Raw genomic sequence first — 57,671 nt, 5'->3', positions numbered from 1 at the left:
ACCCGGCGAGGCGTCGCTCGGCATCGAAGCGCTCCGGCACGCCCATCCGTCGGAAGATCGCCAGGGCCCGCTCCCAGTACCTCCGGGCCTCCGCGGGGTCGACCCCGGCAGAGTGTTCGGCGAGACCGGCCAGGGCGCGGCCCTGCTCGTACGGGTGCGCGATCCTGGTCGCCAACCGCAACGCCTCCTCGTGCATCTCAGCCGCCTCGACGCCCCGTCCCTGCGCCAGCAGGGTTCGTCCCAGTTCGTTCAGCGCAGCCGCCTCGACGTGTCGCTCCCCTGAACCGATTGACAACTTCCGGGCTGTCTCGTGTTCCTGCTGGGCCTCCACCAGACGACCAAGACCGCGGTAGGCGATGCCGAGGTCGTTGCGCGCCTCGGCCTCGGCGTACCGGTGGCCGGTGCGCTCCCGCAGGGTCAGCGAGGCCAGCAGAATCCGGATCGCCTGCGGGAGGTCGCCCATCCGGACACGCACCGCGCCGATGTGGCTGAGCGCGTTGAGGGTGTGAAACTCGTCGGAATTCGTCCGGGCCCACCACAGGTGCAGGCGATGTATCCGCAACGCCTCCTCGTAACGCCCGAGGACCGTGAGCGCCAAGCTGAGATTCGGCAGCAGGATGGAACCGCCGGCATTTCGGTACGACTTGTGATCACGCAGACACTCCAAGCCGAGCTTCACCGACTCGGACAGGTGACCGCTCCACCCGCGTGCGACACCGACGCGACGATCGAGCGGCGCAGGTCCTGGAGGTTGTTCCCGGGACCCACCCCCAGCTCCGTGACGAGCCTCGTTCGGATCTCGTCGTACGTGGCCAACGCCTCCGCGTTGTCGCCCCGCTCGAACAGAGCCCGCATGAGGAGCAGGTAGGCCGACTCACGGAGAGGGTGGCGAGCCACCACGTCACGCAGCAGCGGAATCGCCAGGTCGCCTCGGGCCGAGCGCAGCTGGACGTCGGCGAGAAGCTCCACGGTCAGTAGCCGCTCCTCTTCCGCAGCGACGGTTCGGGAGGTGAGGAAGGGGCCGAGCGGGATGCCTGCGAGCATTGGACCCCGCCACCGAGCCACGGCGCGCTCAAGCAGTTGCCGCGCGTCGTCCAGGTCGCCAGCCGACACGGCTTCCCGGCCCGCGTTGCGTTCCACCTCGAAGCGAAAGACGTCGACCCGGTCCGGGTCCACAACAAGTCGATAGCCGTTGCGTTGGCGCTCGATGACACCGCGTCCGGCCGGGGAAGCCTCGAAAGTCCGGCGCAGATTGGCCGCATAGGTCCGCACATTAGCTATGGCCGATCGCGGTGGGCGATCGGCCCATAACTCATCGACGAGATCGTCCACTGTCACGAGTCGCCCGGGCTGAACGGTGAGCATTGCGAAGATTGCCTGCTGCTTGGGTGTACCAAGGCGCAGCGTGCGGGTAGACAGTTGCACCGAAAGGCCGCCCAGAACCCGAATCTCCACCCGCACCCGCCAGCCCTGCCAGGTATTCAGCCGACCACGCAACGCAGTCTACGACCCCGAGGGGTGGCGCACCGCTTACGGGGCGATACGAAGCACCCTAGGCGTCCCGAGGAGCGATGCAAGGAGCTGCTCGAATGCCAATCCGGGACGGCATCATGTGAGCGGCAAGTTGCGTCGCTGCCTGCCGAAACGCGATTATCCATCCGCCGTCGCCAACGACCCGGGCAGGCTGACACCATTACCTGCCCCAGCCAGGCAGCCTCGGACGCGCCAACTCTGCCCATGCCGCCCTTACGCCTGACCAAACTCCGGATGAGGCAACTGTTGAAGAGCCTCCAGACTCAAGGAATAGAGCGACCACAACCTCGCCAGATACCGTCCGCAGTTGCAAGGTGCCAGTTGAATCCAACGTCGGCGCGCTCAACCGCACTCCGTTCAGTAACGATGGACAGAACGTGATAAAGGGGCTGCAACTTGGCTAATCCTGCGCATACCGACATTTATTTGTTCTAGCCTGCCCTTCCTTCTCTTAAGCTGCCTTTCAGAGGAAGACCTCCCCATCGCGGACAGGTACTCCAATGGACAGCGGTAGAAGGGGGCAGCGCGATGCGTGGCACCGACTGGAACTGACAAGCTCGACACAGGACTTCTGAGGACCCGAGCAGTAGGCTGCGGGAACGCGCAGGCACCATTCGGGAGCGGCATGACCCTTCCTCAGCGACGAGAGACTGAGACCGATCGGCGGCTGTTGCTGCTCGTCGGTCTCGTCGTCGCTGTTGCCGCGGTCATCGTCGCCGCCTCGCTTCCGGCCGCATTGGGTTCGGCGAAGCCGACGACGGTGAACGACGCTGCGGTTCTCGTCATGCTCACGCTCATGATCGCTCTGGGCACGCTGGTCAAGGCCCGCGTACGGATCCGGTCGACGACCCAGTCGATCAGTTGGAACGAAACAGCGATCATCGTTGGTGCAGCCATCGCTCCGACCTCCGTCGTCGTGCTCTGCACCGCTGTCGGGATCGCCATCGCCTCGCTCCGCCTGACACCGATGAAGCTCGCCTTCGGCGTCGGGAAGAACGTCATCGTGGCCTGGGGCGCCGGCACCACGCTCGCGATGACGAGCTGGACCTGGCCAGCAACCGGGGCAGCCCCCCTGACGCTGCTGGGGCCGTTGGCCCTCGCCTACCTGGTCGCCGCGTTACTGGACGATTTGCTCGCCATTCCAGTCATCGCGCTCGCCTCCGAGACCCGGATCGCGAAGCACTTCCGCAGCAATCTCGACCTCCGTCTCGCCGGCTTCGCCGTGCGGTTCGTGGTCACAGCCTGCACGCTACTGATCATCCGGCTCGATCCCCGACTGTTGCTCGCGATTCCACCCCTGGTCCTGAGCCTGCACCTGGCCTACGCCGCACGCATTCGGGGCCGCACCGAACAGCAGGCGTGGCAGCGGCTCGCCCGCACCACCGACGCGCTCAACGTGGTCGACCTGGACACCGTCCTCACCACCGCCGTCACCCAGGCCGCCGAGTTGTTCTCCGCCGACGAGGTCGAGATCGAGCTGCGCGACGGCGGTCGCACCGTACGCGGCGGCACCGGCGGCATCACCTTCGACGGCCCGACCGGCACCCCCACCACCGTCGACGGCACGATCGTCCCCACCCCGCTGGAGGGACACGACCGGACCGTCGACATCGGCGTCCTCCGACTGCGCTTCCACGGCCCGGTGCAACTCTCCGAGCGGGAGCAGTACACCCTGCGCACCTTCGCCTCCGCGCTCTGCACGGCAGTGCGCAACGCCCAGGCGTACGCCGAACTCGCCCGGGTGGCCGACGAACACGCGTACGCGGCGGCACACGATGCGTTGACCGACCTGGCCAACCGTCGGCAACTCCTCGACGAGGGCACCGAGCACCTGAGCGCCCGGCACGCCGACGGGGTGACCGCGCTGGTGCTGATCGACCTCAACCACTTCAAGGAGGTCAACGACACACTCGGGCACGCCGCAGGCGACCAGGTGCTGGTGCAGGTGGCCGGCCGGTTGCGGGGCGCAGCCCAGCCGAGTGACCTGGTGGCCCGCCTCGGCGGCGACGAGTTCGCCGTACTCCTGCGAGGGCTTCCGGCCCCGGCGGTGGCCGCGCACCGGGCCGAGACGTTGCTCGCCGCCCTGCATGAGCCCTTCGAGCTGGACGGCATGCGGATCAGCGTGGAGGCCAGCGGCGGGATCTCCGTCGCCCCGTCCAGCGGTGGCATGGCAGAGCTGCTGCGCCGCGCCGACGTGGCCATGTACCAGGCCAAACGGGCCGGGCAGAGGACCGCCACGTACGCCGCCACGCGGGACACCGCCGACCTGGGCCGCCTCACCCTCGGTGGCGACCTGCCACGTGCGGTCGCCGACCACGAGTTCGTCGTCAACTTCCAACCGATCGTCGACCTGGGCACCGGCGAGGTGACCAGCGCCGAGGCGCTGGCCCGCTGGCACCACCCCACCCACGGCATGATCGACCCGCTGCGCTTCCTGGAGGCCGTAGAGCGTTCCGGCCTGCTGCCGGCCTTCGCCGAGGCGATCCTGGACCAGGCGCTGATCGCCGCGGCCAGTTGGCGGGACGCCGGCTTCGACGTACCGGTAGCGGTGAACGTGTCGCCGCGCAGCCTCCTCGACGCGCGGTTCCCGGGCTCGGTGCTGGCCCGCCTGCGCGCCCACGACCTACCGCCGGACCGGCTGGTGCTGGAGTTGACCGAGACACTGACGCTCAGCCAACTCGACGTGGTCGACCGGGTACTCGGCCGGCTACGCGACGAGGGTGTCCGGCTGGCGTTGGACGACTTCGGCACTGGTTACTCGTCCCTCTCCCTGCTCTCCCGAATCCCGGTGCACGAGCTGAAGATCGACCGGAGTTTCGTGACGACGATGGACAGCTCGGCGGAGGCCGCCGCCGTCATCCGCTCCACCCTCGACTTGGGCCGCAGCCTCGACCTGGACGTGGTGGCCGAGGGGGTGGAGAGCGAGCCGCAGCGGCGGGCCCTGTGGGAGTTGGGTTGCGTCGCCGGCCAGGGGCACCTCTTCGCCCGGCCGATGCCGGCCGGCACTCTGCTCGCGGCGATGCAGCGGGGCTCGGGCGGCCGGCCCGGCACCCTGGCCGCACCCCTGCACGACGCCGGCGCGGTGATCAGGTTGAGCCAGAACCGTCGCCAGACCGGCCGTTCCCGCACCGACCGCCTCCCGCACCTGCCCGCCTGACCAGGCCTCGGCCCGGTGCCGAAGCGGACCGGTCTGCCAGACTTGCGCCGTGATCGCCGACGACCCGACCACCCGCCGCCGCCGTCGCTGGCACTGGCGGACGCTCGACACCGCCGCCGGCGGCCTCGCCCTCGACCTCGGGCTCTACGCCGCGTCGACCGTCTTCGCCGCGATCACCGCGGTCACGTCGACCCTGCTGCCGCACCGGGCCTGGGGGACCGTCGCCGCAGCCGGATACCTGGTCGCGACACTCGTGGTGACCGCCCAACTGCTGCTGCGCCGACGCACCCCGACCTCACCGCTGGTCGGGCTGCCAGCCCGCTGGGCGGTCACCGGTCTCGCATGGGCGGGCACCGCACTGCTGCCTCTGCTCTGGCAGAGCATCGAGCGGGCCGGCGGGCGCACCGACCGGGCCCAGGAGGAGGTGCTGGTCGTGGAACACGCCGGCGCGCGCCTCCTGGAACACGGCACCCCGTACCTGGGACCGGACGCGATCGCCGCCCTGCCACCCGGCGAGCAACTCATGGGCTACACCCCTTACCAGCCCGGCATGGCGATGTTCGGCCTACCCCGAGCACTCGTCGACACCTGGTGGACCGACTCCCGAGTCTGGTTCGCGGTGGGCACCGCACTGGCGCTCGCCCTGGCCGTGAGCGCCCTGCGCAGAACACCTGCCGACACGGACGAGGCCGGCACCGCTCACCGCCGGAACGCCGCGCTGCTGCGCGGCGTGCAGGCCGCCACCGTACTGCCGATCTGCGCCCTCACCCTCGCCACCGGCGGCGACGACCTACCCGTACTCGCGCTCTGCCTGCTGGCCCTCGCGCTCGCCGCCGCCGACCGACCCGGCCGGGCCGGCCTCGCGGTCGGGCTCGCCGGCGCGCTGAAGCTGTTCGCCTGGCCGGTCGCCCTGGTCCTGATCGTGTGGGGTCTGACCCGACGCGCCGGCGCGCGGGTCGCCGCCGGCGCGATCGGCCTGCCGGTCGCCGCCCTCCTGCCCGCGATGCTCGTCGACCGCGACGCGCTGACCGAGAACGTGCTGCGCTTCCCCCTCGGCCACGGCCTGGTCACCAGTCCCGCACAGTCCCCGTTTCCCGGCTACCTGATCGCCACCGGGCTGCCCGCCGGCCGGCTGATCGCCGCCGCGCTGCTGGTCGCGGCGGGCATCGCCATCGCCGTCCGACTCGCCCGCCGCCCGCCCCGCACCGCCGTCGCCACCGCCGTCATCTGCGGGTACGGGCTACTCGCCGCCATCGCCCTGATGCCCTCGACCCGCTTCGGCTACCTGCTGTACCCGCTCGCCCTGCTCACCTGGGCACCTGCCCTGCACCGCCCCACCGACACGCCGCCGACCGCAGTTCCCGGCCATCTGTCCGGTCGGGCCACTTCCGCGTAACTGCCCGGCGCGGGACCGCGTCAGGGCGTAGACCTGAAGGCATGACGACCTACCGCGACCGGGCCGACGCCGGCCGGGTGCTCTCCGACCGGCTCACCGCACTCGTCGGCGAACCCGACGTCGTCGTCCTCGGCCTCGTCCGTGGGGGCGTACCCGTCGCCCGGGTCGTCGCCGAACGCCTCGGCGCGCCGCTGGACGTGCTGGTCGTCCGTAAGCTCGGGATGCCGTGGGCCCGGGAGGTCGCCTTCGGTGCGCTCGGGCCGGGCGGCGTCCAGGTGCTCAACGACGCGGTGGCCAGCCGACTCAGCAGCGACGACATCGCCGAGGTCAGCCAACGGGAGCAGGCCGAGCTGGAACGCCGGGAACGGCTGTACCGGGGCGGTCGCGCACCACTGAACCTCACCGGGCGGACGGCGGTGATCGTCGACGACGGTCTCGCCACCGGCGCGACCGCCCGCGCCGCCGTGGAGGTCGCACGCCAACTCGGAGCGAACCGGGTCGTGGTAGCGGTCCCGGTCGGCGCGCAGGAGGCCTACGAACTCCTCGCCGCCGAGGCGGACCAGGTCATCTGCACGCAACGTCCACCGGACTTCGGCGCGGTGAGCGTCTACTACGACGACTTCCACGAAGTTTCCGATGAAGAAGTCACCGAGGCGCTCACAGCAACTGCATAGGTACACCAGGTACCGTCGTGCGATGAGTAGTCTCACCTGTCCCAAGTGTCGCGGAGAAATGCGCCAGTACGAGCGCAGCGGAGTCGTCATCGACCAGTGCGGGGAGTGCCGAGGCATCTTCCTGGACCGCGGTGAGCTGGAGAAGCTCTTCGAGGCGGAGGCCAACTGGAGCCGCCAGCAGGGCGGCGGCGCGCCGTCGCAGCCCGCCCAGCAGCCGGCCGGTTACCCGCCGCCTCCGCCGCCCCCGGCGCCCCACCAGCCCGGCTACGGTGCCGTTCCGCCGCCGCCGCCCGCACACGGCTACCCGCCGGCGCCGGCTTACGGCCACCAGCAGCAGCACCACGGCTACCACGGCCACTACCGGCAGAAGAAGCGCAAGGGCTTCCTCGACGAGATGTTCGGCTGAGCCCAGGCCGACCTCGCGCCCGGGTCGATCAACGCGTCGACCCGGGCACAACGCCCACACCGCCGGTGGTTGGTGGGCGGAACTCGCCGTGCCAGGCTGGTTCGCATGACCGCGATCCGACCCGACGAGGCGTTGGCCCAGGCGTACGCCGGGATCAGCGCAGTGGTCGACGCCCTGGATGACACCGGCCTGCAACGAACCACCCGCTGTCACGGCTGGCTCGTCGCGGACCTGCTCCTCCACGTGCTCGGCGACGCCCAGCGCGCGCTTGTCGCACTGGCCAGCCCTGCGGACGGCCCCGCCGACGTCGACGACGTCAGCTACTGGCGTGACTTCCCCGGTGGTGGCGACGAGGCCACCCGGCACGCCTGGTGGGTCCGCCGCTCGGCCGCCGCGTTCGACCGCCCGACCGGGATCGTCCGGCTCTGGCGCGAGACCGCCCCCGCGGCGGTCCGCGCCGCCGCGTCAGCCAACCCGCAGGGGTACGTGACCACGCAGGGACACGTGCTGCGCGTACCGGATTTCCTCGCCACCCTGACGACCGAGGCTGTCGTTCATCACCTGGACCTGATCGTGGACCTGCCCGACGCGCCGCCCCCGGGTCCACTGGCGACACGTGTCGCGGTGGCCACCATGGACGGCCTGCTCAGCGACGACACGGTCCGCCCCGTCGCCTGGAGCGACCACGATTTCCTCCTGAAGGCGACCGGGCGCGTGCCGCTCACCGACCGGGACCGACTGGAGTTGGGCGAGTCGGCGGGCTGGTTTCCACTGCTCGGCTGAGCTAGCCGATGGCCATGTCCACGAAGCGCGACAGGTGCAGCTGGGCGGCTACGGTCACGGTGTCGGTAGGGCCATTTCGATGCTTGGCAACAATAAAATCCGCCTCGCCCGCGCGCGGGGACTCCTTGTCGTAGTAGTCGTCGCGGTGCAGAAGGATGACGACGTCGGCATCCTGCTCAATTGAGTTGTGGGTGGCGATGCCGTTCGCGATGAAGTTGTGCTTCCCGAGCACGGTCGCGTCGAACACCTCCTGCTCACCGATCGACTCAATAGAGACGATCGAGTCCCAGAAGATGTCATTCGTGGCGTGCAGGTCCAGGTCGGCCGCATCAAGGACGCCGGCGATCGCCGCCAGTCGGGAGCGGCTGGGGGCATGCTTCCAGAGGGTGCTGCCGCAGAACTGGGTGCCGATCGCCTTAGCGAACTCACGGTGAGTCATGCCTTGCTCGACCAGAATCTCCTTGACTCGGGTCCAGACCTCTCGTGGCACGGTGTCGACGTTGGTGTTGCTCTCCGTCGTTTCCAACGCGGCAAGCAGAGCGGCGCAGCCGTCCGACCGCTGCCCGTACACGCCGATCTCGCGCAGGAACCTCAGCTGGTCGTCCCGACCGGAGATGTCGAGCGTGTACTGAGGACGGTGCCCCGAGACCGGCACCACCTTCAGTCGGGCCGTGATGCCGTACCTCAGAAGAAGTCGAGAGATGTCTTCGAGCATTCGCCGGCTCGTGGACGAGAAGTAGACGCGCCCACCGCGCCCTGAGCTGTTGACGGTCACCGAACCATCGGTGGCCCACAGGTGCCGCAGGAAGGAAGTGATCTGCTCCTTGGGCAGGCTGAAGACGGCCGAAGGGAGAAACTTCTCGTGCGATCTCAAACCGAAGAGGCCTAGGTCGTCCAGCCAAGCGGCGATCGGGTTACGCCGACCGCGAGCCAGGCGATAGGGCGCTGGCAGCCGCAGGGTCGTCACCCTCGCAGCCGCGTAATCGTCACGGACGGCGGAGATCCCGAAATGCTTCGCCGCGTCGGACACGGCCTGCAGGTTCAGCTCGTCACAGCTCGCGTATCGAATGGGTTGACGTCGCACGAAGGATCCGTCGCCCAACAGGTGCGCCAACATCACCACCTCCGCGTCGACCCACGGGCGGGTCATCATCGGCGGCGGTAGGTGGCGTGGCGTGGCGATGCGATCTCCCGGCGACAGCTCACCGAGTGGCACCCACCCCGTGAAAGCCAGGAAGGGGTGATTCGCTGTGGCATCGATCTGCTTGCCCGATGCCAGGGTCAGCCGGAACACCTCGCGGCTGCCGCTCGGGAAAACATGGGTCATCGTGCGGGGCGTGTACCGAAGGCTCTCGTCCAACGCCCAGACCGGGATGTCTTTGGCGTTATTCGACAACAACTCACCGAGCGTGATCTCAGTGTTGTCATCTGCTCGAACCACTCGGGTCTCCGCCGTGAGGCAGCCAGACTCACGCAGGTCGGACAGCTGGGGCCGTTTGTCGGTGCGCTGCTCGGGGCCACGGTTCAGCTGACTCACCGCGATGACCGGGCACTCGACCTCCTTGGCCAGCAGCTTGAGGCCACGGGAGAGGTCCGCGACCTCCTGCTGACGACTCTCGGTGCGCTTCGGTGAAGTCATCAGCTGGAGATAGTCGACCACGATCATCTTGAGGTCGTGCCGCTGCTTGAGCCGCCGAGCCTTGGCCCGGATCTCCATCAGGTTCATGCTCGGCGTGTCGTCGACGAAGAGGGGTGCCTCGCTGATCTCGCCCATGCAGCGGGCCAGCTTCGTCCAGTCGTCGTCGGAGAGCTGCCCGCTACGCAGCACGTGCAGTGGCACCCGCGCCTCGGCCGAGAGAAGTCGCATGACGATCTCGACCTTACTCATTTCGAGCGAGAAGATGGCCGCCGCCTGGTTCGCCCGAATTGCAGCGTTTCGAGCGAAATCCATGCTTGCTGTTGATTTGCCCAACCCAGGCCTACCGGCGACGATCACCAACTGACCGGCGTGCAGGCCGTTGAGCAGCCGGTCCAGGTCGCTGAAGCCGGTCGGCACGCCGGTCATCACACCGCCCTGCGCACCCACCGCCTCGATCTCGTCCAGCGTCGGCTGCAACATGTCAGCCAGGATCGCGAAGTCCTCACTGACCCGGCGTTCGGTGACGTCGTAGACGGCCTGCTGGGCAAGGTCCACGATGTCGTCCACGTCGCGGCTACCGCCACTCGCGGTGCCGTAGCCCAGCTGCACGATCTTGGTGCCGGCCTCGACCAGCCGGCGCAGCACCGCCCGTTCGCTGACGATCCGCGCGTAGTAGGCCGCGTTCGCTGCGGTGGGCACGCTGGCGATGAGGGTGTGCAGGTACGGTGCGCCGCCGATACGGGCCAGGTCACCGGAGTCGGTCAGGGCGGCGGCCACGGTGATCGGGTCGGCCGGCTCACCCCTGCCGTAGATGTCCAGGATGGTGTCGAAGATGGTGGCGTGCACCGGCCGGTAGAAGTCGTTGGTCTTGAGGATCTCGACGACGTCGGCGATGGCGTCCTTGGAGAGCAGCATGCCGCCGAGGACGCACTGCTCGGCTGCCACGTCCTGCGGTGGGGTCTTGTCGAACTGGCCGTCCCGCTGCGCCGGTGGTTGGCCTCCGCCGGAGCGTGAATCTGCCCGCATGTCGTCAGTGACCGACACGGGTCCCCCCTCCACTGCGCCGAACCCGATCCCAGCTCTACCGCTGGGGTACGACGCTTCCGTCCGACCAGGCCGGCCGATCGGGGGCCATCAGGCCGGCGGTCGAGGGCCAACCATACGGACCCCGAGGTCAGAGACTCAACAACACCGGTGGACGAGCCTCGGGACAACCTGTGGATGCCGGTGGACAGCATGTGCGTGGAGTGTGCACAGCCTGTGGATAACTGTTGGGGAATTCTTCCTCACAACTGCCTGACCTGCGAAAACATGCTCCCCAGCCTGTGGAGGAAGATATTTCGGTCGGCTCTGTGACACGATCGTCCCGTACTATCTCCAGCGAACGGCTACACCTGGACAGCGGATTCCGCTTTGGGTTCAGAAGGGTCACACTCCGGCCGTGAGTTACCGGGACTGGGGACGCGGGGATGGCAGCCCGCGCGAGCGCCCGCCGACCGCCTCGTGGAGTGATCGCGCGGCGTCCCTTCCGGTTGAGCCGTACGACGAGGAGGGGCGCTACCGCACCTCCAGCCGACGGCGTGCGTTGGACCGCGGCCAGGACGAGCCCGTCGACGCCTACCTGCCTCGATGGGCCCTGGAGTCGGGTGTCCGGCACGCCGACGGCGGTGGACGCCACGCGGCCCCGGACGAGGACGAGCGCGAGATACCCACGTCCGGTGCTGGGCGGCGGTCGGCCGAGTCAGCGAGCGGCCGGCGGCGGGGCGGCGAGACAGGATGGCGCGAGCAGGCGGCGATCGGCGCCGCGCCCGACTCGGACCACACTCGGGAGTGGACCCTCGACCGTCCGCAGGAGCAGGGGTACGCGGGCCGTCGTCGCGCCGACAGCGGGGAGGACGAGCCGGTCTCCGGCACGGTCCAGGAACGCCGTCCTCGTCGTGCGTCCACAGGCCGTCCGCAGGTGGTCTGGTCGGGTGGCGATCTGGAGTCCACCCCGAGCGAGCCCGCGCCCGAGCCGGAGGTGCGGCGTCCCACCCGGCGCAGCCGTCGTGCGGCCGAGGAGTCCTGGTCGCGTCCGCCGGCTGACCCGTGGGTGCGGGGCTCCGACCGGGTGGTTGAGCCAGAGCCGTCGTATCCGCCCGCTGTGGATCCGTGGGACGCCTCGGGCGTGCACGCGTGGCCGTCGGCGGCTGGCACGGACCTGAGTGAGCAGTGGTCGGCGGTGGAGAGCGTCGGTGGTTGGGAGCGGTCCGACCGCACCGGCCAGTGGGAGCGGTCCGCCATCGAGGACGACCAGTGGGACCGTACGCTGGCACCGCGTTCTGACCGACCGGTACCTGCGGAGGGTTGGCCGGCACGGGACGAGGGGTTCTGGCCCGGCACCCGGCTGGCCGATGACGACCCCCGGTGGATGGATCCGACGACGTCGGCGCCCAGGTCACCGGTGGTGGGCTACACCGCTCCGCGCCCACGCAGCGCGCCCGTGCCGACCGGTGGAGCGTCACGCCGTCGGGCGGACCGGCCTGCGGTCGGGGCAGCGTCGGTGCGGCGGCGGGTCGAATCGGCGGCCACCGGTGCGTTCTCTCGGCGTCTTGAGGACGATCTACTCGACCCGGATCCGGGCGGCTCGGTCCGGCCGTTGCTGTACACGGCCGCCTGCTATCTGGTGCCCGCGATGCTGATCTTCGTCTGGCTGTTGACGTTGGACGGCCAGGCACCGGCCGGTTGTGTGACCGACATCAGTGGAGGTGGCTGTGACTCGGCCCGGTCACGCGCGTTGGAGTCGCTCCTCGCCGGCTCGCCACGTTTCGGTCTCGCGTTGGTGAGCAGTCTGGTCGTGGCGGCTCTACTGCGTCGGGTGGGCACGACGTGGCGCTCGGCGACCATCGCCGTCGCCGCCGCGGTGGTGGGCGGCGGCCTGTCCACGGTGCTGATCAGCGCGGTGACCGGCCAGCCGATCGGGTGACCGCCCTGCGGCTCGGGGCTGCCCGGCTCGGATGTGCCCATTTGCCAGGCCCTGACGGGGTCGACTGACGACGTACGCACGAGGGCCCGCACCGATTTGCTCGGTGCGGGCCCTCGTGGTGGTGTTGCGGACGTCAGCCCTGAACGACGTTCAGGTTGAACGACGCGGTCACCTCGGGGTGCAGCTTGATCTTCACCGGGTAGGTGCCGGTCGACTTGATGTGACCGGGCACCTCCAGCCGACGCCGGTCGAGGACCGGGCCGCTGGCCGTCTTGACGGCGTCGACGATCTCGGCCGGGGTGACCGAGCCGAAGAGCCGTCCGCCGTCGCCGGCGCGGACCTTCAGGTTGACCTTGAGACCCTCGAGCTGAGCCTTGACCTCGTTGGCGTGGTCGAGGTCGCGGATCTCGCGAGCCCCACGGGCCCGCTTGATAACCGTGACCTGCTTTTCCGCGCCCTTGGTCCAGGCGATCGCGAAGCCCTGCGGCAGCAGGTAGTTACGGCCGTAGCCGTTCTTGACCTCGACGATGTCGCCTGGGGCACCGAGGCCGGACACTTCCTGAGTCAGGATGATCTTCATATCGGTGCCTCCTCTCAGCGGGTGGTGGCCGTGTACGGCAGGAGCGCCATCTCACGGGCGTTCTTGACCGCACGGGCGATCTGCCGCTGCTGCTGCGAGGTCACGCCGGTCACCCGACGAGCGCGGATCTTGCCGCGATCGGAGATGAACTTGCGCAGCAGCGCGGTGTCCTTGTAATCGATGTAGGCGATCCCGTCCTTGTCGAGCGGGTTCACCTTCTTCTTCGGCTTGCGCAGTGCCGCAGCCTTGGCCGTTGCACGTGCTCCTGGTTTGCGATCGCGAGCGCTAGGCGCCATTAGAACGGTGGCTCCTCGTCAAAATTGGCGCCCGAACCGGCACGCGCGGGAGAGGGAGCGGCCGAAGCCCAAGGGTCGTCGAAGTTGCCTCCGCCGCCACCCTGGTTGCCACCACCACCGCCGCCACCGAAGCCGCCGCCGCCACCGCCGGAGCGGGACATCTTCTGCACCTTTGCCGTGGCGTAGCGCAGCGACGGGCCGATCTCGTCGACCTCGAGCTCGATGACGGTGCGCTTCTCACCCTCGCGGGTCTCGTACGACCGCTGACGCAGCCGACCCGACACGATCACCCGGGCGCCGCGCTGCAGCGACTCGGCGACGTGCTCGGCGGCCTGACGCCAGACGGTGCAAGCGAGGAACAGCGGCTCGCCGTCCTTCCATTCGTTCGACGCCTTGTCCATGAAACGGGGCGTCGAAGCGACTCGGAACTTGGCGACCGCAGCCCCGGAGGGGGTGAACCGCAACTCGGGGTCATCGGTCAGATTGCCGATGACCGTGATGGTGGTGTCTCCTGCCATGACCATCTCCTCGCGCACTCAGCGTCTCGTCGTACAGGCTGCCAGAGCCCTCTGACAGAGTCGCGGAGGCTGATCCGGACGAACCGGGGGTTGAAGGCTTAGCGCATTTCCGGTCGGAGGACCTTGGTGCGCAGCACGGACTCGTTGAGTCGCAGCTGACGGTCCAGCTCGGCCACCGCAGCAGGCGTGGCCTGCAAGTCGACGACGGCGTAGATGCCCTCTGCCTTTTTGTTGATCTCGTACGCGAGGCGCCGGCGGCCCCACACGTCGGTCTTCTCAACCGAGCCACCCGCGGTCCGAATCACGTTCAGGTACGTGTCGAGCGACGGGGCGACGGTGCGTTCCTCGAGGCTGGGGTCGAGGATCACCATGATCTCGTAATGACGCAAGACGTGCTCACCTCCTGTGGGCTAAGCGGCCACGGTCCTTCCGTGGCAGGAGGTCTTGTGTCGCTGCCCGCACGCGCCGAGGGAACCCGGCCGGACGCGGACAACCTGACCAGGATACCCGGTCTCAACGATCATGCCCGGGGTGGTAGGTCAGCACGCGGACATGCCGACGGGGGCCCACCGTCCGACCGTCTGTCGGCCGATGATGGACCCCCGTCTACGAGGCCGCGAGGCGTCTGGTCCGCATTCCTTGGGTGGGACCTGGGGAGGAACGACCACACCGATGAGGTTGGACCGAAGACGCCCCGCGGAGCTTTATCGTGTTGTTACCTGACGATACAACAGCACTCGTACCTTGTCGGGGGGAAAAGCACAAATTGCCGAGATTTCCATCGGTGGCTGTCTGAGATGCGGGGGTCTCCTCCGCCGCGCCGGGCCGCACGGCGGAGGTGACCTCGCTGTCGGCCGTCGACCCTCCGGTGGCCTGCCACGGCGCATTCACGCCGCCGGAGGCACCGGGCACTGGTCGCCGGTTCACACGCATCAACGATCGTCGGTCCGGCCGGTGACGCGACCACCCCACGACACCGCCCGGCCGCCACCCGCCGGTCGGGCTCGCGACGTAGGCTCGCTCGCATGCGTATCGGAGCCCACGTCGATTCGACCGACCCGCTGGCGGAGGCGGCCGCCCGGTCCGCCGACACCGTGCAGTTCTTCCTCGCCGATCCACAGGGATGGAAGGCGCCCAAGCCCCGGGAAGACGCCGAGCGGCTACGCACGGCCGAGGTCGACCTGTACGTGCACGCGCCGTACGTCATCAACGTCGCCACCCTCAACAACCGCATCCGGATCCCCAGCCGAAAGCTGCTGCTCGGGCACGCCAACGCGGCCACCTCGATCGGGGCCAAGGGCCTGATCGTCCACGGGGGGCACGTCAACGCCGGGGACGACCTGGCCGTCGGCTTCGACAACTGGCGCAAGACATTCGCGTACGCAGCCGACTCCGGTGGCTTCGGCGTACCGGTCCTGATCGAGAACACCGCCGGCGGGGACAACGCGTGCGCCCGGCGACTGGACGCGCTCGCCCGGCTCTGGGACGCCGTGGGCGACTACGAGGTCGGCTTCTGCCTGGACACCTGCCACGCGTACGCGGGTGGCGAGGAGCTGCTCGGCCTCGTCGACCGCGTCAAGGCGATCACCGGGCGGATCGACCTGGTGCACGCCAACAACTCCAAGGGCGGGTTCAACTCCGGCCAGGACCGGCACGACAACCTGGGCGGCGGCACGATCGACCCGGAGCTGGTCGTCGCGGTGATCCGGGCGGCCGGAGCTCCGGTGGTCGTCGAGACACCGGGCGGTGTGGACGGCCAGGCGGCCGACATCGACTTCCTCCGTCAGCAGCTCGGGACGGCGAGCCCGGCAGCATGACCACCGGACAGCCCGGGACCGGGAAGGCCCGGCCCACCCCCGCCGGCTCGGACGCCGAGAGCCGACCTGCTGCCGCATCCGGGTCGGGTGCCCCAGCCCAGCCAGCTCGCTCCTCCGACACCCGCTTCGGCGAGAGCCCCGCGGAGACCGAGAGCACGGCGGCCGCCCCGGCCGTGAACGGCACCGCGGCCGTGAACGGCACCGCGGCCAATGACAGCACCGCGGCTGTGAACAGCACCGCCGCCAAGGACAGTGTCCCCGCCAAGGACGGCAAGGACAGCAAGAGCGGCACCGCGGCCAAGGACAGCAAGGACAACTCCCCAGCCACGGGCAGCGAGGACAGCAACGGCGGCAAGGGGAGCGAGGACGGCAAGGACGGCACCCCGGCCAAGGACGGCAAGGGGAGCGAGGACGCCGAGTCCAGCGCTCCGCCCAAAGACGGCAAGGACAGCCCTACGCAAGGCGCTGCGGCCGAAGCCAAGCCGCCGCCGACGAGGTGGTGGCGTTGGGCGGGTAAGGGCAAGAGAGCGGGCAAGGCCGACGGTGACACGAAGACCGACGGTGCGGCCACGCCGGTCGTTGCGGACCGTTGGGAGGCGTTCGCCTCCGCGCCGGAGCCGCGGCCCTCCGTCTTCACCCGGGCGGGCCGAGCCGTCGGCCGCTTCCTGATCCACGAGTGGACCCTGGCCACCCTCTGCTCGGTGGCGCTGGCCGTGCTGATGACCTGGCCGACCCTGCGCTATCCCCGCTACACGCTTCCCCAGGACTACTGGGACCCGAGCCTGCAGGCGTGGCAGATGGCCTGGTCCGGGCACATCCTGCTGGCCGACCCGGCGCGTCTGTGGCAGTCCAACACGTTCTTCCCCGAGCTGTGGAGCTTCGCGTTCTCCGACACCCTGCTCGGGTACGCCCCGGCCGGGATGCTCGGCAGCGGCCCCGAGGACGCGTTGCTGCGCTACAACATCATGTTCGTGCTGGCGCACGCGCTCGCCACGCTCGGGGCGTACGCGCTGGCCCGCCAGCTCGGGGCCGGCCGGATCGGTGCCGCCGTCGCCGGCGTCAGCTACACGTACGCGCCGTGGCTGCTGGCTCAGGCGGGGCACCTGCACGTGATCTCCAACGGCGGGATTCCGCTGGCGCTGGCAATGTTGGCGCGCGGGCACGGCTGGTCACTGCGGCACGGCTATCGGCCCGAGCGCCGGCACGACGGGTGGGTCTACGCCGGTTGGCTGGTGGCGGCCTGGCAGCTCAGCCTCGGCTTCGGCATCGGGCTGCCGTTCGCGTACTTCCTGGCCGGCGCTGTGCTGGTCGCTGTCGTCCTCTTCTACACGCGGCGGCTGCGCACCCGGCAGCCCGTGCCGTTCGGTCGCCGGTTGTTCGTCGCCGACGTGCTCGGCGGGTTGTTCTTCGCGGGTGTGGGTGCGCTGATGGCGTACCCGTTCTTCCAGGTGACCAAGCTGCATCCGTACGCCGAGCGGACCATCGCCGACATCAGCATCTTCTCGCCTCCGGCGTCGGGTTTCGTGACGGCGCCCTCCGAGTCGCGGATCTGGGGTGGTCTGCACGAGGGCGCTCGCGCCGCGCTGCCGTGGCACCCGGAGATGACCCTGCTGCCGGGCTTCGTGCTCTACGCGCTCGCCCTGGGCGGATTGTTCTTCTCGGCCTGGCGGCTGCGGCACCGACTGCTGTTGCTCGCCGGGGTGCTGGTGACCATGGCCTTCGCGATGGGCACCCGCTTCTTCGACGGCACCGTCACCTACGTGCCGCTCTTCGAGCACGTGCCGGGCTGGAGCGCGTTGCGTACCCCTGGTCGGTTGATGTTGTGGACCACGTTGTTGCTCGGCCTGCTCGCTGCCGGCGCGGTCACCGCGCTCACCGACCGGGTCCGCGAGTTGACCGCGCAGCGGATCCCGTCGTGGCCGGGGCCGTGGCTGCGGATGGCCACCCTGCTGCCGTTGCTGCTGGTGACCGTCGAGGGTCTGAACACCACGCCGCATCCGGTGGTGCCGACCCAGCCGGCCGCGATGCGGTCGGCGCAGGGGCCGCTGCTGGTGCTGCCCAGCAACCAGAGTCTGGACCAGCACGTGATGCTCTGGTCGACGAGTGGTTTCCCCGACGTGGTCAACGGCGGTAGCGGCTTCACGCCGCGTCAGCTCGACGACGTCCGTCGGGCGAGTCAGTCGTTCCCCGACCGGACCAGCGTCGAGTATCTGCGCTTGTACGGCGTCCGCACTGTGGTGCTGCTGCGCGGGCAGGTGCCGGGCACACCGTGGGAGCTCACCATCGATGCTCCGGTGGAATCGCTCGGCATCACTCGGGAGGAGGTCGGCGACGCGGTCGTGTATCGGCTCTGAACGTGGTTGGCCGGGTGGTTTTTCGGGGAGCCCACCCGGCTCCGGGCGGTCAGGCTTGATCCCTGCGCCGGGCGGGCTTCCCCGAAAACCTGACGTGGTCCGGGCCGCGTTCGACGTTGCGGGTCAGGTGCTGACCGGTTCCGGAGAGGGTTCGCTTTTCGTAGGTAGGCGCCAGCGGTCCAGCCAGGGGGCGTCCGGTGCGCCGTCGAGCACGCCGCCGTCGGGGTCGTCCGGGTAGTTCGCCCGCACCACGTCCCGCTCGGGGTGCAGGATCTCCTTGACGACCAGCACGCAGAGCACCACCACGGTGGCCAGCCGGAGCGTCGAGGCCAGCACGAACACCCCCTCCGGGAAGACCGGGCGACTGGTCGCTGCCCCGAGCAGTTCCCCGTAGAAGGCGACGAAGTAGCAGACCTCGGCGATCTGCCAGGCCAGGAAGGCCCCCCACTTCGGACGGGCGAGCACCACCAGCGGCAGCAGCCACAGCACGAACTGCTGGGACCAGACCTTGCTGAAGATGAGGAACGCCGCGACCACCAGGAACGCGAGCTGCGCCAGCCGCGGTCGGCGCGGCGCGCGCAGCGCCAGCACGGCGACACCGAGGCAGGCCAGCCCGAACAGCGCGTACGAGACGGTGTTGAGCGTGGGGATGTTGGCGTTCAGCCACTCGAACGGGCCGAGCTGAGCCGGGTCGTTGCCGACCTTGCCGTCCAGGTACCGCCCGATGTACCAGAGCGTTCCCCAGTCGATGGGCCGGGTGGTGTTCAACTCGAAGAAACGGTCCCAGTTCTCCGGGTACGCGCGGGCGGCCGGCAGGTTCACCAGCACCACGGCGGCGATCGCCGTACCTGTGGCGACGAGCGCGGCGCGGATCCGGTCGGCGCGCAGCGCCAGAACGAGGATCGGCCCGAGGAGGAACAGCGGCCACAGTTTCGCCGCGCCGGCGAGCCCGAGCAGCACCCCTGCCACCGCTGGCCGTTTCCGGGCCCAGGCCAGCAGGCCGAAGGCGGCCAGCCCGATGGCGAGCAGGTCCCAGTTGACGGTGGCGGTGAGCACCAGTGCCGGGGCGAGCGCGAACAACGCGGCGTCCCAGGGTCGTCGGCGACGAAGGGCCAGGATCACCGCCACTGTGGCCACCGCGAGTGCGCCCAACACCAGAGCGTTGAGGTTGTAGAACCACTGGCCCTGGTTGATGCTCGGGTCGCCGTCACCGACGGCGTGCACGGGCAGGCCCAGCGCCCCCATGAAGTAGCCGGTCAGCACCGGGTACTCGACCGGGTGGTCGCGGTAGGGAACCTTGCCCTCGTTGAGCCCTTCGGCGTAGTAGAGGGCCAGGACGTCGGTGTAGCAGAAGCGCGTGTACTGGACGTTGTTCTGCCACGCGCCGTCCTGACAGGGCGACTTCTGCACCCAGTGCAGCGCGAGCGTGAGGCATGTCAGCGCCAGCACGATCCGGACGGCGGTCCAGAAACGACGTTCCTGGCCGGCCGGTCGGTCCAGCGCTGTCGCGTGGTCGCCCAACGGCCCGCCGATCGCGCTGGACAAGCCGCGGACGAATCCGTCGGAGCGCGACGGGTGGTCGGTGGTACCGGCGTCGTCGATGCCGGGCGTCGACTGGGTGCTCATGAAGAGGCATCCTGCCGTACAACGGGGGTGCCCGTCCCGTCCCAACGCGGAGATCCCGGGTACGAAAACACCGCCGCCGGCCGGGACTTGTCGTCCGGCCGGCGGCGGTGTGCAGAGGGTACGGGTCAGTCCCGGTTCGGTGGTAGGCCGGGCAGCACTCCACCGCCGCCGCCACCGCCCCCGGGTCCACCAGGATTACCACCTGGGTTACCGCCGGGGTTGCCTCCCGGATTGCCGCCGGGGTTGCCTCCCGGGGTACCGCCGCGCGGGCAGAACGGATCGGTGAGCGGGTCACACGGCGGCCCGCCCGGGACCGTCGGCGGCGGTGGCGGTGGCGCCTCCTTGCCGTTGCCCTTGGTGACGTCACCCTCGCCGGTGACGCTGGGCAGGGGGATCTCCTCCTGGCCCCTCAGGGCGGTGTTCATGAATTTTTCCCAGATCGGGCCGGGAAGCGTCGAACCACCGATGTCCTTGCCGTTGGCGAGCCGGATCTCCGGCTTCTTCGGGTCCCGACTGCCCACCCACACCGCAGTGGCGTTCTGCGGGGTGTAGCCGACCGTCCAGGCGTGCGAGTTGTCGTCCTTGTCGTACTCCCAGGTGCCGGTCTTGGCGGCGGACTGGCGACCGCTCTCCAGCGAGAGGTTGTTCGACCCGGCCCCGGGGATCTGCTTCAGGACGCCGGTGACCTCGTCGGTGATCTTCTTGGGGATCCGCTGCTCAGGCTTGATGCGCTCGCTGCCGACCACCTTCCACTTACCGGAGTCCTTCTCCTGCTGCTCGACCTTCAGCACGAAGTGGGCCTTGATGTACTTGCCGTCGTTGGCAAACGTGGCCATCGCGTTGGCGTGGTCGAACACGGTGATCGGGTACTTGCCGAAGGCGGTGTAGTTGTCGAACGGGGTGGGGCCCTTTTTCGACAGGTCGAAGGCCTGCGGCGGGTCGACGCCCCACATGGTGGTGACGCCGGCCTTGCGGGCCATGTCGACCACCTTGCCGGCGCCGATCGTGTCGGCGACCCAGTAGAACGGCACGTTGTACGACTGGACCGTCGACTCTTCGAGGGTGCACCACTTGCCGCACTTGAGGTTGGTGCGGCCGGCGTTACCGATCGCGACCGAGGAGCCCTCCGGCTTGTACGGCGTGGGATCCCAGTGCGACTTGACCGAGATGCCGGCCTCGATGGCCGCTGCCAGGGTGTACACCTTCATCGACGAGCCCGGCTGGTGTCCGCCGGTCAGGTCACCGTTCTTGTCGATGTTCTTGCCGGCGTAGTCGAAGTCGGCACCGCTGTCACCGCCGTAGTAGGCGAGCACCCGACCCTTCTTCGGGTCGATCGACACCATTGCCGCCATCAGGTTCTTCGGCTGGTCGTTGAGCTCGGAGCCCTTCTTCGACTGCATCGCGGTGTTCTCCGCGGCGGTCTGCAGCTTCGGGTCGATGGTGGTGGTGATCCGGTAGCCGCCGTCGCGCAGCGCGTCCACGCAGCTCGTCTTGCCCTCCGCGCCGGAGTCGGAGCAGAGGCCCATCGCGTCCATCTCCTGGCGGACGTAGTTGATGACGTTGCCTCGCGGGCTGTCGACACCGAACCCGTTGCCGCCCTTCTTCGGCGGCAGCACCTTGGGGTACTCGGTGGGCGACGCGGGCCGGTCGGGGGCGTCCACCCAGCGTTCCTTCTTCATGCCGCCGATCACGTAGTCCCACCGCGCCTTGGCGTCGGTCGGGTTGACCGCCGGGTCGAAGCCTCGGTGCGTGTCGCTCGCCACCGGCTGCTTGATGACCGCCGCGAGCACCGCGCCCTCGCCCACGCTGAGGTCCTTTGCGGACTTGCCGAAGTAGGTCTGCGCCGCGGCCTCGATGCCGTAGGCACCGCGACCGAAGTAGATCACGTTGAGGTAGTGCTGCATGATCTCGGGCTTGCTGTACGCGTCGTTCAGCTTGGAGGCGAGGATGGCCTCCTTCACCTTCCGGCCGTACGTGTCGTCCTGGAGGTTCTCGAACGCGTTACGGGCGTACTGCTGGGTGATCGTCGAGGCACCCTGCTTGTCGCCGCCGGAGATGTTGTTCCATCCCGCCCGGACGATGCCCTTGTAGTCGACGCCCGAGTGCCGGTAGAAGTTGCGGTCCTCGGCTGCCGCCACCGCGTCCTGCACGTGCTGCGGGATCTGGTTGATGGTGACGAAGGTGCGGTTCTCGCTGCCCAGCTTGGCCAACGCGGTCTTGCCGTCCTTGGCGTAGACGGTGGTGGACAGCGGCAACGGCAACTCGTCGGGCATGACCACGTTGGTCGAGTAGTAGGTGAAGCCGACCACGCCGACGCCGGCGAGCATGATGAAGGCCGCGAACGCGGCGATCAGCAGGTTCATCCGCTTGCGCTTCTTCGACCGTCCCGCGCTCGAATCACCGGCGCCACGGCCACCTCGACCCGGACCGGTGGGGCCACCAGGGCCGCCGGGCCCACCGGAGACCGGTGAGACGCTCGCCCGCGCGACTGCGGCACGGCCACCCACCGACGCGGAGCCGACACTGGCCCGACCCGCCGAGGCGGTGCCGACCGAGGCCGCGCCGACGGCGGCGGCGCCGACAGCGGCCCGACCTGCCGGGGCGCCGGGCGCCGGGGACACGGGCACCGAGGCCCGGCCCGCGCCGGCGCGTCCGGGGGCCGGTGCCGGCGACACCGGCACCGAGGCCCGCCCGGAGCGGCCCGGGGTCGCCGAGCCCACCGAGGCGGATCCGGCGGCCGCGGCACCGCGCGGCGGCACCGAGGCCGATCCACCGACAGTGGCCCGTCCACCGGTGGCCCGCGGTGTCACCGAGGCACGGCCCGGAGTCGCCGCGCCGCCCTCCGAGGCCGACCAGCCACCCGCGCGGGAGTCACCGCCGGATCGGCCGTACGCGTTGGCCGCGCCGGGTCCGGGGTCACCGTCCGGGCCCGGGTACTGGGCCCGCCCGCGCGCAGAACTGGGATCGCCGTACGAGTTCATTCCTCACACCCTGCCGGTCGCGGTGGGGCGCGACTGCGCCGCCACCGGGTTGCCGTGAGTTGCTTCACCCGGGACGACGGCACGGGGGTGCCGTCTCGCCGAGGTACTTGCAGTATCAATCGGGCCAATCGGACTAACGAGCGGTCGACCGTCCCGGGTTTCGTCTACGGCCCCGGGGCCGGTCCAACCTGCTGCGTTCACCGTTGCGCCTCTCGCCTCCGCCGACCTGCGCCTTCGACCGCCACATCCTGCTCGCCGGCGCCGTCGTTGTCGCCGGCCAGACCGTCCCGGCCGAGCAGGTACTGCTCGACGAGATGGTTCCAGTCACAACCGAGGCACACCTCCACCACGAAGACCTGGAACTCACGCAGCGTCATCGCCAGCACGGGCAACTCGGTGAGTGTCCGGGCCTGCCCGGCGGACTGCTTGAGTTCGTCGCCGTAAATGTAGTGGACGAGAGTCAGATTCTCGCTGCGGCAGATCGGGCAGCGCCGGTCAGTCGGCTCACCGTGGAAGCGGGCGGCGTTCTTCAGGTACGGCGATGCGTCGCAGACGTCGTACGTGCCGACCCGGCCGGCCAGGAGCTCACGCAGCACTGCTCGCTTCTGGAGCGAGTAGTCGACGACCTGGCGCTGCGTACGCATGCGGAGAAGGGTACGCGGTCCGGCCCGAGCAGGCGACCATGCTCACAATCCGTGACGAAGACACCTCGGAGAGGGGGTTTGCCCTGGCCGGTGCGACCCGCTAACGTGCGATGTATCGGTCCGATACATCGCGGCGGTTACCACTTCACGCCGGAGGGTAAAGAGAGGGTGGCCAGTGCTTGAGTTCGCCATCCTCGGCCTCCTGCAGGAGTCTCCGATGCACGGCTACGAGCTGCGCAAGGAGTTGACCGCCAAACTCGGCGCGATCCGGGCGGCGATCAGCTACGGCTCGCTCTACCCGACACTGCGCAGGTTGCAGGCGGCGGGATGGATCACCGAAGCTGCCGAGACGCCCGCCACCGCCGAGGAGGTTCCCGCGCTGACCAGCCGACGAGGTCGGGTGGTCTACAAAATCACCGCGGAGGGCAAGGAACGCTTCGCCCAGCTGATCGCACAGGCCGGGCCCGAGACGTACGACGACACGGGCTTCGGGGTGCACTTCGCGTTCTTCGCCCGGACCGACCAGGCGACCCGCCTTCGCATTCTGGAGGGTCGCCGCCGCAAGATCGAGGAGCGTCGCGAAGGGCTTCGCGACGTGCTGGGCCGGGCGGCCGAGCGCCTCGACGCTTACACCTTGGAACTGCAGCGCCACGGTCTTGATGCCTGTGAGCGCGAGGTCCGCTGGCTGGAGGAGCTCATCGCCAACGAGCGCTCCGGCCGAGCCCCGACGGTCCCGAACATCGGGACAGCCGGCGGCCGACGAGAAGACAACAGCCCGCCTCCGCCTGGAGAGACCAGGAATGAGCGGCCGTGACAGAAAAGAAGGAGGCAGACGCTATGGGCTCCGTCCGCGTCGCCATCGTCGGTGTGGGTAACTGCGCCTCGTCCCTGGTTCAGGGCGTCGAGTACTACCGGAACGCCAACCCGAACGACCGCGTCCCGGGTCTCATGCACGTCGCCTTCGGCGACTACCACGTCAACTCCGTGGAGTTCGTCGCGGCGTTCGACGTGGACGCCAAGAAGGTGGGCATGGACCTCGCGGAGGCGATCGTCGCCAGCGAGAACAACACCATCAAGCTCTGTGACGTGCCGCCGACCGGCGTCAGCGTGCAGCGCGGCCCGACCTTCGACGGTCTGGGCCAGTACTACCGCGAGATCGTCGAGGAGTCCGACGCCACCCCCGTCGACGTGGCGCAGGCGCTGCGCGACGCGCAGGTCGACGTCGTCGTCTGCTACCTCCCGGTCGGCTCCGAGCAGGCCGCCAAGTTCTACGCCCAGGCCGCGATCGACGCCGGTTGCGCGTTCGTCAACGCCCTGCCGGTCTTCATCGCCTCCGACCCCGAGTGGGCCAAGAAGTTCGAGGACGCGGGCCTGCCGATCGTCGGTGACGACATCAAGAGCCAGGTCGGCGCGACCATCGTGCACCGCGCTCTCGCGAAGCTCTTCGAGGACCGGGGCGTCGAGCTGCTGCGCACGTACCAGCTCAACTTCGGCGGCAACATGGACTTCATGAACATGCTGGAGCGCAAGCGGCTGGTCTCGAAGAAGATCTCGAAGACCCAGTCGGTCACCTCGCAGATCCCGCACGAGATGAGCAAGAGCGACGTGCACATCGGCCCGTCGGACCACGTGCCGTGGCTGGACGACCGCAAGTGGGCGTACATCCGCCTGGAGGGTCGCTCGTTCGGTGACACCCCGCTGAACGCCGAGCTCAAGCTCGAGGTGTGGGACTCCCCGAACTCGGCCGGGGTCATCATCGACGCGGTCCGCGCCGCCAAGATCGCCCTGGACCGGAAGATCGGCGGCCCGATCCTGTCGGCCTCGTCGTACTTCATGAAGTCCCCGCCGGTGCAGTACGCCGACCACGACGCCCACCAGGCTGTCGAGGAGTTCATCGCCGGTGAGGTCGCGCGCTGACCTGCTGAACACCAACAGCATCGGCGAGGGCCGGGTCCGAACGGACCCGGCCCTCGCCGCGTTCACAAACCTCGCCGTTGGTACGGCGACCGCCTTACTTCCAGCTCGGCGTGCCCGCCTGGGCCTTCGCGGCACGCTTCGCCCTGCGCTCCTCGGCCGACTCGGCGCCTCGCGCCGTCGCGCTCGCGGCGAAGGGCAGAATGTCCGGGTTGACCGCACCGACGCCGACCACGAACGCCACCACGTCGATGATGATGTGGGTGGTCCGCGCGGCGTAGATGGAGATGACGTCGGTCGCCTCGTCGTTGAGGTAGCCGACACCCGACATGAACGAGTTAGCCACCACCTGGTTGGTCAGGTAGTTGATGTTCGAGAAGTTCGCCGGACGCGGGGTGTCGTACGGGAAGATCTGCACGAAGCCCGAGGCGACCGCCGTGGTTACGGTGAGGTTGCCGAAGAGGGCGTCCCCGAAGTAGACGAAGTCGCTCAGGTTGACGTGGATCGTCTGACCGTCCCGCAGGCGACCCGAGCTGTCCAGGGTCGTCGACGACTTGTTCAGGATCCGGGCGCGCGAAGCGGCCGACCGAGTGTCGATGACCCGCTGCGGCGAGACCGGCACGATCTGGTTCGAGTTGCCGGTGGTGTGCACGTACTCCAGGTACTTGCCGCCGCCGTACTCCGCGACCACCTGAATGTTGCTCTGGGTGTCCATGCCGATCGAGCCGCCGGGCGAGTCGCTGTGCAGCAGATCGCCGCTCGGCGTCAGCTGCAGCGCCGGGCGGGCCAGCACCAGGCCGTTCGAGGTGGTGGTGCTCGTGTTCGCCAGCCGCAACGTGGGGCCGGTCCCGGTGCTGGTCAGCTCCGTGGTGGTGGCACCGGCGGCGTTACTGGCACCCTGAACTACCGGGTCACCCGGGGCGGCCTGAGCGGGCGCAGCAACGGCGGCACCGACCACGGTCGTGCCGGCGACACCTGCCGCGACGGTGCCGGCGCGGCGCAGCAGCCGACGGCGGTTCACAGTCTTGTCCTGGTTCTCGGTCAAAGTTCCCCCGCAGAGTCGGTGAAATGACGCCCGATCATGGCGGATGGGGCAAGGTGTCCACATCGACCGATCGGCTGATGAATATGGATCGGCCCGTCGGGACAGGTCATGACCACGCCTGCTGCAGGGCCACCCGGGCTTCCAACTCCAGCAGGTACACCTTGCGCGGCAGACCGCCCCCGAAGCCGACGAGCCGCCCACCGGCACCGACCCTGCGGTGACAGGGCACGTGATCCTCGCCACCGCCTACGGGAACACGGGCGGCAGCGAGCCTCCTGATAATCCAGTCATGGCCTCCCGGACCGGCACCTCAGCGACGATCGCGCACCCCGGCCGGCCTCCTCGGCCCCGCATCGTCGCGCTGGCCTGCCTGTTGTTGGCACTGGCCGCCGTCGCGCAACTCGCCGCGCTGCCACTCATCTATTGGCACCAGAACTTCTTCCACGAGGCTGCCAGGTCCTTCGAGCCGGCGAGCGGGGTCGCTTTCGCCGGCTTGGGCAGCACCGCAGACCTGGCGGCCGACCTGTTGACCGCACTGCTGTCACTCGCACTCCTCGCCCTGGCCGCCGCCAACGTGGTGGGGGTGAACGGCGCGCGGATCGCCTCCTGGGCCACGGCGCCCTTTCTCGCCTGCTGCGCCACCGTCGGTGTGGTCCGGTCTCCCCGGCCGCTCTACTCCGTTTACTCCACCGAGGACATCGACCGGATCACCGTGCTGGCGCGGGACGCCATGCCGGGCTGGCTGGAGCCCCTGCTGCTCACTCTGGGTGTGGGCGCGCCGGTGGCCATCGTCGTCGCACTGGTCCTGCTGGCCCTGCCTCCGGCCAACGGCTTCTTCCGGCGGCGGCCCCCGGCCGACCCGCCGTGGCTGGCCCACTCGAGTGGTGACGTGCCGAGGAACTCAGTGCCAGGCGCGTAGCAGGGCCACCCCGGCCTCCAACTCCAGCAGCTTGACCTTGCGGGGCAGACCCCCACCGAAGCCGACAAGCTTGCCGCCCACGCCGACGATCCGGTGACACGGCACGATCACCGGCACCGGGTTTCGGTTGCAGGCCACGCCCACCGCCCGGGCCGCCCCGGGATCGCCGACGAGGCGCGCCACCTCGCCGTAGGTGAGCGTCTCCCCGTACGGAATCCGCGTCATCTCCTGCCACACGGCCCGCTCGAAGTCGGAGCCGCGCGGCATCGAGACCGGGATGGTGAACGCGGTCAACGCACCGGCGAAGTACGCCCGCAGTTCGGTCACCGCCCGCTGGGACAGCGGGTCGCCGGGCACGTCGACCGCCGCGTCGACCCGGCCGAAGGCGGTGCCGCAGACGTTCGTGCCGTCCGTGGCGACGGAGAACTCACCGATCGGTGAGTCGAGCACGGTCCAGCGCATCAACCCATTCTCCCCGATGCCGCCGCCGACGCGGCTGCCAGCGTCGGGCCGAGCGCCACTCGGCCGTTCGGCGTTGCGTGGCGTCGATACCGTCAAGGTCGTGGCAACGGGGACGCTCATCTTTCTGATCATCGGTGGGGCAGGCATCGCGGTGCTCGCGCTCGCCCTGCTCGGCACCGAGCTGCTCCATTTCGGGCACGCCGACGTGGACGGCCCGATCTCGGTCGAGACGGTCGCCGGCTTCGCCGGAGCATTCGGGTTCGGCGCGGCCATCGTCAACGAACTGCTCGGTGCGCGTACACCGGGAATGGTCGTCGGCGCGGTGGTCGGCGGCGTCCTCGCGGCCGTGCCCACCGGCTGGTTGGCTTCCCGGCTGAGCCGGGCGGCGCGCAACATGCGCACGGACCCCACCCCCACCCGTGACGACCTGGTAGGGGCGCTCGGCCTGGTCGTCACCCCGGTGCCGGTCGACGGGTACGGCGAGGTCCGAATCCGGCTCGCCGGCCAACCGGTCAAGCTCAGTGCCCGTGCGGACCAGCCGATACCGATCGGCGCCCAGGTGTTCGTCGTTCAGGCGCTGAGCGAGACAAGCGTGCAGGTCGAGACCTACTGATTTCCCCCTCGTAGACGGGACTCCTTATATGGCCCTGTTAATCGCCATCGGTGGCGCGGTCCTCCTCGTGCTCATCCTGGTGCTCTTCGTGCTCTCTCGAATCAAGGTGGCCGGGCCGAACGAGGCGTTCATCGTCACCGGTCGCAAGGGCCGCACCACGCAGACCGCCGACGGCGGACGGTCGACAGACACCTCCGGGCAGAAGGTCGTGCTGGGCGCGTCGGTGTTCGTGCTGCCGGTGGTGCAGAAGCTCCAGTCGCTCGACCTGTCCAGCCGACGGATCGACGTCGGCATCCGGGGCGCGGTGAGCAAGCAGGGCATCCGCGCCGACCTGCACGGCGTGGCGATCGTCAAGGTTGGCGGGACCGAGGACGCCATCCGGGCCGCCGCGCAGCGGTTCCTGCACCAACAGGACGAGATCGACAACTTCACCCGCGAGGTGCTCGCCGGCGCACTGCGCTCGATCGTCGGTCGGCTCACCGTCGAGGAGGTCATCCGGGACCGGGCGGCGTTCGCCAGCGCCGTGGCCGAGGAGGCCGAGCACTCGATGACCAACCAGGGCCTGGTGCTGGACACCTTCCAACTCCAGGACATCCTCGCCGAGGGCTCCTACCTGCAGGACCTGGGTCGGCCGGAGGCCGCCCGGGTGCTCAAGGACGCGGCGATCGCCGAGGCGCGGGCCCGACAGCAGGCCGAGCAGGAGCGCCTGCTCGCCGAGGAGGCCATCGCCGAGGCGAACCGGAACCTGGCCCTCAAGCAGGCCGGCATCCAGGCCGAGATCGACGCGGCGAAGGCGAAGTCCGCCGCCGCAGGCCCGCTCGCGCAGGCGGAACGGGACCAGGCGATCCTCTCCGAGCAGCAGAAGGTCGCCGAGCGCAACGCCGAACTCAAGCAGCGCCAACTGGACACCGAGGTACGCAAGCCGGCCGACGCGGCCCGGTACAAGGTGGAGCAGGAGGCGGAGGCGTCGCGTAACGCGGCGGTGCTGCACGCGGACGCGCAGCGGCAGTCGGTCATCGCCGCCGCGCAGGCCTCCGCCGAACAGGCACGGCTCACCGGTGAGGGTGAGCGGGCCCGACGTGCCGCGCTCGCCGAGGCGAACGCGATCGAGGGCGCCAAGGAGGGTGAGGCCGAGCAGCGTCGGCGTTCCGCCATCGCCGAGGCGGTCGAGCGGGAGGGTCAGGCAGAGGCGGCGGCCATCCTGGCCAAGGGTGAGGCCGAGGCGGACGCGATGGCGCGCAAGGCCGAGGCGTTCGCCGCGTACGGGGAGGCGGCGGTTCTGGACCTGCTGGTCAAGGTGCTGCCGCAGGTGGTGGAGGCGGCCAGCGCCCCGATCGGGGCGATCGACAAGATGACTGTCATCTCCACCGACGGTGCGTCGTCGCTGACGAAGTCGGTGGCCGGCAACGTGGCCCAGGGGCTCCAGCTCGGCAGTGACCTGACCGGGATCGACCTGGCCGGCCTGCTGGCCCGGCTCGGCTCGGCGTCGACGCCGGCCGGCAACGGCGCCTCGACCGGCAAGGGCGCGGCCGTGGACGGTACGGCAGTCGAGACGCGCTGACGCTGTACGCCGATGGGCGCCGCTCCCGGTTCGGGCGCGGCGCCCGTCTGATCGACTCGGGTTCCTAGAAACCCGGGGAGTCCTGGCGACCGGGACACCCCGGTTTCGGTGAAACCGAGTCGATCAAGGCCAGACGGCGGGCCTGCTGGAGCTAGTCGACCAGGCCCTCGGCGCGGGCCCAACGCAGCAACTCCACCTCGGCGGCGTCGCGGTCCAGCGGGCCGTGTTCGAGGCGCAGTTCCTTGAGGTGCTTCCAGGCCCTACCCACCACCGGCCCCGGCGGCACGCCGAGCAGCTCCATGATCGCGTTGCCGTCCAGGTCGGGGCGGACGCGGGCCAGATCCTCCTCGGCCGCGATCCGGGCGATCCGGTCCTCCAGCGCGTCGTAGTCCGCAGCGAGCTGCGCGGCCTTGCGCCGGTTACGGGTCGTGCAGTCCGAGCGGGTCAGCTTGTGCAGGCGGGGCAGCAGGTCACCGGCGTCGGCCACGTAGCGGCGCACCGCCGAGTCGGTCCACTCACCCCGCCCGTACCCGTAGAAGCGCAGGTGCAGCGCTACCAGCGCGGTCACCTTCGCGGTGATCTCCTTCGGGTACCGCATGGCCTTCATCCGGGCCTTGGTCAACCGCGCGCCGACCACCTCGTGGTGGTGGAAGCTGACCCGACCGTCGGACCCGACAGCCTTGGTCGCCGGCTTGCCCACGTCGTGCAGAAGGGCGGCCATCCGCAGGACGAAGTCGCACCCCTCGTCCTCGTAAGAGACGGCGTTCGAGACGACCGTCAGGGTGTGCTCGTAGACGTCCTTGTGCTGCGCGTGCTCGTCGATCTCCAGCTTCAACCCGGTCAGCTCCGGGAGGAACCGCTCGGCCAGCCCGGTGTCGACGAGCAGCCGCAGACCGGTGATCGGGTCGGCGCCGCAGAGCAGCTTGGTGAACTCGTCGCGGATCCGCTCGGCGGTGATCCGGTCCAGGTCGGCAGCCATCTCGGTCATCGCCCGGTGCACGTCCGGGTGCACGGCGAAGCGCAGTTGGGCGGCGAACCGGGCGGCCCGCAGCATCCGCAACGGGTCGTCGCCGAACGACTCGCCGGGGGTGCTCGGGGTACGGATCACCTTGGCCGAAAGATCGTCCAGGCCGCCGTGCGGATCGGTGAACCGGTGTTCCGGCAGGCTGACGGCCATCGCGTTGATGGTGAAGTCGCGCCGCTTCAGGTCCTCGTCGAGGCTGGTGCCGTAGACCACCACCGGGTTGCGGCTGACCTGGTCGTACGACTCCGCGCGGAAGGTGGTGATCTCCAGCCGGAGACCGTCGCGCTGCGCGCCGATGGTGCCGAACTCCCGACCGGTCTCCCAGATCGACTCGGCCCAGCCCTTGAGGATCCGCAGCGTCTCATCCGGGTGCGCGTCGGTGCAGAAGTCAAGGTCGTCGCCGAGTCGGCCGAGCAGCGCGTCGCGTACCGAACCACCCACCAGGTGCAACTCGTGACCGGCGCGGACGAAGCGGCGGCCCAACTCGTCGGCGACCGGGGAAACCCGGAGCAGTTCGGCGACGGCGTTGCGCTGCGCGGCGGTGAGTTCGCGGCGGTCGGCGGCGTGTGGAGCGGAGGCTTCGGACATGGGATCGCCAGCTTATCGGGCCGGGGTGTGATCCGATCCGCCGGGCGCGGGTAACGGGTGGGGGTTGACTATGGTCTGTGGCGTGCGGGTCGTTGTCCGACCCGACGTACCCCTGGGAGGCTGGAGATGAGCGGCGGGCTCTACCGCAGCGCCAACGCCGCGCAGGATGGCGGGCCCGGAGCCGGCGTACGTCCGGGAGACGGCGCCACGTTCATCTCGGCCGAGCCGCTGAACCAGCCGGCCCTGGAGTCGACCGCACCACCGCAGGAGCAGGTCGCGGAGGCCAGCGCGGCCACGAACAGCGCGGTGATGGCGGTCGGCAGCCTGGTCAGCCGGGGTACGGGCTTCCTGCGCAACCTCGTCATCGGTGCGGCCCTCGGCGGCGCGCTCGTCGGCGACGCGTACACCACCGCGCAGATCCTGCCCGGGATGGTCTACGAGTTCCTGCTCGGCGGCGTCCTCACCAGCGTGCTGATCCCGGTGCTGGTGCGTCGACGCAAGGCCGACGTCGACGGCGGCCAGGCGTACGCCCAGCGTCTGCTCACCCTCGCGGTGCTGGCGCTCGGCGCGGCGGCCATCCTGGCGGTGGCTCTGGCCTGGCCGCTGACCTGGCTGTACGGCAGCAGCGAGTCGACCGAGGCGTATTCCAAGCTGGTCCGGCACCTGTCGTACCTGATGTTGCCGATGATCTTCTTCTCCGGGCTCTCCGCGTTGATCAGCGCGGTGCTCAACACCCGGGGTCACTTCGCCGCCCCGATGTGGGCGCCGATCCTCAACAACCTGGTGGTCATCGGCACCGCGGGCCTCTACATCGCCATCTTCGGCGCGAAGATCGTCCAGCCGGAGGACATGACGGCCGGCCGGATCATCCTGATCGGTGGCGGCACCCTGGTCGGTGTCGCGGTGCAGGCGACCGGCCTGCTTCCGGCGCTGCGCAAGGTCGGCTTCCGCTGGAAGCTGCGCTTCGACTTCCGCGCCCTCGGGCTGCGTGAGCTGGGCCGGCTCGGCGCGTGGATGATCTGCTACGTCGCGGTGAGCCAGGTCGGCCTGATCGTGCTGTTCAACCTGCTCAACCGGGCGGGCAAGGAGAACGCAGCCGGTCCACTGATCTACAACAACGTCTTCCTCCTGCTGATGACGGCGCACGGCATCATCGCCGTTTCGATCATCACGGCGTTGATGCCGCGGATGAGCTCCGCCGCCGCCGACGGCCGGTACGCCGACCTCGCCGCCGACCTCTCCCGTGGCACCCGCACGGTCACGGCGGTGCTCGCTCCGATCGCGGTCTGCTACGCCGTCCTCGCCACGCCTATCGCGTTCACGCTGTTCCGGGTCGGCGCCTTCACCGAGGACAACGCCACCGCCACCTCCGTCGTGCTGCTCGCCGCCGCGCTGGCGCTGGTCCCGTTCGCGGTGAGCCAGCTCTTCACCTTCGCCTTCTACGCGCTGCCGGACACCCGCACCCCCGCGCTGATCAACATTCCGGTGGTGGCCCTGCGGGTCGGCGTGCAGATCGTGCTCTTCGCGGCCTTCTCGGCGAGCTTCGCCGGCGCCGGAATGATGATCGGTAACGCGGTGTCCTACCTGGCGGCTGCCATCGGATCGGCCTGGCTGCTCCGCCCCCGCGTCGGGCGCATCGGCCTCGGCGAGATCATGCGGACCGGCGGTCGTGTCCTGGTCGCGGCGCTCGGCGCCGCGTTGGTCGGCCTGATCGTCGTGAAGCTGCTCCCCGGCGACGCTACGCCGAGCCGCCTCCAGGCGATCGTCCAGCTCGTGATCGGCGGCGCGGTGATCGCGGGGACCTACCTGGGTCTGGCGATGGTGCTGCGGATCAGTGAGATCACCGAGGTGGTCGGCATGGTCCGACGTCGCCTCGGTCGCTGATCGTCAACAACAGATCACAACAAGTTGGCACAGATACAGATCGTCACTGCGGATCACCAGGCTGGGGATGCACCTGTGGATAACTCCGCGTTTCGCCGGTCAACCACCGCATCAGGCTGTGGATAACCAACCGTATGGCTGAGCGTGGCAGGCCGATCGGCGGGAACAGCTCAGTTGTTGGGAGCATCGCACCAGGCCAGCCCCGGCGTCGGTCACTTGCGGTGAAGCCGTAGATTAGCTAGTACATGTGCCAGCAACGTGGCTGACAACGGTCGTAACCGGACGACTTCTCCGACTGCCGGGAACCCGCCAGGTACGGCGGGAAGATGACATGTCGGGGAGACGGGCAACCCGGGTAAGGTCGCTCTCGACGGGTACGGCAGGGGCCGACGCTGCGCGTCGAAACCGGTCGGCCGGTTCCTTCAACGGCAGAGCGGGAAGCCACATGCCCAGCAGTGCGGGTCCATCGATCGACACGATCACCGAGGGAGGACGGGTGACCCAGGTCGGCGAGGGTCAGGAGGCGGACGAAAGCGCTCCTCCGGTCATGACCTTCGGTGCTCCCACGGCCGGTGAAGTCCTCGCCGAGCGGTACGAACTGGTCGAGCACATCAACAACGACAGCGCGGGTCGGCTGGTCTGGCGCGGGGTCGACGTCATCCTTCGCCGTCCCGTCGCGGTAGTGCTGCGCTACCCGGGCGGCGACTCCGCCACCGAGATGCTTCAGGCCGCCGTCGCGGCCAGCCGGGTCATCCACCCGAACCTGGTCGGCGTCTACGACGCGATCGACGAGGCCGATCGGGCGTACGTGGTCCGCGAGTGGGTGGATGGGCAGTCCCTGCGGGACCTGACCGCCGACGGCCCACTGGACCCGGCCCGCGCCACCGCGATCGGCAACGCCGTCGCGAGTGCGCTCGCCGCGGTACACGCCACCGGCATGGTGCACGGCAACGTCCACCCCGGCACCGTCATGATCAGTGACGAGGGCCGCGTCGTCCTGGCGGACGCCCGCACCGACGGCGCCGACAGCCAGGAGAACGACATCCGGGCGGTCGGCGGCGTCCTCTACTTCGCCCTGACCGGCTACTGGCCGCACACGGAGGCACCGCTGCGGGGCGCCACCGCCGGCCACGGCCGTGCCGCCATCCCCGACGCCGTTCGGGACGCTGCGGGCGTCCTCGCCGCACCCCGCCAGGTCCGGGCCGGTGTGCCGGCGTACCTGGACGACCTGACCATGGATCTGCTCGACGCCCAGATCGCTCCGCCGTCCTCCGACGTGCTCGCCGCCGAGCTGGCCCGTCTGGACGTGCCGGCCGAGGAGGAGCACTACCTCGACAACAGCGGGCCGTTGCGGTTCGCCGCCGAGACCGGTGAGGAGCCATCGCCTCTGGCTGCGGCCGGGGGGCGCAAGGTCGCCCTGGGCATCGCCAGTCTGCTGGTGGTCGCCCTGGTCGGCCTCCTGATCGGGATCAGCACCCTGGGCGACGACGGCGACAAGGGCTCTCAGGCCGACCAGCCTCCCGCTCCCACGTCCAGCGCACCGGCCGGCGATGCCACCCCGGCCGCCAACGAGGTGCGCAAGCTGGCGGTGAAGAACGTCCGGATCATCGACCCGGACAGCAAGAACCGCAGCGAGGTCGGCGGGGCCGAGAAGGTCATCGACGGTGACGAGGACAAGGGCTGGGAGACCGAGACGTACCGGGACCGCCCCAACTTCGGCAACCTCAAAAAGGGCATGGGGGTCTGGCTCGACCTCGGCGAGCCGCACAGCGTCAAGTCGGTGCAGGCCGTGCTCTCGGCCCCTGGCGCGTCCGCCCGGCTCATCTCCGGCACGACCAACCCGCCGTCGAACTCGAATGGCGACAAGCAGTTGGTCGCCAACTACACGGACTTCATCGGGCAGCCCTTCGAGGACCACGACGGCGCCACCATGGCGTTCAACGGGTTCGACGCCGACAAGAAATATCAGTACCTGCTGTTCTGGATCACCGAACTGCCCCCTTCCGAGGGTGGCTTCAAGCTGGGCGTGCAGGAGATCACGGTCCAGGGGTCGTGAGCCTGACGGCTTCCTCCTGGCACTGCTTCGACCGGACGTGGTGATGGACGGGCACGCCGCAGCTACCGATCTGGAGCTGCTGCGTGCCCATGTCGATGGCGACCCGCACGCTTTCGCTGAATTGTTCCGGCGGCACCGCGACCGGCTCTGGGCCGTCGCCCTGCGTACCCTCGGGGACCGCGAGGAGGCAGCCGACGCTCTCCAGGACGCGCTGCTGTCCGCGCACCGGGCGGCGGCCCGGTTCCGCGGCGACTCCGCCGTCACGACCTGGCTGCACCGCATCGTGGTGAACGCCTGCCTGGACCGGATCCGTCGCCGGCAGGCGCACCCGACAGTGCCGCTGCCGGACGGCAACCGCGCCGAGGACGGCTCGGGCGTCGGCGGACCCGAGCCGGCCGCCCCGGCACCGGACCACGACACCGCGCTGGTGGTCCGCGAGGCGCTCGCCGCCCTGCCCCTCGAACAACGCGCCGCACTGGTGCTGGTGGACGTCCAGGGCTACCCGGTCGCCGAGGTCGCCCGCATCCTCGGCGTCGCCGAGGGCACCGTGAAGAGCCGGTGTGCCCGGGGCCGGGCCCGTCTGGCGGTACTGCTCGGCCATCTCCGCCCGGCCGTGGCCGCCGCGCCCTCGCCCCGACCGGATCCAACGGGCCTGAGCGGTGACGTGCCAGCCGTCACTCCGGGGAACCCTGGCCCTGCAGAGGGCGTCGGATCGAGGTCGAGCCGGTACCGGCGGGACGCCAACCAGGAGGACACGTGACGACCGAGGGGTTCCGGGAGGTCGACAACGACCTCCTCGCTGACTACCTCGGCGGGGCGTTGGACGGCACCCCGCAGCAGGAGGAAGTCGCCCGGCTGGTGTCCACGGACCCGGCGTGGGTCGAGGCGTACGCACAGCTGGCGCCCGCGTTGACGGAGGTTCGCGCGAGCCTGGCCCGCTGGGCCGAGCCGTCACCGGAGATGCCGCAGGCGATCGTCGACCGCATCTCAGCCGCTCTGGTGGCCGCGGAGCCGACGTCGGGCGACCTCATGCCCGAGCACCGCGGCGACACCGCCACGCCACCTGTCGTACCGGCCCAGGGCCGGGCCGGGCGCCGGCCCGCCACACCCACGACGTCGGGGCATCGGGCACCCGCCGGGCCAGGTCGGCGGTGGCGTGAGTGGGTCCGCCGCAGCCGACCGGTGGCCGCCGTCACGGTCGCCGTGGTCGCGGTCGCGCTCGGCCTCACCCAGGTGTCCCGGAGCGGCTCGCGCGACACCAGTGGCACCAGCGCCCTCGACCGGCCGGCCAGCGCGCCCGAGGGCGTCGCGGGGGCCGACCCGGCCCGCACCACCGGGCCGCCACTACGCAGCGGTACGGACTACTCCCCGCAGATCCTCGGCAACGAGCAGGGCACCATGCAGAGCGCGCCGAGCCCCAGCCGGGCGACCGGCAACACGCCCGGCACCCAGCCGGAGGTGGACGCCGGTGGAAGTCGGCGTCCCGTGAGTGAAGGGCTGGACCAACTGGCCCGGCTTACCGGCGAGGCCGCGCTGAAGACCTGCCTGACCACGGTGACGACGGAGCACGGGAACGGCCCGCTGGTGGTCGACGTGCTGGACTACGCCCGGTTCCAGGGCGAGCCGGCACTGGTCATCCGTTTCACCGACGCGACCGGGGCCCGATGGGCCTGGGTGAGTGGCCCGGAGTGCGGGGTGCCAGGGTCCGGCTCGGACAGCCGGTATTCGTCGCGGGTAGGGTGAATCCACGGTCGATGGCGCGATGACCGCCCACGTGACCTGACCCACCGGATGCCCGGCTCGGGAATCCCCGGTTCGTACGATGACGTTCTGGAAGTCAGCTGTCGGCCCCACCCAGGCGTCGGCAACTCGGATCGGCATCGGTGCTCACGCCGACGCCGAACACACACAACTCGGGAGACGGCAGTGGACGAGGTCCGCAACCTGATCATCATCGGCTCCGGGCCGGCTGGCTATACGGCGGCGGTCTACGCCTCGCGCGCCAACCTGAAGCCGCTGATCATTGAGGGCGTGCAGTCCGGTGGTGCGCTGATGACCACGACCGAGGTGGAAAACTTCCCCGGCTTCGCCGACGGCATCCTCGGCCCCGAGCTGATGGACAACATGCGCAAGCAGGCCGAGCGGTTCGGTGCCGAGTTCCTCACCGACGACGTGACCCGGGTCGAGCTGGTGGACACCGGCGACGTCGGCTCCGGCGCGGTGAGCACCGTCTGGGTCGGCGAGACCGCCTACCGGGCCAAGTCCATCATCCTCTCCACCGGTTCGGCCTGGCGGCCGCTGGGCGTGCCCGGTGAGCAGGAATACCTGGGTCACGGTGTCTCCGCGTGCGCCACCTGTGACGGCTTCTTCTTCCGTAACCAGCACATCGTGGTCGTCGGCGGCGGTGATTCGGCGATGGAGGAGGCCACCTTCCTCACCCGCTTCGCCGAGTCGGTCACCATCATCCACCGCCGCGACTCGTTCCGGGCCAGCAAGATCATGGCCGATCGGGCGCTGAGCAACGAGAAGATCAAGGTCGAGTGGAACAGCACCGTCGAGGAGATCCTCGGCGACGACGGCAAGGTCACCGGCGTACGGGTCCGCAACGTGCACACCGGCGAGACCAAGGTGATGGACGTGACCGGCGTCTTCGTGGCCATCGGTCACGACCCGCGCAGTGAGCTGTTCCGCGACCAGGTCGAGCTGGACGACGAGGGCTACGTCAAGGTCCACGCCCCCAGCACCCGCACCAACGTGCCCGGCGTCTTCGCCGCCGGCGACGTGGTCGACCACACCTACCGTCAGGCGATCACCGCGGCCGGCACCGGCTGTGCCGCCGCGCTCGACGCCGAACGGTTCATCGCGACGCTCGGCTGAAACAAGGAACACATCCCGGAGGAGGGGCATAGTGGGAAATACCAAGGCGGTCACGGACAAGAGTTTCGTCGCCGACGTGCTGCAGGCCGACAAGCCGGTTCTGGTGGACTTCTGGGCCGAGTGGTGCGGCCCCTGCCGCAAGGTGTCGCCGCTGCTCGAGGAGATCGCGGGCGAGATGGGTGACCAGGTCACCATCGTCAAGCTCAACATCGACGAGAACCCGGAGACCGCACGGGCCTACCGCGTGATGTCGGTTCCGACGCTCACCGTCTTCAAGAACGGTCAGCCGGTGCAGTCGATCGCCGGCGCCAAGCCGAAGGGCGAGCTGGTCCGGCTCATCCAGTCGGCTCTCTGACCAGCAGGACACCGACCGAACCCCGTACCCGCTCGCCGGGTGCGGGGTTCGTCGTCTCCCGGCTGTTTTTCCTGGCCCGCCACCTCGCCGCCCCGGAGCGCATAGCCTCAAGCCGAGGCCGCCCGGCCAGCCAGCGTCGTGCAGAGGGGGTCGTGCGTGCGTCCGATCCGACCCGGTGACCGAGGACCCGCGGTCACGGAGATCCGTACCATCCTTCTCAGCCTCGAACTCCTCCCCGCCGCCGGGACGCACGCCGACGAGTTCGACCTCGACACCGAGCGGGCGGTCCGCGCGTTCCAGCAGTCCCGCGGGCTCAGCGTGGATGGCCGGGTCGGTGCGGAGACCTGGCGTGCCCTGGACGCCGCCCGCTGGCGGCTCGGCGCCCGCACCCTCTACCACGCCGTCCCCGAGCCGCTCACCGGCGAGGACGTCCGGTCGCTCCAGGAACGGCTGCTGGAGATGGGGTACGACGTGGGCCGGGCCGACTCGATCTACGGCATCCGGACGGCCCGCGCGGTAGCGCAGTTCCAGCGCGAGGTCGGGCTCACCCCCGACGGCTCCTGCGGCCCACACACCATGAACGCGCTGCGCCGGATCGGCCGCAAGGTCGTCGGTGGCCGCCCGCAATGGCTCCGCGAGTCCGATGCCATCCGGCAGTCCGGGCCGGCGCTGGTCGGCAAGACGGTGGTCATCGACCCCGGGCACGGGGGCACCGACCCCGGGATGGTGGTACCCGACGGGTCGCTGCGCTGGACGGAGGCGGACCTGGTGCACGACCTGGCCAGCCGCCTGGAGGGGCGACTTGCCGCGTCCGGGGTACGGGTGCAGCTCACCAGAGGACCGTCGCCCGACAGGTGCCTGCCGGACACGGACCGCGCTCTGCTGGCCAACTCGCTCGGTGCCGACGTGTTCATCTCGCTGCACCTGGACGGCCACGCCAACCCGGACGCGGAAGGTGTCGCGACCTACCACTACGGCACCGACAACGGGGTGACCTCGGCGACCGGTGAACGCCTCGCCGGGCTCGTGCAGCGGGAGATCGTCGCGCGTACCGGACTGCGGGACTGCCGTACCCATGCCAAGACCTGGGAACTGCTGCGACTGACCCGGATGCCCGCCGTGCGGGTCGAGGTCGGGTACCTCACCTCACCCACGGACCGCGCCCACCTGGTCGACCCCCGGTTCCGGGACCGTGTGGTGGAGGCGATCGTCGCCGCGGTGCAGCGGATGTACTACCCGATCGAACGGGACGTCCCGACCGGTTCGCTGGACGTCAGCGAACTGCGGGCCGTCGTGGCCGCCGGCACGGTTATCGACTGATCGCTGCGGGACCGACGCCCGCCGGCGGGTCGACCGTCAGCCGTTGGTGGAACGGGTCGCCGGGGCGGGGCGAACCGGTCGGAGCAGAGTTTCCGGGCTCATCGACCCGAGCAGCTTCTCCAGCGCGTACTCGACGTCCGACTTCCAGCTCAGCGCGGTGCGCAACTCGAGACGCAACCGGGGGAACCGCGGATGCGGACGTACTGTCTTGAACCCCACCGAGAGGAAGAAGTCGACAGGTGCCACGCAGCCACCCGACGGATCGTCGGCGTCACCGAACTTCGCGTCACCGAACGCCTCAATGGCCTTGATCCCCCGCTTGGTGAGATCCCGGGCGACGCCCTGCACCAGCATCCGGCCCAGGCCGCCACCGGCGAACGCGGCGACCACGTTGGCGGTCATCAGCAGTGCCGCGTCGGCCGAGACCGGTGAGGTCGGAAACGCCATCGAACGGGGCACGTAGGCGGGCGGAGCGTACATGACGAAGCCCGCCGGCATGCCGTCGACGTACGCGAGCTTGCCGCAGGAACCCCACTCCAACAGCGTCTGGGAGACCCACGCCTCCTTCTCCAGGCCCGGATCACCGGCAGCGCAGGCCCGGTCAGCGGAGACCGGATCGAGCTCCCAGTAGACGCACTGCCGGCACGGGCTGGGAAGGTCCTCAAGCGTGTCGAGGGTCAGGCTGACCAGACGTCGCGACATATGGCGCATCCCCACAATAGGCTCGGTGGTGAGACCGGCATGGAACGACAGCGCCGCCTTCCTGCCCCCCGACGAGCGATCGTACGCCGCCGATCGGCGATGCGGGAGGGGACGCGCAGATGCCCACCGCACCGGGGGACGCGAGCGGACGGTCCGCCATGTGGTCGATCCGTCTCGGCACCCAGGCAGCGGGGCTCTGGCGGACTAGGATCGACAATCGGCGCCCCGCCGCCATGGTCACCGGCGTGTGGGGTACCCGGGGCGGGAGCCACCCGAGCAGCGATCGAGGTGAGGTCATGACCGGCACGACACTCGACGACTACACCGACCGGTACGCCCGGCGGGTACGCGGGATGACCGCCTCGGAGATCCGAGCACTGTTCGCGGTAGCAAGCCGCCCGGAGGTCGTCTCGCTCGCCGGTGGCGCTCCGTACATCGCCGCGCTGCCGCTGGACGCGGTCGGTGAGATGCTCGGCCGGCTCGGCTCCGAACACGGTGTGAGCACCCTCCAGTACGGCATCGGTCAGGGCACCCTCGAGCTGCGCGAGCGGATCTGCGAGGTCATGTCGCTCTCCGGGATCGACGCGGCGTGCGGTGCCTCCCCGGAGGACGTCGTGGTCACCGTGGGCGGGCAGCAGGCCCTGGACCTGGTCGCCCGGCTCTTCCTCGACCCGGGTGACGTGGTGCTCGCCGAAGGGCCGACGTACGTCGGTGCGCTCGGAGTGTTCCAGGCCGCCCAGGCGCAGGTCGTGCACGTACCGATGGACGAGGACGGGCTCGTCCCCGAGGCGCTGGAGGCGGCCATCGCCGACCTCGCGCGTGCCGGCCGCCGGGTGAAGTTCCTCTACACGATCCCCACCTACCAGAACCCGGCCGGCGTGACGCTCAGCGAGGAGCGCCGGGAACGGGTGCTCGACATCTGCGAGCGCGCCGGCCTGCTCGTCGTCGAGGACGACCCGTACGGTCAGCTGGGTTTCGAGGGCGAGGCCCCGGCACCGTTGCGGGCTCGCCGCCGGGACGGCGTGTTCTACCTCAGCACCTTCTCCAAGACCTTCGCCCCCGGGCTGCGGGTCGGTTGGATCCTCGCGCCGCACGCGGTCCGCGACAAGCTGGTCATCGCCAGCGAGGCGCAGATCCTCTGCCCGAGCGGTTACGCCCAGGCAGCCGTGGCCACCTACCTCGGCACGATGCCGTGGCGGCAACAACTCAAGGTCTACCGCGAGGTCTACCGGGAACGCCGGGACGCCCTGCTCGACGCGATGACCGACCTGATGCCCGAGGGCACCAGCTGGACCACCCCGGCCGGTGGTCTCTTCGTGTGGGCCACCCTGCCCGACGGGCTCGACTCCAAGGCCATGATGCCGCGGGCGATCGCCGCCCGGGTCGCCTACGTGCCCGGCACCGGTTTCTACGCCGACGGCACCGGCACCGGCGCGATGCGCCTCAACTTCAGCTTCCCGCCGCCGGAGCGGATCCGCGAGGGCGTCCGCCGGCTGGCCGGTGTCATGGAGCAGGAGATCGCGATGCGACGGGTCTTCGGCCCCGTGGGTGGCACCGCCGGCCGACGCGGCCGGGCCGGCTCCGACGTGCCAGGGCCCGACTTGGCATGATGCCGGCATGGGTACGACCGCCATTGAGCGCCTCCTCGTGACCGATTCCGCAGCTTCGCCCGACCTACGCGTGGTGGTGCTCGCGGGTGGGCTCTCCTATGAGCGGGACGTGTCACTACGCTCCGGCCGCCGGGTGCTCGACGCGCTACGTGCCGTCGGGGTGGAAGCCGAGATGCGGGACGCCGACGTGGCGCTGCTACCAGCGCTCGCCGCAGACCCGCCGGACGCCGTGGTGATCGCACTGCACGGTGCCACCGGCGAGGACGGCTCACTGCGGGGAGTCCTGGACCTCTGCGACATCCCGTACGTCGGCTGTGACGCCCGAGCATCCCGGCTCGCCTGGGACAAGCCCTCCGCCAAGGCGGTGCTCCGCGAAGCCGGCATCCCCACCCCGGACTGGGTGGCGCTCCCACACGATCGCTTCTCCGAGCTCGGGGCGGTCGCCGTACTGGACCGGATCGTCGACCGGCTGGGCCTCCCTCTCATGGTGAAGCCGGCGCAGGGTGGGTCCGGGCTCGGAGGCGCGGTGGTCAGGGACGCCGCAGCGCTGCCCGCCGCGATGGTCGGCTGCTTCGCGTACGACTCCACAGCACTGGTGGAGCGGTACGTTGCCGGCATGGACGTCGCGGTCTCCGTGGTCGACCTCGGTGACGGTCCGCAGGCGTTGCCGCCGGTGGAGATCGTGCCGCGCAACGGTGTCTACGACTACGCGGCCCGCTACACGGCCGGCCGCACCACCTGGCACGCTCCAGCACGGCTGGACCCGGAGGTGGCCGCCAGGGTCTCCGACGTGGCTCTCGCCGCACACACCGCACTCGGCCTGCGGGACCTCTCCCGCGTCGACGTGATCGTGGACGCGTCCGGCCAGCCACACGTGCTGGAGGTCAACGTCTCGCCGGGCATGACCGAGACCTCACTGCTGCCGCTCGCCGTGCAGGCGGCAGGGCTGGACTTCGGGCGCCTCCTCGGCACGCTGGTGGGTCGCGCAGCGGCACGCCTCGCCGCGTCCTGATCTGCCCAGCAACGTCCTACGTCCTGATCTCCTCGGCGGAGCGCCGTGTCCTGATCTGCTTGGGACGCGCCGCGTCCACAACGCGTGTGCCGACCTGATGGTCGGCACACGCGGATGCCGTTGCCGGCCCTGTGGGCAGTCGCGCACCACGGGGCGTGGATCGTCGAGGCGTCGCGGTGCGAGACGTCGAATGCCGCCGCATCGACCGCCGGCCCCGCGGCGTCCTTGATGCTGCTGTGTTCGATGTCCGGGGTGGCCGTTGGGCGGGGACTCGTCCTCTGCGTGAGAGGGATGGCCTCGTTACTGGCGGCCGTTTGTGGCGTCGTCGGTGGCGTCGTCATCCGGGTCGTTGAGGACAGACCGTGCGTTGACGGGTGCCGTCACCGTGCCGGCGATCCCGGGCGTCGGCGTGTCGGAGGCCTGGTTGCTCGACGTTGCGGTGCCAAACGTCGGCGCGCCGGCCGGCGTTCCGCCTGGCGCCTCGTCGACTGATGCCGGCTCATCGGATCCACTCGTCGGATCGCTGAGAGGTGCGGCGGAGCCGGCTTCGGCGTCCCCGTCGAGCGCTACCGCGTCAGGTGCGGATGCGGTATCGCCCTGGGCCGCATCGACGTCGACGGCGGCATCCGGTGCTGGCTCGGGAATCTCCTCTGCTGCCTCGATGACAGAGACAGCGGCTGCCTCGGCGGCGGCGGCATCCGCCGCGGCCGACTGAGCCAGAAGGCTGGACGGCGCCTGCCACTGGATGCGGGGTGGCTCGGCGAGCGGGCGGCCACCGAACTCGGCGAGCCAGGCGGCGACGAGCGCCAGGTTCTCCCGCCACTGGGCCTCGGAGATCGGCGGCAGGATCGAGTCCCAGAGGGACAGGAAGGTGCCCCGCAGTTGAAGGCGGCCGTAGGGCCGGGCGAGGAACCACATGTGCAGGTGGGCCGAGCCGTCACCCCACCGGTTGACGTGCACCCGGGCCACGCCGTCGAGGGACCGGATGGCCCGCTCCAGACGTACGGTCATCACGCCCAGCTCGGCAGCCAACAGGTTCGGCAGGTCACCGAGGTCGAGGTGCGTCCGCGATTCGAGGATGAGCACCATGGGCAGCCCGGTCGGCCGGTCCATGGCGCGTACCCGCCACCGCTCCCCGACCCAGATGTAGGCGTCGTCGGGCGCGTTACAGGCGGTGCATTCCCGGAGACCCTCGCCCTTCCGGGGCGGTTCGACCGGGACCGGATCATCGAGTTGCTTCACGTGAAGGTCACCCTCGAAGGGGAACGACGGCCACTGGGTGAAGTCCGGCACTGAGGGAGGGGTGTCGTGCACGACGCTGACCCTAACCGAGTCTGGCACCGGTGTCCCTATCTGAACGATCGATCTCGACAGAGCAAATCGGCACCCGTTGCCGACCCGGCACGTCGGGTCACGGGCCTCTGGTCGACCGGTATCCACAGCCTGCCGAGATCCTGAACACGGGCCGTCATCCACAGGCATGCACCCGCTCCCACGCGCTGTTTCACGTGAAACAGAGGGTGCCTGTGGAAAACCGGTGTGGATAACTTTTCCGCCTGTCGGTCGTTGTCCGCAGACCGCCGAAGAGGGCTGCTGCGACTGTTCGCCGACACCCCCTTTTTGGTGCTGTGCTGCGCGTCTCTCGTTCTCGCGGCGATCCCTGGACGCGTACGGCCACCCTTGAATCGATCATCAGCCGAACGTCCGCCTCAGGTCCGTGGAGGTCTCGCGGGCGCAGTCCGGGGGCACGTTATCCACAGGGTTGGGATAGCTGTGCGCACGCCCGACTCGCCGACGCGCTCAGTGCCGGCGGCCACAGGTCTATATACCGTCGCGCGGGGACGGCTCGTGCACGGCAGCACGCGTCCCATCGGCGTTCCGGCCAGGCCCCCCTTCGGTGGCCCGGATCGTCAATTCAACCGTGATCGAGCGCGCAAAGTCTCAGACGACCGATATGGCACGCGGCCGGATCGCTCAGCGGGGCTGAGAGGCGCACCGAACAGCTCGGTCGACCGCAACCACCCCCACGGCCCTCCGGGACCGCAGCGGGCCGCTCAGCGGTGCGCAGGACGCCCCAAGAGCATCCGCTGGGATCGCCCCGCCTGGCAGCCCTCGCCGGTCGCCGTTTCACGTGAAACAGCGCATCCGACGAACCTGGCCGCGTCGAGGCTCGGACTGCTCACGATCGACTCGTCCGTCGAGCGCCCCCATCAGTGCGGAGCAAGCACACAGCCGGCGAACCAGCGAGCCACAACGACCGCCCAGCGCTCTCCGCAGGAACAGTGAAGGCCTAACCTCGCTCGACTGCTGGCTGCTGCTCCTGCCGGCAACTGATGACCTGCCGGGCGAACGCGAACGCGCCTCGTCGGGGACCCGGACGAGACCGAGCAGGCGGGCACCGTCCGCCAGCCGCCTAGTCGCCAGCCGGGATCCACTCGCCGTTTCACGTGAAACGGCGAGTGGATACAGAACGGCCGCGCACCCCGGTGGGTAGCGCGGCCGTCAGCGAGAGGAGAGGTCAGCCCTCACCCTCCTCCTGTTGCACTCCGATGATCCCGACGATCCGCTCCAGGTCGTCCACCGTCGCGAACTCAATCGTGATCTTGCCCTTGCTCCGACCGATGTCCACCTTCACCCGGGTGTCGAAGCGGTCGGAGAGCCGGTCGGCGAGATCGTTCAAGGCTGGCGCGTGTGCCTTCGGGCGGCGCTTCGCGGCTTGGCTCTTGGCAGACCCGTCGTTGAGCGTCAGCGCCACGATTTCCTCGGTCGCCCGGACCGACAGGCCCTCGGCCACGATGCGCAACGCCAACTGTTCCTGCGCCTCTGCCTCGTCCAGGCTCAGCAGTGCACGGGCATGCCCAGCCGACAGAATCCCCGCTGCCACCCGGCGCTGCACCTGAGCCGGCAGGTTCAGCAGCCGGATCGTGTTCGAGATCTGTGGGCGACTCCGGCCGATCCGGCGGGCCAGCTCCTCGTGGGTGGCCCCGAATTCCTCCAGCAGTTGCTGGTAGGCAGCGGCCTCTTCGAGAGGGTTGAGGTTGGCCCGGTGGATGTTCTCGAGCAGCGCGTCGCGGAGCATGGCGTCGTCACGGGTGTCCCGGACGATCGCCGGGATGTTCTCCCGCCCCACCGCCTGGGCGGCACGCCAACGCCGCTCACCCATGACGAGTTCGTACTTCTCGTCGTCGAGCTGGCGGACGACGATGGGCTGGAGGAAGCCGACCTCCTGGATCGACGTCTTGAGTTCTTCCAGTGCCTCCTCGTCGAAGACCTGACGGGGCTGCTTCGGGTTGGGCAGGATCGCGTCGACCGGGATCTCGGCGAAGCGTGCTCCCGGTACCGGGCTGAGAGTGGGCTCCGGTTCGTGGATCGGCACCCCGACGGACACCGCAGGAGCGGCGGCTGTGGCGGCTGCCCCCTCCTGCTCGTTGTCCGGTTCAGCAGCCGTCGCGGTGCCGGCGGCATCCGGCGCCGGTCCGGTCGGGATCAGCGCCCCAAGGCCCCTACCCAGACCGCCCCGAGGACGGTTCTTCATGCCACGCCTCCCAACGACTCATCCGCACTACGCATTCCGGCCCACCGGCTCCTTGACGCCTCGCTCGGCGATCTCCTGGGCGGCCTCGAAGTAGCTCGTTGCTCCCCGCGAACCGGGATCGTAGGTCATCACCGACTGGCCGTAGCTCGGTGCCTCGGAGACCCGGACGTTGCGGGGGATGACCGCCTGGAGGACCTTGTCACCAAAGTGGTTCCGGACATCCTGCTCGACGGCGTCGGCCAGCCTCGTACGGCGGTCGTACATGGTCAGCAGGATCGTGGAGACGTCGAGCTTCGGATTGAGGTGCTGGCGTACCAGGTTGATGTTGTTGATCAGCTGGTTGAGTCCTTCCAGTGCGTAGTACTCGCACTGGATCGGAATCAGCACCTCCTGCGCGGCCACCAGGGCGTTGACCGTGAGCAGGCCGAGCGAGGGTGGGCAGTCGATGAAGACGTAGTCGAACTGGCCGGGGTAGGCGGCGATGGCGCGGTCCAGCCGCGACTCACGCGCCACCACCGAGACCAGCTCGATCTCCGCACCGGCCAGGTCGATGGTCGCGGGTACGCACCAGAGGTTGGGGATTCCCTCGACCGCCTGCGCCACCTCCACCAGCGGGACGCTGTTGATCAGGCAGTCGTAGACGTCCGGGATGCCGGTGTGGTGCGGGACGTTGAGCCCGGTCGAGGCGTTGCCCTGCGGATCAAGGTCGACCACGAGCACCCGGTTGCCGTGCAGGGCGAGCGCCACCGCAAGGTTGACGGTGGTGGTGGTCTTACCCACGCCGCCCTTCTGGTTGGCGACGCACATGACCCGGGTCCGGTCCGGTCGAGGCATGGTCACCTCGCCACTGGGATTCAGGATCTGCACGGCGCGCATCGCCTCCATAGCCAACGGTGGGTCATCCTCTTCGCGCGTCGACGTTTCACGTGAAACGTACGTGGGGTCAGCGGCCACGGCGGCCAACGACTCGGTCGAAGCGACCGGCGCTTCGGTGACCATCGACGCCGTGTCCGGAACAGCCGCCGCGGTGGGCTGGTGCGGAACCGCCGACTCGAACCGAACCGCCGCGGCGGTGTTGCGACGCCCCGAGCTCGACCGCACCTCGGCGGCGTTGACCGGTCGGCTCAGCCCCTCCGAGGTCCGACGAACGCTCGCAGGCTCCGGGGACGAGCTCTCCGGCCCCGGGCGGTGGTCACGTGAAGCCGGCGGATCGCCTTCTCCTGACCCGGTCGCGCTGGGAGACCAGCTCGGGTAGTCGGTTTCACGTGAAACGGGATCGTTGGTCGCCCCAGTCACGTGTGGATCGTCGTACCTGCCGTCGTCATGCACCTGTCATCCCTGCCCGCTTCGGATGGTCGGTCCGCGCCCCGGTCAACTTGGCCACACCACGCTCGCAACCCGGAGCGTGTGACCCTCGGGAGCGGTCGGAAACCCACGACGTCCACCGACCGCTCCACACTATCGACGCGCGGTCAGCCTACGGCGGACGGGCGCGGCCGGTCCACGTCGGGTTCTCATCTCCTCGTCCATCCGTACCGGTACAACGAGGCAACCCACCGGCCGGAAGCCCGATGGCGCAAAGTGTCAGCGTCGGCGGGAGCGACTGCCCCGGTCGCGTTTGCTCGCCACTGGACGCGGGCCGACCATCCGCTCGCGCACGATCTCCACGACGGTGGTGGGTGGATCGATCACGTCGACGCCACACAGGTGCACGGTCGGCTCACTACCACCCAGCCGCGTCACCACCTCGGCGTGCTGCTCGATCTCCGCAACGGCGGACGACCCTTTCAGTGCCAGCAGACGGCCGCCCCGCACAGCGAGGGGAAGACTCCACGCCGCCAGCCGATCGAGTGGGGCCACGGCGCGGGCGGTCACCACGTCCCCGCTGATCGGATTCCGGCCGCTCGACCCGGTGGCCGCCTCGTCGGCCCGACCCCGGAACACGCGCACCGTCTTCGCCAGGCCGAGTTGCTCGACGACCTCGATCAGGAAGGACGTGCGCCGAGCGAGCGGCTCGATCAGGGTGACAGTGAGGTCGGGCCGTGCGATGGCGAGCACCAGCCCCGGCAGACCGGCGCCGGACCCGACGTCGAGCACCGTCGCGCCGGACGGAATGCGCTCGGCCACCGCGGCGCAGTTGAGCAGGTGACGATCCCAGATGCGGGGCGCCTCTCGAGGGCCGATCAGGCCACGGACGACCCCGTCGGTGGCCAACAGTTCGGCGTAGGCGGCAGCCAGGTCGAGACGGTCACCGAAGAGGGTCAGCGCGGCCGGTGCCAACTCGGGCGGCAGGGCCGCGTCGTCCGGTGAAGGCACGGTGCCGGATCCAGCAGCGTCGGTGTCCGGAGTGGACGGTCGGACAGGCGACGGCCCGGGCGGCGTACCGCCCGGGCCGGACACGGCGTCGGCCGTGTTGTCGTCGTGGGTCACCCGGTCAGTCCGCCGGCCGTACGACGATGCGCCGGTTCGGCTCCACACCCTCGGACTCGCTGGCCACACCGGACATGGCGTTGACCACGTCGTGCACGCACTTGCGCTCGAACGCGGACATCGCGTCCAGGCGCACCGGCTCGCCGTACTCCTTGACCTTCTCGACGGCGTTCTTGGCGACGGCGGCGAGTTCCTTGCGGCGGTTCGCCCGGTAGCCGCCGACGTCGAGCAGCAGGCGGCTCGGCGTGCCGGTCTGCCGGAAGACGGCGAGGCGGGTCAGCTCCTGGAGGGCCTCAAGGGTGGCCCCGCGCTGACCGACCAGGTTCTGCAGACGCTCGCCGACCACCTCGACCATGGGGCGTCCCGCGGCGACCAGCTCGTCGATGTCGCCGTCGTAGTCGAGGATGTCGAGCAGCCCCTCGACGTAGTCGGCCGCGATCTCGCTCTGCCGGAACAGGTCGCCCTCGCCGACGGCCTTCTTCGACCGGGTGCCGGACGCGGCGGTGTCGGTGTCGTCGTCCGCCTCAGTGTCGTCGTCGTCCTCGGTGTCGTCGCCGTCCACCGCGAGCGTCGCGGTCTCCTCCTCGTCCAGGGGCTGCTCGGTGCGGGGGATGCTGGTCTCGGTCACGGTCTCATCTCCGTACTCGCTCGGCCGGACCGTCGGGTCCGACTGGTTTCCCGGGGCCGGCGGGAGGTCGCCGGTGCCCACGGGCACGTCTGTACGGGCAGTGTCGCCCGTGGCCGCGCGGCGCGCGGTCGGTTCCGTCCGGCGCCGGCCATGCGGCGGCTGCGCGGTGCGGAACGGGCCGCCGTCGGTTCACCGGCGGCGGCCCTTGCCGGTCAGCCCTGCCGCTTGGCGGGGCGACCCTTCTTCGGGTTGTTCATCGGCTTGGCACCCGGCTTCGGCCCGGCCACCTTGGGAGCGGCGGCCTTGACCGGCGCCGCCGGAGCCGTCTTGCCCCGACCGAACAGGCCACCGGACTTGGCGGGCTGCACCGGGTTGCGGCTGGCGGCGGGGGCGGTGGCCTTCTTGGCGGTCACCGGCGGCGGGAACTTCCGCAGCACCCACTGCTGCTGGCCAAGGGTGAAGAGGTTGTTGGTGACCCAGTAGATGATCACACCGATCGGGAAGATCGCGCCGGAGATCAGCAGCGAGGCAGGGATGCCGTAGAGCATCAGTCGCTGGATCATCCGCTGCTGCGGGTCCTCGGCCCAACCGGTCTTGAGGATCATCTGACGGCTGGTCAGGTAGGTGGTCGCGATCATGACCAGGACCAGGACACCGGCGATGACCTTGACGGTGGTGCCGTTGGCGCCGAGGCTGGCCAGCTCGTCGGCGGTGGAGCCGAACTTGCCGGCGATGGGGGCGGTGAAGAGCTTCGCCTGCGAGGCGCTCTGGAACTGGTCGGCGGTCCAGCCGTACAGCGTCTTGTTCTGCTTGTCCGGGTCGAGGCGGCGCAGCACGTGGAAGAGGCCGAGGAAGACCGGGATCTGAAGGAACATCGGAAGGCAACCCATCAGCGGGTTGGCCTTCTCCTTCTTGTACAGCTCCATCATTTCTTTCTGGAGCGTCTCCCGGTCACCCTTGTGCTTCTCCTGCAGCTCCTTGACCTTGGGCTGGAGTGCCTGCATGGCCCGCTGGGACTTGATCTGCTTGACAAAGACGGGGAACAGGATCACCCGGACGGTGACCACCAGGAAAATGATCGCCAGAATCCAGGCGAAGTTGGTGCCGATCACCGCGCCGACGGGCACCCCGATGGCGTCCCAGGCAGAGTGCCAGGTCAGCAGGATCCACGAAATCGCGTAGTAGATCCAGTCGAGACTCAATTCGGGGCTCCAGTCACATCAGCGCGGCGGCGGCCGCCCGGCTCCGGTACCGGGTCATGTCCACCAGGGTGAAAGGGGTGGCAGCGCAACAGCCGCCGGACCGCCAGCACGGCTCCCCGGAGCGCGCCGTGCCGCACGACCGCCTCCTGGGCGTAAGCACTGCACGACGGGTAGAACCGACAGCGGGCCGGCAGTGCCGGACTTATCCACCGACGGTACGCGATGATGGGCGCGATCAGCACCTTGGCACCGGTTGTCGACGGGCGTGCGCCGGTCTGCCCGGTGTCGCTCATCGAGGCCGCCGCTCGCGGGGTGACCGGGCGACCGCGAGGGCGGCGTCCAGGTCGGTGGCGAGCCGAGAGTACGACGCCTGCGCCGCCGCGGGGAGCGCCCGGACGACCAGGGTGCTGCCGGACGGCAGGTCGACCAACCGTTCCCGGACCAGCGCGCGCAGTCGACGCCGGACCCGATTACGGGTCACCGCGTTACCGACGGCCTTGGACACGACGAAGCCGGCACGGGACGGTACGGAGAGCTGCTCCGCACTGTTGTCCCGCACCGGCTCCGGCGAGGCAGGTGTGCTGGGGTCGGCGATCACCGGCACGGTCAGATGGACCACGACGGCACCACGCCCGGCGCGCCGGCCACCACGAACCGCTGCGGCGAAGTCAGTGCTGCGCCGCAGTCGCTGTGCGGCGGCCAGCACGACTGCCCACGTCCCCTGGACCGGCCCGGTCGGCTCAGGCCGACAGGGTGGTGCGACCCTTGGCGCGACGGCTCGAGAGGATGGCACGGCCGGCACGGGTGCGCATGCGCAGCCGGAAGCCGTGGGTCTTCGCGCGCCGGCGGTTGTTCGGCTGGTAGGTGCGCTTGCTCACGTCAGGCTCTCCGTTTTCGTACGCGCCCCGAACGACGGAATCGCCGGGGTCGTGTGGTGGTCCAGGCCACCTCGACGGTGGCCCACGATCGGTGCTGTCCGGCGGAGCGGGACCTCGGCGATGCGGGGATGCGACCGTGGACAGCAAGCACCCATCACCCTAGCAGAGGGCGAGAAAGCAGCCGTTCCAGCCTACGCAGGGGGGCAATGACCGTCAAACACCTCGGGCGGGGGTCAACGGGACGCGCCCGAGGCCGAAGGGTGGTTTTCGCTGATGCCGAGAAGGCCCCCGCCGCGTCGCCGGTTGATGGCGCAGGGACAACGCTGTTACCGTGCCCGATTGCGGTGAGCGTCGGAAGCTCCGGTCGTCGCACAGGCAAGACCGGACCAGGTAGTGAATCGTTCGGCACGGTGAACCCGCTTCAGCGCCCGTTCAGGCAGGGGCAGGTCCCACCCGCGTCCGGCGGAGGCCACAATCGGTCGGTACACAGGCTGTGGATAACTTGTGGATGACCACCGGTCGACCGTCAGGTGGGTGTTGTTCCACCCGCGAACGCGGCGGGCCCGGGACGGCCGGCTGGCAGACAGCGGCGGCCGGGAGCAGAGGCGAGGGGGTGGCACGACGGTGGCCGGTACGACCGACCTTGCCGCAGTGTGGTTAGCGGCGACCGACGAGCTCGCCGACGAGATCATCTCCGCACAGCAGCGTGCCTACCTCCGACTGACCCGGCTGCGGGCGATAGTCGAGGACACCGCACTGCTCTCCGTCCCGGACGCCTTCACCCGTGACGTGATCGAGTCCCGGCTCCGCCCGGCGATCACCGAGGCCCTCACCCGCCGGCTGGGTCGGCCGATCCAGGTGGCGGTCACCGTCCGGGTCGCCGAGGACGCCGCCGGCCGACCGGCCGGCACCGTCTACCGCAGTGCTCCGGAGACCGGGCCGTTCGACGTCGAGGGTCCGGCTGCCGACCCCTTCGACGACCAGGGCGCTCGGCCGTCCGCCGACCCGATGATCCCCGAGCAGACCCACGCCGGGCACGCGCCCGAGCCGACCGCGCCACCCGCACCTGCGGGTCCGCCCGCCGCGCCGGCCGTCGACGCGCACCGCCCAGGGCTGATTCCCGCCAGCAGGGACGGGCAGGAGGCGTTGTTCAGCACCGCCTTCGCTGAGCCCATGCGTACCCCCCGGCCCGGGCCCGACCGGCGTGGCTACGACGAGCAGGCCGCCCGGCTGGACCCGCCGGGCCCGGACACCCGGCCCTACGAGCCCCGCTACCGGGAAGAGTCGGCGTCTCCGCGCGACCAGCACGTGATCCGCGCGCTCCCTCGGGACACCGGCACGGACAGCGGCCCGGGCCGTAGCGGCGTGGACCACCGGACGGGTGGTCGGGACGACCGCCGGCTGCCCGGTGCCGACACCGGCGGTAACCGGCTCAACCCGAAGTACATGTTCGAGACGTTCGTCATCGGATCGTCCAACCGCTTCGCGCACGCGGCGAGCGTGGCGGTGGCGGAGTCACCGGCGAAGGCGTACAACCCGCTCTTCATCTACGGGCACTCCGGTCTTGGCAAGACGCACCTGCTGCACGCCATCGGGCACTACGCCACGACCCTCGGCAACGCCCGCTCGGTCCGGTACGTCTCGACCGAGGAATTCACCAACGACTTCATCAACTCGCTCCGGGACGACAAGACCAGCGCGTTCCAGCGGCGCTACCGCGACGTCGACATCCTCCTGATCGACGACATCCAGTTCCTGGAGAACCGCGAGCGCACCCAGGAGGAGTTCTTCCACACCTTCAACACCCTGCACAACGCCAACAAGCAGATCGTGATCACCTCCGACCGGTCGCCGCGCCAGCTGGCCACCCTGGAGGACCGGATGCGAACCCGGTTCGAGTGGGGGTTGCTGGCCGACATCCAGCCGCCGGACCTGGAGACCCGGATCGCGATCCTGCAGAAGAAGGCGGCGCAGGAGCGGATGTACGCCCCGCCGGACGTGTTGGAGTTCATCGCCTCCCGGGTGTCGAACTCGATCCGGGAACTGGAGGGGGCGCTGATCCGGGTGACGGCGTTCGCCAGCCTGACCCGGTCGACCGTCGAGCTGTCCCTGGCCGAGGAGGTGCTCCGGGACTTCATGCCCGACGGCGCCGGGCCGGAGATCAACGCCGACCAGATCATGGCGTCGACGGCTGACTACTTCGGTGTGAGCCTGGAGGACCTCCGGGGCCAGTCCAGGTCCCGCGTGCTCGTCAACGCGCGGCAGGTGGCCATGTACCTGTGTCGGGAGTTGACCGAGCTGTCGCTGCCCCGGATCGGGCAGGCCTTCGGCGGTCGGGACCACACCACTGTGATGCACGCCGACCGGAAGATCCGGCAGCAGATGGCGGAGCGCCGCTCTCTCTACAACCAGATCGCCGAGCTGACCAACCGGATCAAGCAGAACAGCTGAGGCGTACGCCGGCCGTCGTGACGGCGCACAGCCCGGGACACGCCCGGCCGGATCTCCGGGTCGGGCGTACTTTTTTCGGTTCCCGAGTGGACTCTCGACATGGTGTAGGCCACAGGATCGAGCCCGTGACCGCCTCGCCTCCCACTCGTTGTCCACAGCTCGTTGTCCACCGCCGGTGGATAACTACGGTCCGTCCGGCGACGGTTACCCACAGGCTGTGGAGAAACCCTGTGTACGAGGCTGTGGACGCCTGGGGACAACCGGCACGTTATCCACCGATGACCGTCGACCTGTGTACGAGCTGTTGAAGGTTCTGGGGATGACGGCAATGGTGATCTTCATCGTCGTCCACAGGCTTGGGGAGAAAGTCGGTGGATTACCGGTGGACAACCGGTGGACGACGGTGGACAACCGGTGGACGAGAGCGGGCTGTGGACACGCAAGCAAGTTGTACCCCCGGTTCTCCACAGCTAAATCACCGGTGGATAACCTGTCTGAGCTGCGCAGACCTGGCTTTTCCACAGTTTGCACAGGTGCGATGAAGACGATGAGTTATCTCTTCTAAGAGAACAAAAACCAATCATCACCGTTGGGCTTTCTGTGGATCGGGCCGAACGCTGCCGGATCAGCCGGTCAGCATCGACACGATCCGTGGGGTCGGGCGCACAGCCGATACCCCCGCGCCCTAAGGTGCGATGGGTACCCGCACGGTCGGGCGGGACGGTAGGCAGCGGTCGGCATGAGAGAGTTGTCGCTGACGTCGACGCGGAGGCATTGATGAAGTTCCGAGTGGAGCGCGACGCGCTCGCCGAGGCCGTGGCGTGGACCGCGAAGAGCCTGCCCAACCGGCCGTCCGTACCGGTGCTCGCCGGGGTGATGCTCCGGGTCACCGACGGCAACCTGCGGGTTTCCGGCTTCGACTACGAGGTCTCCAGCCAGGTGACCGTCGAGGTGCAGGGGGACGCCGACGGCGCCGCCCTCGTCTCCGGTCGCCTGCTCGCCGAGATCACCAAGGCGTTGCCGGCCAAGCCGGTGGACATCGCCGCGGTCGGCGCGCACCTCGAGTTGGTCTGCGGCAGCGCCCGGTTCACCCTTCCCACCATGCCGGTGGAGGACTACCCGGCACTGCCCGAGATGCCGCAGAGCGCCGGCACTGTCGATGCCGCCGCGTTCGCCACGGCGGTCTCCCAGGTGGCCATCGCGGCCGGCCGGGACGAGACCCTTCCGATGATGACCGGCGTACGCGTCGAGCTCTCCGGCAGCACGCTCTCGATGCTCGCCACCGACCGCTACCGGTTGGCCCTGCGTGAGATCCAGTGGCGGCCGGACGACCCCGACGTGAGCATCAACGCCCTGGTGCCGGCCCGCACCCTGAACGACACCGCCAAGGCCCTCGGCCCGCTGGGTGGCGAGGTCACCCTCGCTCTGGCCCAGGGCGCTGCGGGCGAGGGCATGGTCGGCCTGGCCGGTGGCACCCGACGCACCACCAGCCGCCTGCTCGACGGCGCCAACTACCCGCCGGTCCGGTCGCTCTTCCCGGCCACCCACAACGCCGAGGCCCGGGTGCCGGTCAGCACCCTGATCGAGGTCGTCAAGCGGGTCGCCCTGGTTGCCGAGCGGACCACCCCGGTGCTGCTGAGCTTCAGCGCCGACGGCCTGGTGGTGGAGGCCGGTGGTTCCGAGGAGGCCCGCGCCAGCGAGGCGATGGAGGCCACCTTCACCGGTGACGCGCTGACCATCGGGTTCAACCCGCAGTACCTCATCGACGGCCTGGCAAACCTGGGCTCCCAGACGGCAGTCCTGTCGTTCGTCGACGCCTTCAAGCCCGCCGTGATCTCCCCCGCCGGCGAGGATGGCGACGTCATTCCCGGGTACCGGTACCTCATCATGCCGATCCGCGTCTCTCGCTGATCGCGCCCAGCAACAAAGATCCACGGAGGTACACACAGATGCAGCTCGGCCTTGTAGGACTCGGCCGTATGGGCGGCAACATGCGGGAGAGGTTGCGCGCCGCTGGTCACGAAATCGTCGGCTTCGACCACAACGCGCAGATCAGTGACGTCGCATCCCTCGCGGGCCTGGCAGAGAAGCTCGAGTCGCCGCGCGCGGTCTGGGTCATGGTGCCCGCCGGCGTCACCGACGCGACCATCGACGAGCTGGCCGCTGTGCTCGGCGAGGGCGACATCATCATCGACGGCGGCAACTCGCGGTTCAGCGACGACGCGCCCCGAGCCGAACGGCTCAACGAGCGGGGCATCGGCTACCTCGACGTCGGCGTCTCCGGCGGCGTCTGGGGCCGGCAGAACGGCTACGGGCTGATGGTCGGCGGCGCCCAGGAGCACGTGGACCGGCTGATGCCGATCTTCGACGCTCTCAAGCCGGAGGGCGAGTTCGGTTTCGTGCACGCCGGGCCGGTCGGCGCCGGGCACTACTCGAAGATGGTGCACAACGGCATCGAGTACGGCCTGATGCACGCCTACGCCGAGGGCTACGAGCTGATGGCGGCCTCCGAGTTGGTGACCAACGTGCCGGGCGTCATCAAGTCCTGGCGGGAGGGCACCGTCGTCCGCTCCTGGCTGCTCGACCTGCTGGACCGGGCGCTCGACGAGGACCCGGAGCTGGCCGACCTGAGCGGCTACACCGAGGACACCGGCGAGGGTCGGTGGACCGTCGACGAGGCGGTCCGGCTGGCCGTACCGCTGAATGTGATCACCGCTTCGCTGTTCGCCCGGTTCGCCTCGCGACAGGACGACTCGCCCGCCATGAAGGCCGTCTCCGCGCTGCGTCAGCAGTTCGGCGGCCACGCCGTCCACAAGCGCTGAGCGGTATCGACACCCGGTGTACGTCCAACGGTTGGAACTGGTCGACTTCCGCTCGTACGAGCGGGTGGCCGTCGATCTCCAACCGGGGGCGAACGTCCTGATCGGCGCCAACGGCGTCGGCAAGACGAATCTCGTCGAGGCGTTGGGCTACGTGGCGACCCTGGACTCGCACCGGGTCGCCACCGACGCACCCCTCGTGCGGATGGGTGCCACGTCGGCGGTGATCCGCTGCGCGGTGGCGCACGACGGGCGGGAACTCCTTGTCGAGTTGGAGATCGTGCCCGGCAAGGCCAACCGCGCCCGGCTGGGCCGGTCACCGGCGCGGCGGGCCCGGGACGTGCTGGGCGCCCTGCGACTCGTGCTCTTCGCCCCGGAGGACCTTGAGCTGGTCCGGGGCGACCCGGCCGAGCGCCG

Annotated in this window: 49 protein-coding genes and 1 pseudogene (2 of these 50 cut by a window edge); 26 read left to right on the top strand and 24 right to left on the bottom strand. The window is 69.7% G+C overall.

The annotated features are described in order from the left end of the window. Both FHU34_RS01645 and FHU34_RS01640 read right to left on the bottom strand, forming a co-directional pair. Positions 1-598, bottom strand: partial view of a tetratricopeptide repeat protein gene (locus tag FHU34_RS01645; RefSeq protein ID WP_145778362.1) — the 5' portion only. Its footprint begins 56 nt before the window's first position; only the first 598 of its 654 coding nucleotides appear in the window; the start codon lies at positions 596-598; its stop codon lies off the left edge, out of view. Positions 599-675: 77 nt separating this feature from the next. Beyond that, positions 676-1,461: an AfsR/SARP family transcriptional regulator gene (locus tag FHU34_RS01640; RefSeq protein ID WP_145778361.1), complete on the bottom strand. Its 786-nt coding sequence runs from the start codon at positions 1,459-1,461 to the stop codon at positions 676-678. A gap of 697 nt (positions 1,462-2,158) precedes the next feature. Between FHU34_RS01640 and FHU34_RS01635 the strand changes: the two genes are divergently transcribed. From FHU34_RS01635 to FHU34_RS01615, 5 genes are all read left to right on the top strand, one after another. After that, positions 2,159-4,690 (top strand): putative bifunctional diguanylate cyclase/phosphodiesterase, encoded by a 2,532-nt coding sequence (locus tag FHU34_RS01635; RefSeq protein ID WP_145778360.1) that lies wholly within the window; start codon positions 2,159-2,161, stop codon positions 4,688-4,690. Between the two features lie 49 nt (positions 4,691-4,739). Continuing rightward, positions 4,740-6,086, top strand: a complete 1,347-nt coding sequence (locus tag FHU34_RS01630; RefSeq protein ID WP_208744903.1) for a glycosyltransferase 87 family protein — start codon at positions 4,740-4,742, stop codon at positions 6,084-6,086. Positions 6,087-6,127: 41 nt separating this feature from the next. Next, the gene (locus FHU34_RS01625) at positions 6,128-6,760 is read left to right on the top strand and encodes a phosphoribosyltransferase (protein ID WP_145778359.1); all 633 of its coding nucleotides are present in this window, start codon (positions 6,128-6,130) and stop codon (positions 6,758-6,760) included. Between the two features lie 22 nt (positions 6,761-6,782). Then, positions 6,783-7,166, top strand: coding sequence for a TFIIB-type zinc ribbon-containing protein (locus FHU34_RS01620; RefSeq protein ID WP_145778358.1), 384 nt, complete (start codon positions 6,783-6,785; stop codon positions 7,164-7,166). Between the two features lie 105 nt (positions 7,167-7,271). After that, positions 7,272-7,949, top strand: a complete 678-nt coding sequence (locus tag FHU34_RS01615; RefSeq protein WP_145778357.1) for a maleylpyruvate isomerase N-terminal domain-containing protein — start codon at positions 7,272-7,274, stop codon at positions 7,947-7,949. Between the two features lies 1 nt (position 7,950). Here the strand turns inward: FHU34_RS01615 and FHU34_RS01610 are convergent, their stop codons facing one another. Further along, complete coding sequence (locus tag FHU34_RS01610; RefSeq protein WP_145778356.1) at positions 7,951-10,647, bottom strand: replicative DNA helicase; 2,697 nt, start codon at positions 10,645-10,647, stop codon at positions 7,951-7,953. Positions 10,648-11,029: 382 nt separating this feature from the next. Here FHU34_RS01610 and FHU34_RS01605 point away from each other — a divergent pair, with 382 nt between their 5' ends. Then, positions 11,030-12,553: a hypothetical protein gene (locus FHU34_RS01605; RefSeq protein ID WP_145778355.1), complete on the top strand. Its 1,524-nt coding sequence runs from the start codon at positions 11,030-11,032 to the stop codon at positions 12,551-12,553. 133 nt (positions 12,554-12,686) lie between these two features. Here FHU34_RS01605 and rplI read toward each other — a convergent pair whose 3' ends face one another. From rplI to rpsF, 4 genes are all read right to left on the bottom strand, one after another. Next, the gene (rplI, locus tag FHU34_RS01600) at positions 12,687-13,133 is read right to left on the bottom strand and encodes a 50S ribosomal protein L9 (protein WP_145778354.1); all 447 of its coding nucleotides are present in this window, start codon (positions 13,131-13,133) and stop codon (positions 12,687-12,689) included. 14 nt (positions 13,134-13,147) lie between these two features. After that, the gene (rpsR, locus tag FHU34_RS01595; RefSeq protein ID WP_051723758.1) at positions 13,148-13,429 is read right to left on the bottom strand and encodes a 30S ribosomal protein S18; all 282 of its coding nucleotides are present in this window, start codon (positions 13,427-13,429) and stop codon (positions 13,148-13,150) included. Then, positions 13,429-13,965 (bottom strand): single-stranded DNA-binding protein, encoded by a 537-nt coding sequence (locus FHU34_RS01590; protein ID WP_181518404.1) that lies wholly within the window; start codon positions 13,963-13,965, stop codon positions 13,429-13,431. Before FHU34_RS01590 ends, rpsR begins: the two co-directional genes overlap by 1 nt. Positions 13,966-14,045: 80 nt before the next feature. Beyond that, complete coding sequence (gene rpsF / locus FHU34_RS01585) at positions 14,046-14,336, bottom strand: 30S ribosomal protein S6 (RefSeq protein ID WP_036411437.1); 291 nt, start codon at positions 14,334-14,336, stop codon at positions 14,046-14,048. Between the two features lie 636 nt (positions 14,337-14,972). Between rpsF and FHU34_RS01580 the strand changes: the two genes are divergently transcribed. Both FHU34_RS01580 and FHU34_RS01575 read left to right on the top strand, forming a co-directional pair. Further along, positions 14,973-15,764, top strand: a complete 792-nt coding sequence (locus tag FHU34_RS01580) for a deoxyribonuclease IV (RefSeq protein WP_145778353.1) — start codon at positions 14,973-14,975, stop codon at positions 15,762-15,764. Then, positions 15,761-18,118, top strand: coding sequence for a hypothetical protein (locus FHU34_RS01575; RefSeq protein ID WP_145778352.1), 2,358 nt, complete (start codon positions 15,761-15,763; stop codon positions 18,116-18,118). The genes FHU34_RS01580 and FHU34_RS01575 overlap by 4 nt, the downstream gene beginning before the upstream one ends. Before the next feature lie 123 nt (positions 18,119-18,241). Here the strand turns inward: FHU34_RS01575 and FHU34_RS01570 are convergent, their stop codons facing one another. The 3 genes from FHU34_RS01570 to FHU34_RS01560 all read right to left on the bottom strand — a co-directional run bounded on the left by FHU34_RS01570 (position 18,242) and on the right by FHU34_RS01560 (position 23,369). After that, complete coding sequence (locus tag FHU34_RS01570) at positions 18,242-19,744, bottom strand: glycosyltransferase family 87 protein (RefSeq protein ID WP_145778351.1); 1,503 nt, start codon at positions 19,742-19,744, stop codon at positions 18,242-18,244. A 125-nt stretch (positions 19,745-19,869) separates the two neighbouring features. Then, on the bottom strand, positions 19,870-22,725 hold the full coding sequence (locus FHU34_RS01565; RefSeq protein WP_145778350.1) for a transglycosylase domain-containing protein: 2,856 nt from the start codon (positions 22,723-22,725) through the stop codon (positions 19,870-19,872). 197 nt (positions 22,726-22,922) lie between these two features. Continuing rightward, on the bottom strand, positions 22,923-23,369 hold the full coding sequence (locus tag FHU34_RS01560) for a DUF5318 domain-containing protein (RefSeq protein WP_145778349.1): 447 nt from the start codon (positions 23,367-23,369) through the stop codon (positions 22,923-22,925). A gap of 175 nt (positions 23,370-23,544) precedes the next feature. Here FHU34_RS01560 and FHU34_RS01555 point away from each other — a divergent pair, with 175 nt between their 5' ends. Further along, a complete protein-coding gene (locus FHU34_RS01555; protein WP_030331823.1) occupies positions 23,545-24,183 on the top strand; it encodes a PadR family transcriptional regulator in 639 nt (212 codons plus the stop codon). 23 nt (positions 24,184-24,206) lie between these two features. After that, positions 24,207-25,286, top strand: a complete 1,080-nt coding sequence (locus tag FHU34_RS01550; protein WP_145778348.1) for an inositol-3-phosphate synthase — start codon at positions 24,207-24,209, stop codon at positions 25,284-25,286. 94 nt (positions 25,287-25,380) lie between these two features. On the opposite strand, the gene FHU34_RS01545 is transcribed toward FHU34_RS01550, so the two are convergent. Further along, entirely contained in the window at positions 25,381-26,304 is a 924-nt protein-coding gene (locus tag FHU34_RS01545; RefSeq protein WP_145778347.1) for a hypothetical protein, read from the bottom strand. Between the two features lie 130 nt (positions 26,305-26,434). Then, positions 26,435-26,557, bottom strand: a pseudogene (locus tag FHU34_RS01540) (MGMT family protein); the annotation flags it as partial. 60 nt (positions 26,558-26,617) lie between these two features. On the opposite strand from FHU34_RS01540, the gene FHU34_RS32790 reads away from it, so the two are divergent. Beyond that, the gene (locus FHU34_RS32790) at positions 26,618-27,247 is read left to right on the top strand and encodes a hypothetical protein (protein ID WP_167524741.1); all 630 of its coding nucleotides are present in this window, start codon (positions 26,618-26,620) and stop codon (positions 27,245-27,247) included. On the opposite strand, the gene FHU34_RS01530 is transcribed toward FHU34_RS32790, so the two are convergent. Continuing rightward, positions 27,230-27,709, bottom strand: coding sequence for a methylated-DNA--[protein]-cysteine S-methyltransferase (locus FHU34_RS01530; RefSeq protein WP_145778346.1), 480 nt, complete (start codon positions 27,707-27,709; stop codon positions 27,230-27,232). The genes FHU34_RS32790 and FHU34_RS01530 overlap by 18 nt on opposite strands. Positions 27,710-27,725: 16 nt before the next feature. Between FHU34_RS01530 and FHU34_RS01525 the strand changes: the two genes are divergently transcribed. Both FHU34_RS01525 and FHU34_RS01520 read left to right on the top strand, forming a co-directional pair. Further along, on the top strand, positions 27,726-28,322 hold the full coding sequence (locus FHU34_RS01525; protein ID WP_145778345.1) for an NfeD family protein: 597 nt from the start codon (positions 27,726-27,728) through the stop codon (positions 28,320-28,322). Between the two features lie 28 nt (positions 28,323-28,350). Continuing rightward, positions 28,351-29,883, top strand: coding sequence for a flotillin family protein (locus FHU34_RS01520; protein WP_145778344.1), 1,533 nt, complete (start codon positions 28,351-28,353; stop codon positions 29,881-29,883). 151 nt (positions 29,884-30,034) lie between these two features. Here the strand turns inward: FHU34_RS01520 and FHU34_RS01515 are convergent, their stop codons facing one another. Further along, positions 30,035-31,495, bottom strand: a complete 1,461-nt coding sequence (locus tag FHU34_RS01515) for a CCA tRNA nucleotidyltransferase (protein ID WP_145778343.1) — start codon at positions 31,493-31,495, stop codon at positions 30,035-30,037. A 126-nt stretch (positions 31,496-31,621) separates the two neighbouring features. On the opposite strand from FHU34_RS01515, the gene murJ reads away from it, so the two are divergent. The 7 genes from murJ (at position 31,622) to FHU34_RS01480 (ending at position 39,987) form a co-directional block, all read left to right on the top strand. Then, a complete protein-coding gene (gene murJ, locus FHU34_RS01510; RefSeq protein WP_145778342.1) occupies positions 31,622-33,379 on the top strand; it encodes a murein biosynthesis integral membrane protein MurJ in 1,758 nt (585 codons plus the stop codon). A 445-nt stretch (positions 33,380-33,824) separates the two neighbouring features. Further along, complete coding sequence (locus FHU34_RS01505) at positions 33,825-35,435, top strand: protein kinase family protein (RefSeq protein WP_145778341.1); 1,611 nt, start codon at positions 33,825-33,827, stop codon at positions 35,433-35,435. A gap of 43 nt (positions 35,436-35,478) precedes the next feature. Next, a complete protein-coding gene (sigM, locus tag FHU34_RS01500) occupies positions 35,479-36,195 on the top strand; it encodes an RNA polymerase sigma factor SigM (RefSeq protein ID WP_145778340.1) in 717 nt (238 codons plus the stop codon). Continuing rightward, positions 36,192-37,178: a hypothetical protein gene (locus FHU34_RS01495; RefSeq protein WP_145778339.1), complete on the top strand. Its 987-nt coding sequence runs from the start codon at positions 36,192-36,194 to the stop codon at positions 37,176-37,178. Before sigM ends, FHU34_RS01495 begins: the two co-directional genes overlap by 4 nt. A gap of 183 nt (positions 37,179-37,361) precedes the next feature. After that, on the top strand, positions 37,362-38,312 hold the full coding sequence (trxB, locus tag FHU34_RS01490) for a thioredoxin-disulfide reductase (RefSeq protein WP_145778338.1): 951 nt from the start codon (positions 37,362-37,364) through the stop codon (positions 38,310-38,312). A gap of 31 nt (positions 38,313-38,343) precedes the next feature. After that, the gene (gene trxA, locus FHU34_RS01485; RefSeq protein ID WP_088987049.1) at positions 38,344-38,667 is read left to right on the top strand and encodes a thioredoxin; all 324 of its coding nucleotides are present in this window, start codon (positions 38,344-38,346) and stop codon (positions 38,665-38,667) included. A gap of 156 nt (positions 38,668-38,823) precedes the next feature. Continuing rightward, the gene (locus FHU34_RS01480) at positions 38,824-39,987 is read left to right on the top strand and encodes an N-acetylmuramoyl-L-alanine amidase (RefSeq protein ID WP_145778337.1); all 1,164 of its coding nucleotides are present in this window, start codon (positions 38,824-38,826) and stop codon (positions 39,985-39,987) included. Between the two features lie 36 nt (positions 39,988-40,023). Here FHU34_RS01480 and FHU34_RS01475 read toward each other — a convergent pair whose 3' ends face one another. Continuing rightward, complete coding sequence (locus FHU34_RS01475; protein ID WP_088987047.1) at positions 40,024-40,689, bottom strand: GNAT family N-acetyltransferase; 666 nt, start codon at positions 40,687-40,689, stop codon at positions 40,024-40,026. 296 nt (positions 40,690-40,985) lie between these two features. Here FHU34_RS01475 and FHU34_RS01470 point away from each other — a divergent pair, with 296 nt between their 5' ends. Both FHU34_RS01470 and FHU34_RS01465 read left to right on the top strand, forming a co-directional pair. Continuing rightward, on the top strand, positions 40,986-42,299 hold the full coding sequence (locus FHU34_RS01470; protein WP_145778336.1) for an aminotransferase-like domain-containing protein: 1,314 nt from the start codon (positions 40,986-40,988) through the stop codon (positions 42,297-42,299). A gap of 7 nt (positions 42,300-42,306) precedes the next feature. After that, positions 42,307-43,311 carry a D-alanine--D-alanine ligase family protein gene (locus FHU34_RS01465; RefSeq protein WP_145778335.1) on the top strand — a complete coding sequence of 335 codons (1,005 nt, stop codon included), beginning with the start codon at positions 42,307-42,309 and terminating at the stop codon, positions 43,309-43,311. 300 nt (positions 43,312-43,611) lie between these two features. Here the strand turns inward: FHU34_RS01465 and FHU34_RS33500 are convergent, their stop codons facing one another. From FHU34_RS33500 to rpmH, 9 genes are all read right to left on the bottom strand, one after another. Further along, positions 43,612-44,604 carry a hypothetical protein gene (locus FHU34_RS33500; RefSeq protein ID WP_244311879.1) on the bottom strand — a complete coding sequence of 331 codons (993 nt, stop codon included), beginning with the start codon at positions 44,602-44,604 and terminating at the stop codon, positions 43,612-43,614. A gap of 1,225 nt (positions 44,605-45,829) precedes the next feature. Further along, a complete protein-coding gene (locus FHU34_RS01455; RefSeq protein WP_145778334.1) occupies positions 45,830-46,846 on the bottom strand; it encodes a ParB/RepB/Spo0J family partition protein in 1,017 nt (338 codons plus the stop codon). Positions 46,847-46,873: 27 nt separating this feature from the next. Continuing rightward, entirely contained in the window at positions 46,874-48,175 is a 1,302-nt protein-coding gene (locus tag FHU34_RS32785; RefSeq protein ID WP_145778333.1) for a ParA family protein, read from the bottom strand. Between the two features lie 255 nt (positions 48,176-48,430). Continuing rightward, positions 48,431-49,162, bottom strand: coding sequence for a 16S rRNA (guanine(527)-N(7))-methyltransferase RsmG (gene rsmG / locus FHU34_RS01445; protein ID WP_145778332.1), 732 nt, complete (start codon positions 49,160-49,162; stop codon positions 48,431-48,433). Positions 49,163-49,280: 118 nt separating this feature from the next. Next, the gene (locus FHU34_RS01440; RefSeq protein WP_145778331.1) at positions 49,281-49,904 is read right to left on the bottom strand and encodes a Jag family protein; all 624 of its coding nucleotides are present in this window, start codon (positions 49,902-49,904) and stop codon (positions 49,281-49,283) included. A 212-nt stretch (positions 49,905-50,116) separates the two neighbouring features. Then, complete coding sequence (gene yidC / locus FHU34_RS01435) at positions 50,117-51,106, bottom strand: membrane protein insertase YidC (protein ID WP_145778330.1); 990 nt, start codon at positions 51,104-51,106, stop codon at positions 50,117-50,119. Then, positions 51,103-51,399 (bottom strand): membrane protein insertion efficiency factor YidD, encoded by a 297-nt coding sequence (gene yidD / locus FHU34_RS01430; protein WP_145778329.1) that lies wholly within the window; start codon positions 51,397-51,399, stop codon positions 51,103-51,105. The genes yidC and yidD overlap by 4 nt, the downstream gene beginning before the upstream one ends. Further along, entirely contained in the window at positions 51,396-51,812 is a 417-nt protein-coding gene (rnpA, locus tag FHU34_RS01425) for a ribonuclease P protein component (RefSeq protein ID WP_145778328.1), read from the bottom strand. The genes yidD and rnpA overlap by 4 nt, the downstream gene beginning before the upstream one ends. Positions 51,813-51,846: 34 nt before the next feature. Further along, positions 51,847-51,984 (bottom strand): 50S ribosomal protein L34, encoded by a 138-nt coding sequence (gene rpmH / locus FHU34_RS01420; RefSeq protein ID WP_007453904.1) that lies wholly within the window; start codon positions 51,982-51,984, stop codon positions 51,847-51,849. 624 nt (positions 51,985-52,608) lie between these two features. On the opposite strand from rpmH, the gene dnaA reads away from it, so the two are divergent. The 4 genes from dnaA to recF form a co-directional block, all read left to right on the top strand. Next, positions 52,609-54,435: a chromosomal replication initiator protein DnaA gene (dnaA, locus tag FHU34_RS01415; RefSeq protein ID WP_145778327.1), complete on the top strand. Its 1,827-nt coding sequence runs from the start codon at positions 52,609-52,611 to the stop codon at positions 54,433-54,435. 777 nt (positions 54,436-55,212) lie between these two features. After that, positions 55,213-56,346, top strand: coding sequence for a DNA polymerase III subunit beta (gene dnaN, locus FHU34_RS01410; protein WP_088987037.1), 1,134 nt, complete (start codon positions 55,213-55,215; stop codon positions 56,344-56,346). 38 nt (positions 56,347-56,384) lie between these two features. Next, positions 56,385-57,257 carry a phosphogluconate dehydrogenase (NAD(+)-dependent, decarboxylating) gene (gene gnd / locus FHU34_RS01405; protein ID WP_145778326.1) on the top strand — a complete coding sequence of 291 codons (873 nt, stop codon included), beginning with the start codon at positions 56,385-56,387 and terminating at the stop codon, positions 57,255-57,257. A 16-nt stretch (positions 57,258-57,273) separates the two neighbouring features. After that, positions 57,274-57,671, top strand: the beginning of a protein-coding gene (gene recF, locus FHU34_RS01400) for a DNA replication/repair protein RecF (RefSeq protein ID WP_145778325.1). 736 nt of this gene lie beyond the right edge of the window; the window shows 398 of its 1,134 coding nt (coding positions 1-398); its start codon is at positions 57,274-57,276; its stop codon lies off the right edge, out of view.

Origin of the sequence: Micromonospora taraxaci, assembly GCF_007830095.1 — a bacterium.
Classification (GTDB): Bacteria; Actinomycetota; Actinomycetes; order Mycobacteriales; family Micromonosporaceae; genus Micromonospora; species Micromonospora taraxaci.
Note: the sequence above shows the minus strand (reverse complement) of the source record. Positions and strands in the feature narration are given on the sequence as shown.

What these genes read in the sequence shown, in the direction of transcription:
- FHU34_RS01635 (WP_145778360.1), top strand. Translation starts at nt 2,159, where the DNA reads ATGACCCTTCCTCAGCGACGAGAGACTGAGACCGATCGGCGGCTGTTG.
- FHU34_RS01625 (WP_145778359.1), top strand. Translation starts at nt 6,128, where the DNA reads ATGACGACCTACCGCGACCGGGCCGACGCCGGCCGGGTGCTCTCCGAC.
- FHU34_RS01620 (WP_145778358.1), top strand. Translation starts at nt 6,783, where the DNA reads ATGAGTAGTCTCACCTGTCCCAAGTGTCGCGGAGAAATGCGCCAGTAC.
- FHU34_RS01615 (WP_145778357.1), top strand. Translation starts at nt 7,272, where the DNA reads ATGACCGCGATCCGACCCGACGAGGCGTTGGCCCAGGCGTACGCCGGG.
- rplI (WP_145778354.1), bottom strand. Translation starts at nt 13,133, where the DNA reads ATGAAGATCATCCTGACTCAGGAAGTGTCCGGCCTCGGTGCCCCAGGC.
- rpsR (WP_051723758.1), bottom strand. Translation starts at nt 13,429, where the DNA reads ATGGCGCCTAGCGCTCGCGATCGCAAACCAGGAGCACGTGCAACGGCC.
- FHU34_RS01580 (WP_145778353.1), top strand. Translation starts at nt 14,973, where the DNA reads ATGCGTATCGGAGCCCACGTCGATTCGACCGACCCGCTGGCGGAGGCG.
- FHU34_RS01575 (WP_145778352.1), top strand. Translation starts at nt 15,761, where the DNA reads ATGACCACCGGACAGCCCGGGACCGGGAAGGCCCGGCCCACCCCCGCC.
- FHU34_RS01570 (WP_145778351.1), bottom strand. Translation starts at nt 19,744, where the DNA reads ATGAGCACCCAGTCGACGCCCGGCATCGACGACGCCGGTACCACCGAC.
- FHU34_RS01565 (WP_145778350.1), bottom strand. Translation starts at nt 22,725, where the DNA reads ATGAACTCGTACGGCGATCCCAGTTCTGCGCGCGGGCGGGCCCAGTAC.
- FHU34_RS01560 (WP_145778349.1), bottom strand. Translation starts at nt 23,369, where the DNA reads ATGCGTACGCAGCGCCAGGTCGTCGACTACTCGCTCCAGAAGCGAGCA.
- FHU34_RS01550 (WP_145778348.1), top strand. Translation starts at nt 24,207, where the DNA reads ATGGGCTCCGTCCGCGTCGCCATCGTCGGTGTGGGTAACTGCGCCTCG.
- FHU34_RS32790 (WP_167524741.1), top strand. Translation starts at nt 26,618, where the DNA reads ATGGCCTCCCGGACCGGCACCTCAGCGACGATCGCGCACCCCGGCCGG.
- FHU34_RS01530 (WP_145778346.1), bottom strand. Translation starts at nt 27,709, where the DNA reads ATGCGCTGGACCGTGCTCGACTCACCGATCGGTGAGTTCTCCGTCGCC.
- FHU34_RS01525 (WP_145778345.1), top strand. Translation starts at nt 27,726, where the DNA reads ATGCCGCCGCCGACGCGGCTGCCAGCGTCGGGCCGAGCGCCACTCGGC.
- FHU34_RS01520 (WP_145778344.1), top strand. Translation starts at nt 28,351, where the DNA reads ATGGCCCTGTTAATCGCCATCGGTGGCGCGGTCCTCCTCGTGCTCATC.
- FHU34_RS01515 (WP_145778343.1), bottom strand. Translation starts at nt 31,495, where the DNA reads ATGTCCGAAGCCTCCGCTCCACACGCCGCCGACCGCCGCGAACTCACC.
- murJ (WP_145778342.1), top strand. Translation starts at nt 31,622, where the DNA reads ATGAGCGGCGGGCTCTACCGCAGCGCCAACGCCGCGCAGGATGGCGGG.
- FHU34_RS01505 (WP_145778341.1), top strand. Translation starts at nt 33,825, where the DNA reads ATGCCCAGCAGTGCGGGTCCATCGATCGACACGATCACCGAGGGAGGA.
- sigM (WP_145778340.1), top strand. Translation starts at nt 35,479, where the DNA reads ATGGACGGGCACGCCGCAGCTACCGATCTGGAGCTGCTGCGTGCCCAT.
- FHU34_RS01475 (WP_088987047.1), bottom strand. Translation starts at nt 40,689, where the DNA reads ATGTCGCGACGTCTGGTCAGCCTGACCCTCGACACGCTTGAGGACCTT.
- FHU34_RS01470 (WP_145778336.1), top strand. Translation starts at nt 40,986, where the DNA reads ATGACCGGCACGACACTCGACGACTACACCGACCGGTACGCCCGGCGG.
- FHU34_RS01465 (WP_145778335.1), top strand. Translation starts at nt 42,307, where the DNA reads ATGGGTACGACCGCCATTGAGCGCCTCCTCGTGACCGATTCCGCAGCT.
- FHU34_RS01455 (WP_145778334.1), bottom strand. Translation starts at nt 46,846, where the DNA reads ATGAAGAACCGTCCTCGGGGCGGTCTGGGTAGGGGCCTTGGGGCGCTG.
- yidD (WP_145778329.1), bottom strand. Translation starts at nt 51,399, where the DNA reads ATGAGCGACACCGGGCAGACCGGCGCACGCCCGTCGACAACCGGTGCC.
- dnaN (WP_088987037.1), top strand. Translation starts at nt 55,213, where the DNA reads ATGAAGTTCCGAGTGGAGCGCGACGCGCTCGCCGAGGCCGTGGCGTGG.
- gnd (WP_145778326.1), top strand. Translation starts at nt 56,385, where the DNA reads ATGCAGCTCGGCCTTGTAGGACTCGGCCGTATGGGCGGCAACATGCGG.